This is a genomic window from Nitrosarchaeum koreense MY1 (genome assembly GCF_000220175.1).
Lineage (GTDB): Archaea > Thermoproteota > Nitrososphaeria > Nitrososphaerales > Nitrosopumilaceae > Nitrosarchaeum > Nitrosarchaeum koreense.
The window spans coordinates 1,379,668-1,436,476 of the sequence record NZ_AFPU01000001.1 but is presented as its reverse complement, the minus strand read 5'-3'; the positions used below and the strand labels follow the sequence as shown (position 1 = coordinate 1,436,476).

74 protein-coding genes and 1 tRNA gene (2 of these 75 running past the window's edge) are annotated in these 56,809 nt (G+C 31.6%); 57 read left to right on the top strand and 18 right to left on the bottom strand.

Annotation, left to right across the window (positions count from 1 at the left end):
• The 3 genes in view from MY1_RS08335 to MY1_RS08330 are tightly spaced (at most 51 nt apart) and all read left to right on the top strand, a layout consistent with a single transcriptional unit that may run on beyond the window.
• Positions 1-48, top strand: partial view of a V-type ATP synthase subunit D gene (locus MY1_RS08335; protein ID WP_007551534.1) — the 3' portion only. Its footprint begins 585 nt before the window's first position; 48 of the gene's 633 nt are visible here — the last part of the coding sequence; its start codon lies beyond the left edge, outside the window; it ends in the stop codon at positions 46-48.
• Entirely contained in the window at positions 48-179 is a 132-nt protein-coding gene (locus MY1_RS10125; protein ID WP_007551533.1) for a hypothetical protein, read from the top strand. The genes MY1_RS08335 and MY1_RS10125 overlap by 1 nt, the downstream gene beginning before the upstream one ends.
• Before the next feature lie 51 nt (positions 180-230).
• Positions 231-539 (top strand): ATP synthase subunit C, encoded by a 309-nt coding sequence (locus MY1_RS08330; RefSeq protein ID WP_081470658.1) that lies wholly within the window; start codon positions 231-233, stop codon positions 537-539.
• Between the two features lie 33 nt (positions 540-572).
• On the opposite strand, the gene pyrI is transcribed toward MY1_RS08330, so the two are convergent.
• Positions 573-1,034 (bottom strand): aspartate carbamoyltransferase regulatory subunit, encoded by a 462-nt coding sequence (pyrI, locus tag MY1_RS08325; RefSeq protein ID WP_048110111.1) that lies wholly within the window; start codon positions 1,032-1,034, stop codon positions 573-575.
• Between the two features lie 41 nt (positions 1,035-1,075).
• Between pyrI and pyrB the strand changes: the two genes are divergently transcribed.
• The 3 genes from pyrB (at position 1,076) to MY1_RS08310 (ending at position 4,182) form a co-directional block, all read left to right on the top strand.
• Positions 1,076-2,005 (top strand): aspartate carbamoyltransferase, encoded by a 930-nt coding sequence (gene pyrB, locus MY1_RS08320; protein WP_007551530.1) that lies wholly within the window; start codon positions 1,076-1,078, stop codon positions 2,003-2,005.
• Between the two features lie 74 nt (positions 2,006-2,079).
• Positions 2,080-2,790: an LON peptidase substrate-binding domain-containing protein gene (locus MY1_RS08315; RefSeq protein ID WP_048110108.1), complete on the top strand. Its 711-nt coding sequence runs from the start codon at positions 2,080-2,082 to the stop codon at positions 2,788-2,790.
• A gap of 6 nt (positions 2,791-2,796) precedes the next feature.
• Positions 2,797-4,182, top strand: a complete 1,386-nt coding sequence (locus tag MY1_RS08310) for a PEFG-CTERM sorting domain-containing protein (protein WP_007551528.1) — start codon at positions 2,797-2,799, stop codon at positions 4,180-4,182.
• A gap of 2 nt (positions 4,183-4,184) precedes the next feature.
• Here the strand turns inward: MY1_RS08310 and MY1_RS08305 are convergent, their stop codons facing one another.
• Positions 4,185-4,568, bottom strand: coding sequence for a CopG family ribbon-helix-helix protein (locus tag MY1_RS08305; protein ID WP_007551527.1), 384 nt, complete (start codon positions 4,566-4,568; stop codon positions 4,185-4,187).
• A 90-nt stretch (positions 4,569-4,658) separates the two neighbouring features.
• Here MY1_RS08305 and MY1_RS08300 point away from each other — a divergent pair, with 90 nt between their 5' ends.
• Genes MY1_RS08300 through MY1_RS08290 form a run of 3 tightly spaced genes read left to right on the top strand, consistent with a single transcriptional unit; the run spans position 4,659 to position 7,113 of the window.
• Positions 4,659-5,573 carry a metal ABC transporter substrate-binding protein gene (locus MY1_RS08300; RefSeq protein ID WP_007551526.1) on the top strand — a complete coding sequence of 305 codons (915 nt, stop codon included), beginning with the start codon at positions 4,659-4,661 and terminating at the stop codon, positions 5,571-5,573.
• Positions 5,567-6,289, top strand: coding sequence for a metal ABC transporter ATP-binding protein (locus MY1_RS08295; protein ID WP_048110105.1), 723 nt, complete (start codon positions 5,567-5,569; stop codon positions 6,287-6,289). Before MY1_RS08300 ends, MY1_RS08295 begins: the two co-directional genes overlap by 7 nt.
• Before the next feature lie 32 nt (positions 6,290-6,321).
• The gene (locus MY1_RS08290) at positions 6,322-7,113 is read left to right on the top strand and encodes a metal ABC transporter permease (RefSeq protein ID WP_048110103.1); all 792 of its coding nucleotides are present in this window, start codon (positions 6,322-6,324) and stop codon (positions 7,111-7,113) included.
• On the opposite strand, the gene MY1_RS08285 is transcribed toward MY1_RS08290, so the two are convergent.
• Positions 7,096-9,882, bottom strand: coding sequence for a copper resistance CopC/CopD family protein (locus MY1_RS08285; RefSeq protein ID WP_007551520.1), 2,787 nt, complete (start codon positions 9,880-9,882; stop codon positions 7,096-7,098). The two genes, MY1_RS08290 and MY1_RS08285, sit on opposite strands and share 18 nt — an antisense overlap.
• Positions 9,883-9,985: 103 nt before the next feature.
• Here MY1_RS08285 and MY1_RS08280 point away from each other — a divergent pair, with 103 nt between their 5' ends.
• A complete protein-coding gene (locus MY1_RS08280; protein ID WP_007551519.1) occupies positions 9,986-10,606 on the top strand; it encodes a hypothetical protein in 621 nt (206 codons plus the stop codon).
• A gap of 15 nt (positions 10,607-10,621) precedes the next feature.
• Here the strand turns inward: MY1_RS08280 and MY1_RS08275 are convergent, their stop codons facing one another.
• Positions 10,622-11,497, bottom strand: a complete 876-nt coding sequence (locus MY1_RS08275; RefSeq protein WP_007551518.1) for a PEFG-CTERM sorting domain-containing protein — start codon at positions 11,495-11,497, stop codon at positions 10,622-10,624.
• A 58-nt stretch (positions 11,498-11,555) separates the two neighbouring features.
• Positions 11,556-12,362, bottom strand: a complete 807-nt coding sequence (locus MY1_RS08270; RefSeq protein WP_007551517.1) for a CFI-box-CTERM domain-containing protein — start codon at positions 12,360-12,362, stop codon at positions 11,556-11,558.
• Between the two features lie 106 nt (positions 12,363-12,468).
• On the opposite strand from MY1_RS08270, the gene MY1_RS08265 reads away from it, so the two are divergent.
• The 10 genes from MY1_RS08265 (at position 12,469) to MY1_RS08220 (ending at position 21,004) form a co-directional block, all read left to right on the top strand.
• Positions 12,469-13,293, top strand: coding sequence for a hypothetical protein (locus MY1_RS08265; RefSeq protein WP_117439728.1), 825 nt, complete (start codon positions 12,469-12,471; stop codon positions 13,291-13,293).
• A gap of 46 nt (positions 13,294-13,339) precedes the next feature.
• Positions 13,340-14,950, top strand: coding sequence for a hypothetical protein (locus MY1_RS08260; RefSeq protein ID WP_007551515.1), 1,611 nt, complete (start codon positions 13,340-13,342; stop codon positions 14,948-14,950).
• Between the two features lie 14 nt (positions 14,951-14,964).
• Positions 14,965-15,171 (top strand): hypothetical protein, encoded by a 207-nt coding sequence (locus tag MY1_RS08255; protein ID WP_007551513.1) that lies wholly within the window; start codon positions 14,965-14,967, stop codon positions 15,169-15,171.
• Between the two features lie 112 nt (positions 15,172-15,283).
• Positions 15,284-16,807, top strand: a complete 1,524-nt coding sequence (locus tag MY1_RS08250) for a hypothetical protein (RefSeq protein ID WP_007551511.1) — start codon at positions 15,284-15,286, stop codon at positions 16,805-16,807.
• Positions 16,808-16,870: 63 nt separating this feature from the next.
• Positions 16,871-17,263, top strand: coding sequence for a hypothetical protein (locus MY1_RS08245; protein ID WP_007551510.1), 393 nt, complete (start codon positions 16,871-16,873; stop codon positions 17,261-17,263).
• Positions 17,256-17,756 (top strand): winged helix-turn-helix transcriptional regulator, encoded by a 501-nt coding sequence (locus MY1_RS08240; protein WP_007551509.1) that lies wholly within the window; start codon positions 17,256-17,258, stop codon positions 17,754-17,756. Before MY1_RS08245 ends, MY1_RS08240 begins: the two co-directional genes overlap by 8 nt.
• On the top strand, positions 17,710-18,981 hold the full coding sequence (locus MY1_RS08235; protein ID WP_237698828.1) for a peptidase: 1,272 nt from the start codon (positions 17,710-17,712) through the stop codon (positions 18,979-18,981). Before MY1_RS08240 ends, MY1_RS08235 begins: the two co-directional genes overlap by 47 nt.
• A 64-nt stretch (positions 18,982-19,045) precedes the next feature.
• Complete coding sequence (locus MY1_RS08230) at positions 19,046-19,816, top strand: rhomboid family intramembrane serine protease (protein WP_007551505.1); 771 nt, start codon at positions 19,046-19,048, stop codon at positions 19,814-19,816.
• 39 nt (positions 19,817-19,855) lie between these two features.
• Entirely contained in the window at positions 19,856-20,032 is a 177-nt protein-coding gene (locus MY1_RS08225; RefSeq protein ID WP_007402510.1) for a tautomerase family protein, read from the top strand.
• A gap of 165 nt (positions 20,033-20,197) precedes the next feature.
• Positions 20,198-21,004 (top strand): carbon-nitrogen hydrolase family protein, encoded by an 807-nt coding sequence (locus MY1_RS08220; protein WP_007551504.1) that lies wholly within the window; start codon positions 20,198-20,200, stop codon positions 21,002-21,004.
• Here MY1_RS08220 and MY1_RS08215 read toward each other — a convergent pair.
• Positions 20,988-21,455, bottom strand: coding sequence for a topoisomerase DNA-binding C4 zinc finger domain-containing protein (locus MY1_RS08215; RefSeq protein WP_007551503.1), 468 nt, complete (start codon positions 21,453-21,455; stop codon positions 20,988-20,990). The genes MY1_RS08220 and MY1_RS08215 overlap by 17 nt on opposite strands.
• 47 nt (positions 21,456-21,502) lie before the next feature.
• Between MY1_RS08215 and MY1_RS08210 the strand changes: the two genes are divergently transcribed.
• The 13 genes from MY1_RS08210 to MY1_RS08155 all read left to right on the top strand — a co-directional run bounded on the left by MY1_RS08210 (position 21,503) and on the right by MY1_RS08155 (position 33,569).
• Positions 21,503-22,666 carry a thiolase domain-containing protein gene (locus tag MY1_RS08210; protein WP_048110097.1) on the top strand — a complete coding sequence of 388 codons (1,164 nt, stop codon included), beginning with the start codon at positions 21,503-21,505 and terminating at the stop codon, positions 22,664-22,666.
• A 1-nt stretch (position 22,667) separates the two neighbouring features.
• Positions 22,668-23,036, top strand: coding sequence for a Zn-ribbon domain-containing OB-fold protein (locus tag MY1_RS08205; RefSeq protein ID WP_007551501.1), 369 nt, complete (start codon positions 22,668-22,670; stop codon positions 23,034-23,036).
• Positions 23,037-23,106: 70 nt separating this feature from the next.
• Positions 23,107-23,268 carry a hypothetical protein gene (locus MY1_RS09960; protein WP_007551499.1) on the top strand — a complete coding sequence of 54 codons (162 nt, stop codon included), beginning with the start codon at positions 23,107-23,109 and terminating at the stop codon, positions 23,266-23,268.
• 153 nt (positions 23,269-23,421) lie between these two features.
• Complete coding sequence (nrdD, locus tag MY1_RS08200; protein ID WP_007551497.1) at positions 23,422-25,515, top strand: anaerobic ribonucleoside-triphosphate reductase; 2,094 nt, start codon at positions 23,422-23,424, stop codon at positions 25,513-25,515.
• 206 nt (positions 25,516-25,721) lie between these two features.
• Positions 25,722-28,370: an adenosylcobalamin-dependent ribonucleoside-diphosphate reductase gene (locus tag MY1_RS08195; RefSeq protein WP_007551495.1), complete on the top strand. Its 2,649-nt coding sequence runs from the start codon at positions 25,722-25,724 to the stop codon at positions 28,368-28,370.
• 200 nt (positions 28,371-28,570) lie between these two features.
• The gene (locus MY1_RS08190; protein WP_007551494.1) at positions 28,571-29,692 is read left to right on the top strand and encodes a glycoside hydrolase family protein; all 1,122 of its coding nucleotides are present in this window, start codon (positions 28,571-28,573) and stop codon (positions 29,690-29,692) included.
• Position 29,693: 1 nt separating this feature from the next.
• Entirely contained in the window at positions 29,694-30,362 is a 669-nt protein-coding gene (locus MY1_RS08185) for a Suppressor Mra1 family protein (RefSeq protein WP_007551493.1), read from the top strand.
• A 22-nt stretch (positions 30,363-30,384) separates the two neighbouring features.
• Positions 30,385-30,458, top strand: a tRNA-Gly gene (locus MY1_RS08180).
• Positions 30,459-30,544: 86 nt separating this feature from the next.
• Positions 30,545-30,811: a ribonuclease P protein component 4 gene (locus tag MY1_RS08175; protein ID WP_007551492.1), complete on the top strand. Its 267-nt coding sequence runs from the start codon at positions 30,545-30,547 to the stop codon at positions 30,809-30,811.
• 31 nt (positions 30,812-30,842) lie between these two features.
• Positions 30,843-31,295 (top strand): 30S ribosomal protein S19e, encoded by a 453-nt coding sequence (locus MY1_RS08170; protein ID WP_007551491.1) that lies wholly within the window; start codon positions 30,843-30,845, stop codon positions 31,293-31,295.
• Between the two features lie 7 nt (positions 31,296-31,302).
• The gene (locus MY1_RS08165) at positions 31,303-31,578 is read left to right on the top strand and encodes a DNA-binding protein (RefSeq protein WP_007551490.1); all 276 of its coding nucleotides are present in this window, start codon (positions 31,303-31,305) and stop codon (positions 31,576-31,578) included.
• A gap of 40 nt (positions 31,579-31,618) precedes the next feature.
• A complete protein-coding gene (locus MY1_RS08160; protein WP_048110546.1) occupies positions 31,619-32,695 on the top strand; it encodes a zinc-binding dehydrogenase in 1,077 nt (358 codons plus the stop codon).
• A 7-nt stretch (positions 32,696-32,702) separates the two neighbouring features.
• Positions 32,703-33,569: an HpcH/HpaI aldolase/citrate lyase family protein gene (locus tag MY1_RS08155; RefSeq protein WP_007551487.1), complete on the top strand. Its 867-nt coding sequence runs from the start codon at positions 32,703-32,705 to the stop codon at positions 33,567-33,569.
• Positions 33,570-33,604: 35 nt separating this feature from the next.
• On the opposite strand, the gene MY1_RS08150 is transcribed toward MY1_RS08155, so the two are convergent.
• Positions 33,605-34,198, bottom strand: a complete 594-nt coding sequence (locus MY1_RS08150) for a hypothetical protein (protein WP_007551486.1) — start codon at positions 34,196-34,198, stop codon at positions 33,605-33,607.
• 53 nt (positions 34,199-34,251) lie between these two features.
• Here MY1_RS08150 and MY1_RS08145 point away from each other — a divergent pair, with 53 nt between their 5' ends.
• The 12 genes from MY1_RS08145 (at position 34,252) to MY1_RS08095 (ending at position 41,177) form a co-directional block, all read left to right on the top strand.
• On the top strand, positions 34,252-34,602 hold the full coding sequence (locus MY1_RS08145) for a response regulator (protein WP_048110088.1): 351 nt from the start codon (positions 34,252-34,254) through the stop codon (positions 34,600-34,602).
• Between the two features lie 67 nt (positions 34,603-34,669).
• Positions 34,670-34,813, top strand: a complete 144-nt coding sequence (locus MY1_RS09955; RefSeq protein WP_007551484.1) for a hypothetical protein — start codon at positions 34,670-34,672, stop codon at positions 34,811-34,813.
• 111 nt (positions 34,814-34,924) lie between these two features.
• The gene (locus MY1_RS08140; RefSeq protein ID WP_007551483.1) at positions 34,925-35,593 is read left to right on the top strand and encodes a tetratricopeptide repeat protein; all 669 of its coding nucleotides are present in this window, start codon (positions 34,925-34,927) and stop codon (positions 35,591-35,593) included.
• A 54-nt stretch (positions 35,594-35,647) separates the two neighbouring features.
• Entirely contained in the window at positions 35,648-36,232 is a 585-nt protein-coding gene (locus MY1_RS08135) for a riboflavin synthase (protein ID WP_048110542.1), read from the top strand.
• Positions 36,233-36,311: 79 nt separating this feature from the next.
• Positions 36,312-36,977 (top strand): 3,4-dihydroxy-2-butanone-4-phosphate synthase, encoded by a 666-nt coding sequence (gene ribB, locus MY1_RS08130; protein WP_007551481.1) that lies wholly within the window; start codon positions 36,312-36,314, stop codon positions 36,975-36,977.
• A gap of 2 nt (positions 36,978-36,979) precedes the next feature.
• On the top strand, positions 36,980-37,396 hold the full coding sequence (ribH, locus tag MY1_RS08125) for a 6,7-dimethyl-8-ribityllumazine synthase (protein ID WP_048110082.1): 417 nt from the start codon (positions 36,980-36,982) through the stop codon (positions 37,394-37,396).
• Positions 37,393-38,145, top strand: a complete 753-nt coding sequence (locus tag MY1_RS08120) for a GTP cyclohydrolase IIa (RefSeq protein WP_048110079.1) — start codon at positions 37,393-37,395, stop codon at positions 38,143-38,145. Before ribH ends, MY1_RS08120 begins: the two co-directional genes overlap by 4 nt.
• Positions 38,139-39,329, top strand: a complete 1,191-nt coding sequence (locus MY1_RS08115; RefSeq protein ID WP_007551476.1) for an amidohydrolase family protein — start codon at positions 38,139-38,141, stop codon at positions 39,327-39,329. The genes MY1_RS08120 and MY1_RS08115 overlap by 7 nt, the downstream gene beginning before the upstream one ends.
• Entirely contained in the window at positions 39,316-39,972 is a 657-nt protein-coding gene (locus tag MY1_RS08110) for a 2,5-diamino-6-(ribosylamino)-4(3H)-pyrimidinone 5'-phosphate reductase (protein WP_007551475.1), read from the top strand. Before MY1_RS08115 ends, MY1_RS08110 begins: the two co-directional genes overlap by 14 nt.
• Before the next feature lie 33 nt (positions 39,973-40,005).
• Entirely contained in the window at positions 40,006-40,248 is a 243-nt protein-coding gene (locus MY1_RS08105) for a hypothetical protein (protein WP_007551474.1), read from the top strand.
• A gap of 102 nt (positions 40,249-40,350) precedes the next feature.
• Positions 40,351-40,908, top strand: coding sequence for a hemerythrin domain-containing protein (locus MY1_RS08100; RefSeq protein WP_007551473.1), 558 nt, complete (start codon positions 40,351-40,353; stop codon positions 40,906-40,908).
• Positions 40,909-40,910: 2 nt separating this feature from the next.
• Entirely contained in the window at positions 40,911-41,177 is a 267-nt protein-coding gene (locus MY1_RS08095) for a hypothetical protein (RefSeq protein WP_007551472.1), read from the top strand.
• Positions 41,178-41,184: 7 nt separating this feature from the next.
• Here the strand turns inward: MY1_RS08095 and MY1_RS08090 are convergent, their stop codons facing one another.
• The 5 genes from MY1_RS08090 to MY1_RS08070 all read right to left on the bottom strand — a co-directional run bounded on the left by MY1_RS08090 (position 41,185) and on the right by MY1_RS08070 (position 45,981).
• On the bottom strand, positions 41,185-42,576 hold the full coding sequence (locus tag MY1_RS08090) for an NAD-dependent succinate-semialdehyde dehydrogenase (protein ID WP_081470675.1): 1,392 nt from the start codon (positions 42,574-42,576) through the stop codon (positions 41,185-41,187).
• A gap of 81 nt (positions 42,577-42,657) precedes the next feature.
• A complete protein-coding gene (locus tag MY1_RS08085; protein ID WP_007551470.1) occupies positions 42,658-43,173 on the bottom strand; it encodes a transcription factor in 516 nt (171 codons plus the stop codon).
• A gap of 26 nt (positions 43,174-43,199) precedes the next feature.
• Positions 43,200-43,730: a tRNA methyltransferase gene (locus MY1_RS08080; protein WP_007551469.1), complete on the bottom strand. Its 531-nt coding sequence runs from the start codon at positions 43,728-43,730 to the stop codon at positions 43,200-43,202.
• The gene (gene hflX / locus MY1_RS08075; RefSeq protein WP_007551468.1) at positions 43,720-44,841 is read right to left on the bottom strand and encodes a GTPase HflX; all 1,122 of its coding nucleotides are present in this window, start codon (positions 44,839-44,841) and stop codon (positions 43,720-43,722) included. Before hflX ends, MY1_RS08080 begins: the two co-directional genes overlap by 11 nt.
• Before the next feature lie 96 nt (positions 44,842-44,937).
• On the bottom strand, positions 44,938-45,981 hold the full coding sequence (locus MY1_RS08070) for a phosphate uptake regulator PhoU (RefSeq protein ID WP_007551467.1): 1,044 nt from the start codon (positions 45,979-45,981) through the stop codon (positions 44,938-44,940).
• A 91-nt stretch (positions 45,982-46,072) separates the two neighbouring features.
• Between MY1_RS08070 and MY1_RS08065 the strand changes: the two genes are divergently transcribed.
• The 9 genes from MY1_RS08065 (at position 46,073) to MY1_RS08025 (ending at position 51,399) form a co-directional block, all read left to right on the top strand.
• Positions 46,073-46,546, top strand: coding sequence for a PUA domain-containing protein (locus MY1_RS08065; RefSeq protein WP_007551466.1), 474 nt, complete (start codon positions 46,073-46,075; stop codon positions 46,544-46,546).
• Positions 46,543-46,884 (top strand): nascent polypeptide-associated complex protein, encoded by a 342-nt coding sequence (locus MY1_RS08060; protein ID WP_007551465.1) that lies wholly within the window; start codon positions 46,543-46,545, stop codon positions 46,882-46,884. The genes MY1_RS08065 and MY1_RS08060 overlap by 4 nt, the downstream gene beginning before the upstream one ends.
• Before the next feature lie 75 nt (positions 46,885-46,959).
• Positions 46,960-47,295, top strand: a complete 336-nt coding sequence (locus MY1_RS08055; RefSeq protein WP_007551463.1) for a hypothetical protein — start codon at positions 46,960-46,962, stop codon at positions 47,293-47,295.
• A gap of 105 nt (positions 47,296-47,400) precedes the next feature.
• Positions 47,401-47,976 (top strand): hypothetical protein, encoded by a 576-nt coding sequence (locus MY1_RS08050; protein WP_007551462.1) that lies wholly within the window; start codon positions 47,401-47,403, stop codon positions 47,974-47,976.
• A gap of 236 nt (positions 47,977-48,212) precedes the next feature.
• Complete coding sequence (locus MY1_RS10050; protein ID WP_007551461.1) at positions 48,213-48,704, top strand: hypothetical protein; 492 nt, start codon at positions 48,213-48,215, stop codon at positions 48,702-48,704.
• A gap of 17 nt (positions 48,705-48,721) precedes the next feature.
• Positions 48,722-49,060 (top strand): proteasome assembly chaperone 4, encoded by a 339-nt coding sequence (locus tag MY1_RS08040; RefSeq protein WP_007551460.1) that lies wholly within the window; start codon positions 48,722-48,724, stop codon positions 49,058-49,060.
• Positions 49,057-50,388 carry a UbiD family decarboxylase gene (locus MY1_RS08035; RefSeq protein ID WP_007551459.1) on the top strand — a complete coding sequence of 444 codons (1,332 nt, stop codon included), beginning with the start codon at positions 49,057-49,059 and terminating at the stop codon, positions 50,386-50,388. Before MY1_RS08040 ends, MY1_RS08035 begins: the two co-directional genes overlap by 4 nt.
• A gap of 50 nt (positions 50,389-50,438) precedes the next feature.
• The gene (locus MY1_RS08030) at positions 50,439-50,942 is read left to right on the top strand and encodes an acyl-CoA thioesterase (RefSeq protein ID WP_007551458.1); all 504 of its coding nucleotides are present in this window, start codon (positions 50,439-50,441) and stop codon (positions 50,940-50,942) included.
• Between the two features lie 43 nt (positions 50,943-50,985).
• Complete coding sequence (locus MY1_RS08025; RefSeq protein WP_007551457.1) at positions 50,986-51,399, top strand: hypothetical protein; 414 nt, start codon at positions 50,986-50,988, stop codon at positions 51,397-51,399.
• 79 nt (positions 51,400-51,478) lie between these two features.
• Here MY1_RS08025 and MY1_RS08020 read toward each other — a convergent pair whose 3' ends face one another.
• Complete coding sequence (locus tag MY1_RS08020) at positions 51,479-52,159, bottom strand: hypothetical protein (protein WP_007551455.1); 681 nt, start codon at positions 52,157-52,159, stop codon at positions 51,479-51,481.
• Positions 52,159-52,536: a hypothetical protein gene (locus MY1_RS08015; RefSeq protein WP_007551453.1), complete on the bottom strand. Its 378-nt coding sequence runs from the start codon at positions 52,534-52,536 to the stop codon at positions 52,159-52,161. The genes MY1_RS08020 and MY1_RS08015 overlap by 1 nt, the downstream gene beginning before the upstream one ends.
• A 114-nt stretch (positions 52,537-52,650) precedes the next feature.
• On the opposite strand from MY1_RS08015, the gene MY1_RS08010 reads away from it, so the two are divergent.
• Entirely contained in the window at positions 52,651-53,025 is a 375-nt protein-coding gene (locus tag MY1_RS08010) for a response regulator (protein WP_007551452.1), read from the top strand.
• Positions 53,026-53,062: 37 nt separating this feature from the next.
• Here MY1_RS08010 and MY1_RS08005 read toward each other — a convergent pair whose 3' ends face one another.
• Positions 53,063-53,536, bottom strand: coding sequence for a hypothetical protein (locus MY1_RS08005; protein WP_007551451.1), 474 nt, complete (start codon positions 53,534-53,536; stop codon positions 53,063-53,065).
• Positions 53,537-53,923: 387 nt separating this feature from the next.
• On the opposite strand from MY1_RS08005, the gene MY1_RS08000 reads away from it, so the two are divergent.
• Positions 53,924-54,133: a hypothetical protein gene (locus MY1_RS08000; RefSeq protein ID WP_007551449.1), complete on the top strand. Its 210-nt coding sequence runs from the start codon at positions 53,924-53,926 to the stop codon at positions 54,131-54,133.
• On the opposite strand, the gene MY1_RS07995 is transcribed toward MY1_RS08000, so the two are convergent.
• The 3 genes from MY1_RS07995 to asd form a co-directional block, all read right to left on the bottom strand.
• Entirely contained in the window at positions 54,128-55,057 is a 930-nt protein-coding gene (locus MY1_RS07995) for a heme o synthase (RefSeq protein WP_007551448.1), read from the bottom strand. The two genes, MY1_RS08000 and MY1_RS07995, sit on opposite strands and share 6 nt — an antisense overlap.
• Positions 55,058-55,059: 2 nt before the next feature.
• Positions 55,060-55,527 (bottom strand): Lrp/AsnC family transcriptional regulator, encoded by a 468-nt coding sequence (locus MY1_RS09555; protein WP_007551446.1) that lies wholly within the window; start codon positions 55,525-55,527, stop codon positions 55,060-55,062.
• A gap of 71 nt (positions 55,528-55,598) precedes the next feature.
• Positions 55,599-56,681, bottom strand: coding sequence for an aspartate-semialdehyde dehydrogenase (asd, locus tag MY1_RS07985; RefSeq protein ID WP_007551445.1), 1,083 nt, complete (start codon positions 56,679-56,681; stop codon positions 55,599-55,601).
• 84 nt (positions 56,682-56,765) lie between these two features.
• On the opposite strand from asd, the gene hisC reads away from it, so the two are divergent.
• Positions 56,766-56,809 carry the start of a histidinol-phosphate transaminase gene (hisC, locus tag MY1_RS07980; protein ID WP_007551444.1) on the top strand. 1,030 nt of this gene lie beyond the right edge of the window, so the window shows 44 of its 1,074 coding nt (coding positions 1-44); its start codon is at positions 56,766-56,768; the stop codon falls past the right edge of the window.

Here is a 56,809-nt window from a genome sequence, read left to right as displayed (position 1 = left end):
TTCGCAAAGTTAAAAAAAGTGAAAGCAAAGATGGTGAGTAAGAAATAATGGCAAAAGAAGAAATTAAAAAATTAGTTGAAAATTCAAAAAAGGTTTTAGAACAAGATCACGATAATTTTGTTAAATCTATCAAAAATGATTTGACATCATTCAAAAAGAAAACACTCGATCAAATTTAGATTAAAACATCATCATGATTTAAATATGGAACTAGAAGAGTCGGTACATAAATGAAATCTATCGTATTGCTACTTTTGGCAACAATTGCAATATCTGCAACTGGATTGACTGGAATTGCTTATGCTCAAGAAACCATTGAAGTAAACAACCAATCATCTATGAAACTCCTTGGTGCTGGTTTGGCCTTTGGTTTAGCAGCAGCTGGAGCAGGTATCGGTTTGGGTCAAGTTGGCGCAGCAGGTCTCGCAGTAATTAGTGAAAACCCGGCATTGCAGTCAAAAGTATTCATTTTCGTAGGTATGGTTGAATCAATCGCAATCTACGGTATAGTCATGATGTTCATCATCCTGGGACAATAAACCCAGTAGTACCATCTTTTTCAAATTTTTAATTTAATTATATTTCAGTTTGTTAACATCTAATACTCTTGAACAATATCTGCATTTGAGTACTCTTCCTTCTTTGTCAATTACATCCATCACTGATTCAATATGCTCAGTACTATTACTGATACAATCTGGATTTGAACAACGAAAAATTCTATTAATCTCATTTGGAAGTGCTACCCTTCTCTTTTCAATTAGTTTGTAGTCTTTGATGATGTTAATTGTTGCTTTAGGTGCAATCACTGCCAACTTGTTTGTATCATCATCTTTTAGAAATTTATTCTCCACTTTGATTATGTCTTTTTTCTTAAATTTTCCACTGGGTACATTTAGAGCAATAGTAATGAGACTTCCATCTTTACCATCTATTCTTAAAGCACTAAGTACCTGAAGACCTTTACCCTCGTCAATATGGTCTAACACTGTACCCTCCTTAATTCGTCGAACCATAAGTTCGGACTCTTGCATCAGAATACTTTGTATAGTCACCTGTATATATCATTGAAAGAATGAACGAGTTCTACCAAAAAGACATAATTTCAATCAAGGATTTTAACAAGGTTCAACTTGAACAAATCTTTGCATCCACTGATAAAATAATGAAACTTAGCCCCATAGAAAGAAGGGAAATTTGTAAAGGAAATGGTTTAGGCTATCTCTTTTATGAACCAAGTACTAGGACTCGTCTTAGTTTTGATGCTGCTATGGCCTCAGTTGGTGGCAATTCTTTGGGAATTTCTGATATCTCATCGTCATCTACCAAAAAAGGTGAGAGCCTAGCAGATACTGTTAGAATCATGTCTAATTATTCTGATGTGCTTGTCCTTAGACATCCTCTTGATGGCTCTAGTAGGTTTGCAGCTGAAGTTTCTTCAAAACCTGTTATCAATGCTGGTAGTGGAACTGAAGAACATCCTACACAAGCTATCCAAGATTTATTTACAATAAGAAAAGAGAAGAAAAAAATCGACGGTCTAAAAATAGGAATTATCGGTGATCTAAAATATGGAAGAACCGTTTATTCTCTCTTACATGGACTAGGAAATTATGATGTTGATGTCCATTTAATTTCCCCTGAATCATTACGAATTAGATCCGATTCAATCTATGAAATAAAAAAGAAATTGTCTTTTACTGAATCTACTAAAATTGAAGATTACATAGATGATCTTGATGTTCTATATGTAACACGAATTCAAAAAGAGAGATTTCCAGATGAGGAAGAATATCTCAAAGTAAAAGGAAGCTATGTTGTTGGATTGGATTTATTGCAAAAAATGAAAGACGATTCTATTATTTTGCATCCACTACCTAGGCTAGATGAAATATCAACTGATGTTGATAATACAAAAAATGCAAAATATTTTGAACAGGCTGAATATGGAAAACATACAAGAGCTGCATTACTTGGATTAATTCTCAACGAAAACGGCTTTTAAATTTTAAAATCTATTTTATAATTAAAATTGATTGCGCATTCCATATATCTAGAGTCATACTAAACAACAACAGTTTGAAAGAAACAAAAATTCTACCAATATTTCCTTTAGATTTAGTATTATTTCCTAGACAGGAATTACCTCTAAGAATTTTTGAGCCTAGATACAAGCAGTTAGTTGATGATTGTATGATTGGTGATGGTCAATTTGGTGTATGTCTCATTGATGCAAATAACTCAATTAGTGGTTGGACTGCACCAAAATCTATTGGTACTATTGCAAAGATAACTAAATGTGAAGATGTAGAATTAGATGGGATGCAATTACATATTGAGACAATTGGACGTAATAAATTTAAAATTAATAAAATAATCCCACCCTCTTTTCCACAACCTTCTGACTATGATCCATATTCTGTAGAAGGTCATAGAAATATTTCAGAAATTCATGAAAAATTAGGAACAGAACAAAAAATGTACATTCGTGCCGAAGTTGAATTAATTCCTGAAATTGATGATAATGTACCTTATGACACATGGGAAAAACTAGTAGCGATGTGGAAAAATAAAATTATTCACCAAGCATTACCACAAATTGTTGAACCTCATTCACTTGATCATGTTTTAGAAAAATATTATCTTACAACAGAAATGCCTACAATTGATTATGTTTACTCCTTATCTGCTATAGGTGCTAAAGATCCACATGAGTTACAACCAATATTAGAAGCAAATAACATGAATGATTTAATTCAGAGAGTTAAAGAATTACTCACAGTAAAATAACCCAACATGAACAAAATAATTCTGTCATCATCAAAATTTGGAATTTTTGCACTAACAATCTCTTTACTAATTCCTATTTCTAGTGTTTATGGACATGGATTTGGAATAGACACAATTTCGTCTGTTAATGTAGAGGGTAAGAAAATTTCAATCTCAGTTGAGACTCCGATGTTCTTTGAACAAACTGGTGAAAAACAAATTACTATCACTGCAATTGAAACAGAAACAAAGGAACCCGCAAAAAATGTTACTCTTCTAATTGGCTTATTTCATGAAAACAAAATGATATTTAGAAATTATTTTTTTACACCTGATGGACTTCTTTTTATCAAAATTAATCCAACACAAGATAATGAAATTAGGATTCATGGAGAACAAGATTCTCTATTGGGTGCATGGCATAGAACAAAAGAGAATCCAATAATGATCTCTGGTCCAATATTTGATTCAGGTGGATTATACAATTTTGAAATAGAAGTAAGAACAATTGATGAGCCAACAAATATCGTTGAAAATTCTGGTGTTTACAATGCAGACTTGACTATAGTGGATACAACTAATTTTCTACAAAAAGATGCTGAAAATCATGATATAGAGTTTAAAATAAAATCATATTTTGATAATATCTCCAATTTTCAATATGATCCTATTACCCAGCAAATAACGTTTGAGATGCCTTTTGATTGGAGTGAAAAAAAAATGTCACATATTCCAGTAGTTCATGAGGAAGTACATTTTCCTAAGAATTTTTCAGAATTTTTTTCTCCAAGTTATATTGGTACAGCTAATGGTATAGAGTTGTTTAAAGCATCTGTTACAGTTGACGATTATTCAGTTGAAGATGAGAGAATAGTTCATTTTGTATTGTTGCAGGATCATCTTAGATTTCTAAAGAACAAACTAGAAAACTCTGGAGATCCTTTGCCTAATTCAATTATTTTTACACTTACTAAATCAGAAAATCCTGGATTTCCATTAACTGCGTTTACAAAAAGTGAAGACTTTCAAGTAAATCTTTCATGGGATCCAATAGAAATAATGCCTGGACAAAATACAAATTTTATCTTTACAATCAGAGATGGTAAAACTGGAGAACCAATGCGTAACTCTGCTTATACTTTTGTAATTTTACAGAATGATCAGGAGATCTATAAATCCACTGGAGTTGCACAAGTTGGGGGGGAATTTGAAAAGTATACATTTTCAGAAGATCAAACAGGTCCTACTATAATTAAATTTGAAAATATTAAAAACTCTGGTCAAGAGACATCTTTTGGAATTGTTGTCGCTCCTGAATTTGGAACAATTACAACTATCGTCTTATTTTCTATGTTGTTGACAGTTGTTTTAATATCTAGAAACTGCTTTTCTAAAAACTTGATTTCTAATTAATTTTATAATGTTACTAATTTTACAGTATCCATGTTTTTGTTTACTTGAAAATCTTTTGTAATAGTTGAAACTCTTTTTGCATCGCCATCAATTACAAATAACTCCATACATTTTTCTCCCTCAATCTTACTGTGAAGATGTGTTGTAATCAAATCTTCAAAATTATGTTTTATTCCAGATACCACATGATCAAACTCATCATTATGAACAACTAAAAGAATTGCATGAATATTTCCTTCTAATTCAGATTTTTGTTTTTCTTCTGAAACAAATGTCCTGATTCCAGCTCTAATTGCTTCAGACCTTCCTGAAAATCCCATGCTTTTTTGCAATTTATCTAATTCTGATAAAATCTCATGATTTAATGAAATTGAAACTATTGGCATATGTTAATTGTTATTAATTATCTTATAAGTTTAGCAATTAAAGTTATTAATATTTTATAGAGTTATTAATAACATGTCTTAGATTTGATTGTGAATAACCAAGTAAAACTTGCAATAATTGCAATCATTATTACAATTCCATTTATCTCATTTGCTGTTTTTTCAAGTGATTCAAACCAATCTAAAAAAACAAATGAATCAAAATTACAAGTAATGTCATCATTTTATCCATTACACGAGTTTTCTCAAAAAATCGGTCAGGACAAAGTTGATGTCAAATTATTAGTTCCAGTTGGAATTGAGCCACATGATTGGGAACCAACAATAAAAGACGTACAACAAATGCAAAAATCTGATCTTATTATCATCAATGGAGTTGGATTTGAAAGTTGGACTGATAAATTGACTGAAATGAATTATCAGGGAATAGTAGTTGATACAAGTAATGGAATTATTGAAAAAAATATTGAAGAGTCCTCAATAAATGAAAATGTTGTTACATCAGATGATCCTCATATCTGGTTGAATCCTGTTTATGCAAAAATCCAAGTACAAAATATTGCTGACGCATTTTCTAAATCTGATCCTGAAAATGAAAAATATTACAAAGAAAATGCTGCAAACTATATTGCTGAATTGGATTTACTTGATTTAAAAATTCGTAAAGAATTATCTAATTGTAATCATGATTTTATAGCATTTCATAATGCTTTTTCGTATTTTTCAAATGAATATGGTCTTACACAACATACAATATTGCCCTCATATGCACCACATGCCGAACCAACTGCAAAGACTTTAGAAAATGTGATCAATAAAGCCAAAGATCTTAATCTTAATGTGATATTCACTGAAGAAACTGCTGATCCAAAAACTTCTCAAGTAATTGCAAACGAAATTGGAGGAAGAATACTTGTTTTATCTCCACTTGAAATTGGTGATGATGGAACTTATATTTCTAGAATGACTGAGAATCTCAATAATCTCAAGGAGGCATTGTGTTGAAAATAGTTGAGATTGAACATCTTACGATAGAATATCCTGATGTCAAGGCTATAGATGATGTTAGTTTTACAGTCAACCAAGGTGATTTTTTAGGTATAATTGGTCCTAATGGTGCAGGAAAATCTACTCTTTTTGCTTCAATGCTTAGTCTTAATACAAAATACAAAGGAACAATCAAGTTTTTTGGTATAGATATTAAGAAATCAAAAAACTATCTCAAAGAGATTGGTTACGTACCACAAAAACCTATTTTTGAGAAAAATTTTCCTGCAACTGTAAATGATGTTGTAAAAATGGGATTGCATAAAGAATCAGATGAAAATAAAATTGATGAAATATTGCAGCAGCTTTGGATACATGAGCTAAGTGAAAGAAGAATAGGTGAGCTATCAGGTGGACAACAACAGCGTGTCTTCATTGCAAAAGCTCTGGTTAATAATCCAAAAGTTTTGATTTTAGATGAACCAGTTACAGGAATTGATCAACAAAGCATAGATCTATTTTATAGTATTTTAAAAGAATTAAATTCCAAACAAAACATTACAATAATTTGGTCTTCACATGATTTGGATGCAGTAAATCAATTAGCGAATCATGTAGCATGTCTTAATAGAACTCTTTTCTTTCATGGAGAATCTGATGACTTTTTTAATAATGACGATCTTGTAAAACAATATTCAGAAGCTTCTATGCAGGAACACATGCATCATCACTAGATATGACTTTTGAAATTTTTACATTTAGTTTTATGCATCGAGCAATAATTTCAGGTATTGCAATCGCTATTTTATGTTCTATTGTAGGACTCTTTCTAGTCTTACGTCGATATTCTTTATTTGGAGATGCAATTGCTCATTCATCATTTGGTGGAATAGCACTAGGTTTGATGGCAGGAATATACCCACTTTGGACTGCATATGGCGTTTCAATCGTTAGTGCTCTAATAATTACACGAATTAAAGATAGATTCAACATATCTGGAGATGCTTCAATAGCTGTTCTTTTGTCATCAGGAATAGCAGTTGGGCTCGTAATAATTGGATTATCTGGGGGTTTTACTATTGATATTTTCAGCTTTCTATTTGGAAGCATTTTGCTTGTAAGTGTCAATGATACAATTTTGATTTTATTTTTAACAGGAATTATTCTAATTGTAATTCTATTACTATATCGTCAGCTTCTTTACTCTACATTTAACGAAGAGCAGGCAAAAGTAAGTGGAATTCCAGTAGAAAAAATAAATTATCTTATTGTCTTTATGGCAGGAATTACAGTTGTAACTTCAATACAACTAGTTGGTGTCTTACTTATTTCTGCACTTTTTGTAATTCCAAATGTAACTGCAATAATGTATGGAAGAGGGTTCAAACAAACTGCACTACTTTCAATGTGTTTTTCTATATTTTCTGTAGTTTCTGGCATACTGATATCATATGTATTTGATATTACTCCATCTGGAACAATTGTTTTATTTGCAATTGGAATATTGGCATGCACTCTGGGAATAAAATCTGCTGGATTACTATCCAGACATAATTAATTCATTTAATCTTCTTTTATCTCTTAGATTTTTAACAAAGAACAACGATGTTGCAATAATTCCCATTGCAATTAATGGTGATACTATTTCAGAATATTTTAGCGAAAAATTATCTTGATCATTTAACTCATTTATTGTGATTGGAATCTCTGTAGTCTTTACCATTGATAGCTTATTTCCCTGTTGTTCAACAAACCAAACATTACCTTTACTATCTGATGTTGAAAATTGCACAAATGATGTAACTGTAGGAATTGAAACCTCGATCAAATCTTTGTTATATGGATCATATACTGCAATCTTATCTACAGTATGTTGTGGAATCCAAATATTTCCATATCTATCAAAAGACATTCCATATGGTAATGCCTCTTTGTCTATTACTGAAACTCTCTCAAATGTTTCTAGAATTGGATTGAATTTGATAATTGCAGTGCCAGTATGTTCTGCAATCCATAAATTCCCTTCTTCATCAAAAATCATGGCTTCTGGTGATGCAAGAGGTTTTTCAGGCATAAATTCTGATATTTTGTTATCTTTTGGATTGATAAATCCAATTTTACCAGAAGCTGATTCTGTAAACCAAATTTTTCCTTCATTATCAATTGTTAAAGCAAATGGTAATGATCCTCTTGTGGGCATCTTGATTTCTTCAAAAATATCTGTTTTTGGGTAATATTTTAAAATAATATCTTTGTTAGTAATTGAAATCCAAATATTTCCATCAAAATCTGCTTGTATGAAAGTCGCTGTGTTACTATCAATAATTGGATCTATCTTTGGTAAAGTTTTTGTGATGATTTGGTTATTGCTTGGATCAAAATATCCTATCTGATTTCTTGGCGTATCCGTAAACCAAATTTTTCCTTCACTATCTTTTGTAAGTAACATTGAAGTCAATCCGTCAAATGAATATGATGTAAAATTCTGTGATTCTATTGAGAACTCCCATAATCTGGGAGAAGATGGATCGCTTATCCAAATTGAATCATTTCCGTCATACAGTGGATAAAGTGGTTTTGAAGGTTTAGGTAAAGGATATTCTATAATTTTAGTTGAGAGATCTGTCAATCTTGGTTTAACAACTAAATCTATAATTATTGATTCATTTGCGTTCTGTTTTCTTTGAGCTTCTACTTCTAATTTCCATTTACCTGAAAATCCAAAAGTGATATCACCTTGAAATTCAAGCGGTTTATTTTCTTCTTGTTTAATAATTTTCATTGGAATTTCTATTGGAGAAATATTTCTTTCAGGATATGAGATCTTTACTTTAATTTGATCTGAATCATACAATGGTTTATTTTCAAAATCACTGACTTTGACTAAAATCGTGTTTGTTCCGCTTGAAAATGATGATATCTTAATATCAAATTTTGCGTTTTCTGAAAACTCCAAGCTGTTAAACCCATGTGATACTTTTTGAGCTTCTACTTGATTAATTTCTCCAGCTGGTAATGTTCCATTAATTAACAATGCCACTACTCCCAAGAGTGTTATTCCTAATATGACATCAAATTTCAATGATTTTCTTAGTTTTTTGTATATGGCAATAGTTCCTTTTTGTAAATCCCTCTCAGCATTTTTTTGAATTTTAAACTGAAAATATCCACCAAAACCAATCATAACCGCAGCGATTGCAATTTTTACAAAAATTAATTTTCCATAAATTGATTCTGTAATTAAGCTTACATCACTTTCCAAAAACCACATTAGTGTAGGTCCAGAAATAATAACAATTCCAACTGCAACTACAAACATCATTGAAAATCTTGGAATTAAAACAAGTGATATTTTATCTCTCTTTGTTTCTTCTAACTGTGAAAATGTAGGTAGCAAAGCAAATACAAAATAAATTATTCCACCGATCCAAACGGCTGCTACAAAATTATGAATATAATCTAAAATTAATGCAGGAGTTTCACCACTAGCTGCACCATGTCCAATTAAACTTGATGTTCCAATTAATCCAAGTGTGATTATTAGCATTGGAATTTTATTTTTTATAGTTAGAATCTTTTTTCTATCCATTCCAAACCATAAACCTAACAGAATAACTGTAATTATCATTCTAATCGCCCAAATATTTCCAAAATCAGTTTTAATTACTTCAATTACTGAAGTTTCTAATCTTATAGTTTGTACAGCTAATACCAAAATATTTGATGCAAATACTAGTACTAATCCAATACCTGTGAGTGTCATGAATTTTCCATGATGAAAGTTTTCTAGTTTATCTAATTCTTTTTTGACTAGTTGTTTGCTTTGTGTTCCCCAAATGATTATAGATGCAATTATAGCTCCTAAAACAATAGTTTGACCAACTAGTCCTGGAAATCTTGCTCCAGCTTCTGGCAAAAATACTATATCAGAAATATCTTGTTTCGTTAATGTTCCTACATCAATTTTGGCATCTCCCACTGCAAAAATAAATGCATTAGGAACCAAGTGTCCATCAACTTTTGATAAAACTTTGCTAGATACCGTGTAAACTCCTTCTTCTAATGGCGGTGTAGTTACAACTAAGGAATAATCACCATCATAATATTTAGAATCTTTATTATCAATTTGTTCTCCATTACTATCTAATACTTTAAGTGAGCTAAAATTATTATCAATTGGTTCTGAAAAATGAACAATAACCTCTGTAACTCCTATTGGTGCGTTTGTTGATGAGCTTGGAATAGTATCAACTGTAAATGGATGAGCTGCAGCGTATGGAATCGATATTGATAAAACAAATAATGATAAAATTAGAATTTTTTTCATTTAATTTTCAGGCCACGTTTATCAATTTAAACAATTTTTATTTTATTCGAAGTTTGTACCAATTCACGTAAAGATAATAACATGTAATCATAAAATAACAGTCATGAAAGTAATTACAGTAAGTGTTCTTGGATTATTGCTTTCATTAGGTTTTGCATCCCAAGCTTTTGCTCATACCACAGTTGAAGTGGAACCTTACAAAATTGAAATAGGGTGGGGACTAGAACCTCCAATTGTAGGTATAAGAAATGACATTGTTTTTAAAATCACCGAACCTGGCGAAGTTCCCGGCCAATATACGGGAGTTTCAAATGCATTTAGAAATCTAGAGGCAACTGCTTTGTTTGGTGGTGTTTCTAAAAAAATTGACATTGATTCAGATCCTAGAATAGGATATTACTTTTCACCTATAATTCCTACAAAAACTGGAACATATACTATGGATTTGAAAGGAGAAATTAATGGAGTTCCAATTAATGTACAAATTCCAGTTGAAGATGTTGAAAGTACTGCGGTATTAGATTTTCCACCAACTAGTGGCTCATCAAACCAAGATGTAACTTCACTCAAAAATGCTATATCTTCATTACAGAGAGATGTATCTACTCTGAATGATGGTTCAGAAAATGATGGTGGAGCAGCATATGACTTTGCAATTTTTGGACTGTCTATTGCAGCAGCAGCTATTATCTTAGCGATAATTGCTTTAATAAAAAGAAAATAGAAAAAAGTTAATCCCCTAAAATCTTGGAATTACTTTAGATTTTGCAGTAACGGCTACAATACTTATGATTGCAACAGCAAGTATCATCATTGCAATTGTTCCAAATTCTGGAACAACATTTGAAAATACTACTACTTCACCAATAGGTCCTGTTTTTGGATCATCAATTCCATAACCTTGGAAGGTTATAGTGATATTCACTGGATCTGCTGATGTCAGTGGTGCTGTTTCATGAACACCTTTTCCATCATGGCTATGAGCACCAATATCGTTTAGCACTTCATTACCATTTTGTGTTACCATGATATCATAGTTGACATGTTCTGATTCATCGAAATCAACAGAAATTTCCATTCTTTCACCTGCAGTTGCTGCAGATGTGTAAACTTCAACTGCTGTACCATCAGATAACATTCCATTTGCAGATGCATCACCTACATGATCGTCATCCGTCATATCGTCATCCATCATATCATCGTCATGTTCTTCCGCTCCTGCTTCTTGTACTACAATTAATCCTGCCATCCATGGATGTACCATGCAATAGTATGGTACTTCACCTGCAGTAGTTGCTGTCCATTCGTATGAACTTCCAGCAATTACTAAACTGGTATCAAATATTCCTGATGGACCATCTGCTGCAGTACCTGCTGTGAATGTATGTGCTGCAGTATCTGTGTTAGAAAATATTACTTTTCCACCAACATCTACTGTTGCTTTATTTGGAATATAACATCCATCGGCAGATTCTTCACATCCCGGTGCACCAGAACCTGGTGCTGGAGTAACTGTAACTTCGCTATGATCTGCAAATGCAGCTGGTGTAAATGCTACTAAACCTGCTACAATGGCAAATAATACGAAGAGAGAGCCTATAGCTTTTGTCTTCATTAATCCATGTACCCTATTGGATAAATAAAAACCTGACTAGAAATTTTAGATGTGGAATCTATTTTCTTTTAAACTGATATAATTTAAAAATTCCAAATACTGGAATTCCAATATACATTCCAATATTCATCAAAATTATTCCTATACCATATCCTACCATTTCTTGCTCTGAATCAATGTTAACATGATTTAGTATAGAAAGCGATGTAAGCATTGGTGTTAATGAAATTTTTACAGCTTCTTTGAAAATTGGCTGTTCTCTTTCATAGTCTGCAATTATTGGTGAAAATGAATAATAAAACTGATTAAAAGTTGTCATAAACGCAGTGCCTGATTGTGTTGCAAGAATGGTATTGTCTCTTAATTCTCTAAGTTGTTGCACTTGAGGCGATAATTCTGAACCAAATGCTGCAGTAGCAATTAGACACCCATTATCTTTATCATTTGTTGGTGGAGGTTGTACCACTGTTTCTCCAACTGTTACATCAAATGAAACTTTTTCTAAAGGAATTGGTTGAAATAATATTCCTTCAATTCCCAGTTCTACAGAATAAACTCCACTGTCGATAAATTCAACTGGAATATTCACTGAACCTAAAGAAGTATGAGTGAGTGGAATTGGCCCAAATACCTCTTTACCATCTTTTGAAACTATAATTGTGTAATCAATATGCTCTTGAATTTTTTTATTTTGAGGATTGATAAAATCAATATGTAATTTAGTTTGATCTCCTGGCATTATGTCATCATATGCCAATTTGACATCTAGTGTTCCTTTCTCTGTTTGTAGAGTTTGTGAATTTGTTTGAGCAAATGCTGGAATGATTAATAATGGAATTAAAAATAATATGAGTAGATATTTCATAAAACTACTTAGTTATATCATGAATAAAAATTAGTCGCTTATTTACAATTTAGATTTTGATAATAGTAACAGAAATTAATACCTAATAGCATATTAGTATTGTAGTTTGAACTCTTCCTCAATTTACAATTATTCGATTTTGATTTTTACGATTAGTTTTCTTGTATCAACTCCAATTTATCTAGACACTATTTTTGCCGATGACAAAACAATTCCCGATCATAATGAACGTGACATTACATATGTGGCAAAATTTGTATGTGGTTCTATAGTAGATGGCACTGGGCCATTACGACCAGGTCATTATAATACTGATATTAGTATCACTAACAAACAACTATCTCCAGTCTCATTTTTTTGGACGGCATCTGTAAATGATGGAATAATCTCGCATTCAACTTTAATAACATTAGATCATCAAGAATCAACTGGTTTTGATTGTAGAGATATTAAGAAAGTAGTAGGCTTAGAAAATAACACTTCTCATTTAGGAGGATTCGTATTTGTTACCATTCCTCAAAACTATGATATTGCCAATCCAAACGCAGTAATACAACATTCTTCTGAAAGTATTAACTTGTTAGATGTGCAGGTATTTTTTACTGCTAATGCTTTGGATACACTACCTCATGAAGTAGCACTTGAAAAAATATCATTTTATATTCTTCATGATTATACTGGTAAAATTCCAAAACAAATGATAAAAACAACATTGGATGTTACATTGGAATCAAAATTAAATGTAATAGCTGACACTGAAAGAAAAGTTAAGGAAATTCTCTCTTTAACATATGGTATTTCTGAAGATGAGTTTGATGACTTAGAAATTAGAATAAAAAATGTCTCAATAGGAGTTGGTTCTATGATTGATGATCATGCAATTTCTCTTAGTATTGTAAAACCGCAAGTATACTTGCAGGATACCGAGTAAAAATATTCTTAAATTGTTAAGTGATATATATGTCAAAAATGGTAATATGATTATGGATTATTCTAAACTTCTAATCTTGTCCATATTTGCTCTAATTATTTTGCAGACTTCGTATGTTTATGGTGATGGATTAACACAAGAGAATCTTCCTCCTGCAAGTGTTGGTGATAGGGAAGCTAGTCTTTTCATAAAAATTAGTCCACCAATTCTCACTAAAGACACAACAGGCGATAAATATTTAGAATTAACTCTTTTTGATGCTAAAACAGGAAAGGCAATTCAACATACATCATTTTTTGTAACAGTTGATAAAGAAGGCAAACTTTTGATGAGAAATTTATTTCATACACATTCTGGAAATTTAATTCTTACAATTCATTCTGAGGATATTGAAGCAAATAATGTTGTTGTGTATGGTGATCATGAACCATACCTAGATGCCTGGACTTCTATAAATGATAAGATTACTGTTAAGGCTCCTATTTTACTGGATGCAGGCTTGTATCACTTTGAAATAGAAATTTTTGGAATTGATTTTGACAAAAATATTTTCACAGTAGACGATGCTCCAAAATTTGATTCATGGCTTAGTGTTGGAGATATTTCTAACAAAACAATTTCATCAGGAGGTAAATCATATGATCTATCAATCACATCTTATTATGATGAAATAAGCAGTTTCAATTATGATGAAACTAAAAAATTGGTTTCCTTTTCAATGCCATTTAACTGGGATATATCAAGATTAGAACAACAAAATATTTTTGTTCACGAAGAAATTCATTTTCCAAATTCCTTTAAAGAATTTTCCCAAAGTGGAACATACAAAGCAACTGTAAACGGATTTCCAGTTACTGGAAGAATGATAATTGCTGATCCATATTCATTAGATGATACATTAATTCTTCATTATTTGTTAAGCAAAGAAAATATTTTGGATATTGCAAAAACTGTTAAACCTGGAGTAAAAACAATGGACTTTAATTTATCTCCAGACACAGGATTAGCATCAGAAAAAAATTCATTTGATGTTAAATTTTCTAGTGGTGCATATGCTAGAGTGCAACATGATTCTAAATTAGGTTCAGGTGAAAAAATTCCATTTGAAATAACTTTTTTTGATAAAAACAATAAATTACTAAAATGGGTTACTTATGGTTACAGAATAGAAGACTCTTCATCTAATGTAGTCTATGAATCACAAAACACTAATCCAAATTCACCTGGTATCGTTCTGACAGAAGGTATTGACAAACACACGTTTGATTTCAAATCTGCCGGTAAATACAAGATAACATTGGCACTTTTTAGTCATGGAATAGATAATTTACAAACATTATCTGGAATAGGAAATGCATCTTTTGATATAGGAACAGGAACTAGCAAAATCCCATCATGGATTAAAAACAATGCAGGATGGTGGGCAGATGGTTCAATTGACGATAATTCCTTTGTTCAAGGTATACAATATCTGATCAAAGAAGGTATAATGAAAATTCCATCAACCACTCAAGGTACAGGTACAGGATCAAATCAAATTCCATCATGGATTAAAAACAATGCAGGATGGTGGGCAGATGGTTCAATTGACGATAATTCCTTTGTTCAAGGTATACAATATCTGATCAAAGAAGGTATAATGAAAATTCAGAAATAATCAATTGATAATATATGAAAGACATTAACGATATTCTTCCAAAAATACCTAACATGAGATGGGGAGCTTTGATGAATAAGGCACCAACTAATGATAAAGTAAGAGAAATGAATAAAATTTTTCCTCATAATGGAAAATGGCATACTGTCTTTGAGGAAAAAGATCAAGTAACTATTGATGGTAAACAAATCTGGAAAAAAGATCCAAAAAAATGGACATGATAATTACCTCTTAATATTAAGATACAAGTATCACGATCAAATTATGTTTCAAAAAATAAAAAATGTATCCGAACAAAAATTTTTTCATATTGTAATTTTATTGTCAATTTCTATGCTAATTTCATCATCAACTATAACTGTTTATGGTCATGGTGTAGGAAGTGAAATATTTCCACCAGTTGATCTAAATGGAAAACAAGTTAGTCTTGAAGTATCATCATCTGTAAATAATCCTGATAAAAATGATGATCAACAAATATCGATTTCATTAATTGATTTTAAATCAAAAATTACTCTAAGAGATGTTACATTTTTGATAAAATCTAGCCATGGTGAAAAATTTCTATTTGAAAAAGAATTTCAAAGCGATAATGGATTTCTAGTTTTCAATTTTATATCTGAAAATACTGAATCAATTCAAATTCAAGAACAAAAAGAAGGGAATTTTTTTGCGTCCTTACTTGGATTCGATAGTAGGCTTATCAACATTAAAGGTCCAAAACTTAGCGATGGTGGACTTTACAAATTTGATATTACAATCCTTACAGCTGATGGCTATTCAAAAAAATTAGATGTTCCACTTACTTTCAAAGCAGGAATTTCAGTTGCCCAGGTATCAAAACACGAGATTAATCATCCTATTTTTGGTCCTCAAGAAATCAATGTTGTTACATATTATGATGAGATTAAGAATTTTCAATATGATATAAAATCAAAAGAAATATCTTTTTCAATGCCATTTGAATGGAGTCTAGAAAATATTAATCAGACATCAGTTGTACATGAGGAATTAGTAATCCCAAAAACATTTGGTGATTTGTTGGTATCTGGCTTTTCTATGTATGTAAATGACATTAAACTATCTGATGAGATTGTAACAATTGATGATTTTTTTTCTGAAGAACGAGTAGTTCATTTTATTATTAGTCAAAAAGAATTACAAAATATTTACAATAATCATACAATCCAAAATGGAATGAATTTTCTTATAAAACCAAATTCAGATGATATTCAATTAAGTTCAGTTACCTCAAATGGACAATTTAGAATTTTTGTATCATGGGAACCCAAAAACTTACAGTCAAATTCTAAAACTACAATTTATTTTGATGTAATTGATGTTTTTCTAAAAAATAGACCTATAGCAGTTAATTATGATTTTTCAATAACTCAAAATGAAAAAATAATTTTTGAACAAAGTGGAATTAGTAGTGATTCTAAGGATAAACATAACATAGCAGAATTTACAATCCCGAGAGATATTTCTGGAATAGTTCAACTTAATTTTAAAAATCTTGGAGATAACAATCTTGCAAATACATCAATTCCAATTGTAATTAATAACCCACTTAATGAAAAAAATTACATCTCAATTCCCGAGTGGATACGAAATAATGCAAAATGGTGGTCAGAAGAACAAATTGACGATAATGCTTTTGTTCAAGGCATACAATATCTGATCAAAGAAGGTATAATGAAAATTCCATCAACCACTCAAGGTACAGGTCCAGGATCAAATCAAATTCCATCATGGATTAAAAACAATGCAGGATGGTGGGCAGATGGACAAATTGATGATGACACTTTTGTTCAGGGATTACAATTTTTGATAAAAAATAACATACTTCGTGTATGATCGCATCTACTTCGAAATATGAACCAGTCTGTTTAAATTCATAAAAATCAAATTTATTATGATTTGTTTAGACCTCAAAGTTTACTTGAACGAAAATCAACTATATTTTCTCTCGTTGTAATCGGTGTTGTTGCAATACTGGCAATTCCAGTAATCATGCCTCATCTATTACATGGTTTTCATCTAGCTCACATATTTTTGCATATATCTGGAATCACACTTGCTGTGTTTATCACAGTATTAGCAATTATGGCATATTCAAAATTAAAAACTAAAAGATTATTGCTTAGTATGTTTGCTTTTGCAACTTTTATTGCAGCTGAAGTGGTTTTGGTAGTTGATGCTACATGGCCTACACTTTATGATATGGATGTTCTTTCGTTATTAGAGATAGGACATATATTGACATTTACTACATTAGGATTATTGGCTTTGGGTGTGTTTAGAAATGACTGATAGAACTATACAATTACAACAAATCATAGATCAAAATCCAGGGATCCAATTCAGAGAAATTATGCGATTTTCTGGATTAAAAAATGGTGTTCTTAGTCATTACCTTGGTAAATTAGAAAAACTGGGAGTGATTAAAGTAATAAGAGGTCCAAGACAAGCTCGCTTTTACCCTCCACAAATTACTGATGAACAATCTAAAACAATCAAAGCATTACGTAAACAAACTCCAAGAGATCTATTATTAGCTCTAATAAAACAAGATGGTCTCGAGTTTAATGAATTAGTAACTGAAGTAGGAAAATCACCATCAACTGTGTCTTTATATTTATCACAATTAGTACAAGATGCACTAGTTGAAATTAAACTTGAAAATACAAGAAAGAGATATTATATTAAATCTAGAATGATAATAGATCAATTAATTGAAGACTATAGACCAAGACTACTTGAAAAACCAACATCTGGATTCGAAGATATTTTCAACTCTTTCTAACCTGTCTAAATTAAAAATATTATTTCTTTCCACTGGGTTTTTATTTGTTTTATTGTTCTCGCAATCAGTTTTTGCCGAAGTTTTTATCCCTTCACAAGAGTATGTTGGATATTATGATCATGAAGGTGTCTATACCGTTGGAGGTAACGTAAAAAACCAAAATGATTTTGCACTAATTCCAACGATTTCTATTACTGTGATTGATGGAAAAAATACACTTACAACGACAATAACTCATGTTACGATACCACCAAGAACTGATATTCCATTTAAAATAAAATTACCTGAGATAACAGGCGACTCTCCTATCTTACTTGAACCTAAACTAAAATTTGCAAAAACAGAAAAAGATCCACTATCAATTATGATTCTTTATGATAAAACCTTAATCAAACATGACGATGGTCATGTTACTGGGAGAATTATTAATAATGGAAATCAAACGATATTCAACCCAAAAGTTCTTGCAATAGCTAATGGCCATGAAAAAATGTTAGATGTTGTTTCTAATATTGAATATATTGAAAAAATAGAACCAGGCGAAATTAAAGAATTTTCGATGTATCCAGATCCTTCAATTACTGAAGATATTTTTTATTACAGCTGTTTTGCTCCTGTAGATAGCACTGTAATTCCTATTTCTACTAAGAAAAATGGAGGCGACTTTGATTTTAGATATGATTCTGGTGCATGGTATTCTGCAGCTAAATTTAACGAAGAAGGAACCACTCTTACTATGCGTGGATATAACAGCTATCCACTTGAGACATATGCAAATTTTGAATTTCCACAGATTTCTGGAAAAGAGAAATTCAATGTCACATTAAATGATAAACCTGTTCACTTTATCCAAAGTATAGATGATATGGGATTTTGGCATGTTGCATTTACTGTAGGTCCTACATCACAAGACATTCTCAAAATTACTGGTTTTGAAAAGGGACTGCCACCTATAACTTCTAAAATTCCACAGTGGATAAAAACAAATGCAAATTGGTGGTCAACTGATCAAATTTCTGATTTAGAATTTCTTGAGGGGATAGCATTTTTGTTTGAAAAAGGAATTATCTCTGTACCCTCAAAAGAAATAACAGTTCAATCAAATTGGAAAATACCTTCATGGGTTAAAACTGCATCATTATGGTGGTCAGAAGACAAGATCTCTGATGATGATTATCTAAACATCATTGAAAATCTTGTCAAACGAAAAATCATTCTTGTGTGATTTTTCCTTTATAGCAAGTCTTGAATAATCTTATTATACAATTTTTATTCAATCTTAATATCTAATGTTTCCATTACGCGATGAAAATCCCCATCCTCCAGGATTCAAACCAAAAGTAACTTATGCATTAATTGCAGCTAATGTCATTGTATTTCTTATAGAAATCGCATATACTGGACAATTTATTGAGTTTACGAATCAAAATGCATTTTCATTATTTTATAATTGGGGAGCAGTACCAAATTGTGTTACAGGCGCAACTGTTTCTAACATAGATTTTGGACAAGGATCAACACAAATTAAATGTCCTACTGAACCATACATCTCTCTTCTTAGTTCTACTTTCTTACATGGTGGTGCAATGCATCTTGGAGGCAACATGTTGTTTTTGTGGATATTTGGCGATAACATTGAACTAAAGTTTGGCCGATTAAAGTATCTGGGAATTTATCTGATGTGGGGAATAAGTGCAGGATTAATTCACATACTTGGTGATCCTACAAGTGTAATTCCTGCAGTAGGTGCATCTGGTGCAATATCTGGAATACTTGGTGCATATCTTGTAATGTTTCCAAGAGCAAAGATTCAGACTGTTATGATAATGGGATTCTTTATCAGAATGTTGCATATTCAAGCTAGATGGTTCTTGCCATTTTGGCTTGTTTTCCAAAACTTACTTCCATTTTTTATTGGTGGATTTGGTGTTGCAGGCGGTGGTGTTGCATATCTTGCTCATATCGGTGGATTTGTAGTAGGACTTGCTACGGGTTATCTATACAAGAAAACACATGGTTCTGAGTACACATATGGAACAAGATATGGATACAAGGGCTAAGTCTAAAGAATAAATCATTGTAACTTTTTCAAACTAATCATGCCGTTGATTACAGTCTCAATGTATCCAGGAAGAACTCAACAACAAAAAGATGAATATGCAAAAGCAATCACAAAATCTGCAGTAGAAATTCTAAAAACAAAAGAATCTCATGTCATTGTAGTTTTTGAGGATAATCCAAAAGAAAACTGGTTTCTAGCAGGAAACCAACTTTAATTATTTTTAAAAAAACACTGGAATAATTCCCTTCCAGTTAGAGGGTTACACATACACGCATTATGGTCGGTTAATTTCTTTATCCCTAATTTACATAATAACAAAATGGTACATTTCATGTTTGTACCACTTTATCTTTTTATCCTCTTTAATAATACAAATTTCATGAAAGTTGCGATTGTACAGTTTAAGGCATCTACTAAAAAAGAAACTAATCTAAAAAAAATTATTGATTATATTACAAAAGCAGCAGAAAAAAAAGCTACACTTGTTGCATTTCCAGAATTTATGATGTTTTATACAAATTCATCACAATCATCAAAACAGCTAGCAACTTTAGCTGAAACTATCACTGGAAATTTTGTAACTAGTATTGCAAAGTGTGCCAAAGAAAATCACATAGATGTTGTAGGATCATTTTATGAAAAAAGTACAAAAAAAGATCGCGTATATGACACTTCATTTATTATTGATAAAAATGGTAAAGTAATATCAAGATACAGAAAAATTCATCTATATGATGCTCTAGGATTTAGAGAGTCTGATAAAATGGTTAAAGGTTCAAAGATTGCAAAACCTGTATCAACTACTATTGGGAAAATAGGAATGATGATTTGTTATGATTTAAGATTTCCAGAGATGTCAAGATTACTTGCTGTTGCAGGCTCTGAAATTCTAGTTGCACCATCAGCTTGGGTGAAAGGTAACATGAAAGAAGAACATTGGATTACAATTAACAAGACACGTGGAATTGAAAATGGTTGTTATGTCATTGCCCCTGATCAAGTTGGAAATATTTACTGTGGACGAAGTCTTGTAATTGATCCATATGGAAAAATTTTACTAGACATGAAAAAGAAACAAGGAATTGGATATGTCGACATTGAATTAAAAAATGTAACACAAATCAGAAAGATTCTTCCATTACTAAAAAACAGACGTACTGATATCTATCCTACTTTGAAGATTTAATTTTTCTACTTTCACAATTAAAGTTTGAACACTGTCTAGTCCATTTTTGTTTTCGTGAATAACGGAAAATTATCATTGGCCACTTGCATACATCACATGGAATCTTCATTGCTCTAAGTCTTGCTTTCTGTAATAGTGGTGATGATGCTTTACAACCTCCATGAAAGTTTGAACAACCCATGAATCGTTTTCTTGTTGTTCTAGATCTGATTAGTATTATCTGGCCTAATCTACATTCTGGACATTCAACTAGCCCGTTTTTTGGAGAATTTGTTCCAAGAATCATATATTTTCTATCTTTTGATGACCAAGACAAGTATCCATTAATGTCCAAATATTGCATGATCTCTTTTTTGAAAATTACTGTCTTTGACTTTGTAGTTTTTGCTACATGTCTGCCGACAGTCCTTTTAACCTGAATAGTTTTGAGCAATGATTTCTTTGGTGGCATATTCTATAATGAATTTACTAAAACAATTTTTATAGGGACTTGGGTCAGTGACATTTGTGGAAAAGGTCTGTGTTCTTGGCGCAGGTAGCACCAAATATGGTAAATTATCAGAAAGTATAGCTGATATCACTACTCAGGCATCAGTTTTAGCTATAGAAAATGCAGGAATCGATCCAAAAGAGATCAAGGCATCTTACATTTCAAACGTCTTTGGGGTTGCAGATAAGCAGGTACATCTTGGACCTGTTTTAATGAGTAGATTGGGAATTCCAGATAAACCATCATTAACAATAGAATCAGCATGTGGAAGTGGCTCAGTATCATTTAGAGAAGCATATGCCAATGTTGCGGCTGGATTTTATGATTGTCTTGTAGTAACTGGCGTTGAAAAAGTAACTCATACAGGAACTGAATGGACAACAACTTACTTTGCATATTGTTCTGATTTTTTTTATGAAGGCCAAGCAGGTGCATCTTTTCCAGGATTATTTGCATCAATGGCAAGAGCTTATTTGACAGAGTTTGGTGCAACTGAAGAAGATTTTGCAAGAGTTGCAGTAAAGAATCATGATAATGGATTTCTCAATCCTAAAGCTCACATGCAAAAGAAAATTACAATTGATGATGTACTAAAGTCTCCGGTAGTTGCAAGTCCACTAAAACTTTATGATTGCTGTCCATTCTCTGATGGCGCAAGTTCTGTCATTCTTTGTTCTGAAAAGTTTGCAAAAGAACATGGTGGTGATTACATTGAAGTAATTGGGTCTGGTAGAGGTGGTTCACCTGCTGCATTGCAAGGACGTGAACATATGACTACAATTCCTAGTACAAAGATTGCAGCTGCAGATGCATACAAAATGGCTGGTGTTACTCCAAAAGATATTGATTTTGCTGAAGTACATGACTGCTTTACAATTGCAGAAATTGTTGACACTGAAGATTTAGGATTCTTTGAAAAAGGTAAAGGAGTACAAGCTGTAAGAGAAGGTAGAACTAGTTTGAATTCAGACATTTCAATTAATCCATCAGGAGGTCTTAAATCAAAAGGACATCCAATTGGAGCTACAGGTGTTGGACAAGTAGTAGAAGTATTTGATCAATTAACTGGTAAAGCAGGAGCACGAACTGTTAAAGATGCAAAAATTGGTTTAACTCATAATTTTGGTGCAACTGGTGCAAGTTGTGCTGTTCATATATTCCAAAGTGTGTAAAATGACTATTGAAGAACAACTTATTGAATATGCAAAACAAGGTAAACTCTTAACTCACAAATGTACAAAGTGCGGATACATTCACTTGTCTACTGCCTATTACTGCCTAAAATGTGGAAGTAAGGGCTTTGAGGATCTTGTTTTAGACGGAGTAGGCTCAATTGCCACTTATACGATAATAACTGTGGCTCCTGCGGGATTTGAAAAATTTACACCTTATGCATTTGTGGTACTTCAGTTAGACAACACACATTTGAGAATTTCAGGATTTATGGCTGGAATTGCAACACCTGAAGATCTACCTGTAGGAACTAGAGCAAGAATAGCCGGCTTTGAAGATGGTTGTGGAATCATTATTAAAAAACAGTAAAAATATTTGTTTGAATTATTAAAAAAAATCAAAATCATTTCTTAATACTTTTCTACCCCCGCTTTCTTTCATGTCTGTAGAGATTACATGTGGTAAATGTGGAGAAAAGATCGCTAATATGAAAATGCTAAAAGCACTCAAAGATGTAATGACACCATATAGTGGAAAATGTCCTTCATGTGGACAAAAATTGTCAACGTCTGAATTTTCTCTTGATGTTCAAGAAAACTGATCTAAAAATCTTTTCATGATTTTTTATTTTTTTATTGTCAACATCTAATGTTACAACCCCTAAATTTTATTTCAATTAGAAAATGGATCTAAAATCTACAAAAATGATCTAGTCATAAGTCTTAATTACTCCTTCCTTTTTTATTGATTTAGTATGGAATTGGATGAAGAGCTAGAAGAGCCAAAGCGAAGCGGAATTCTTCAATCCACGTCAAAACGTGTAAGAATGATCTTTTCTGTAATGGCAAGTCCTAACAGAATCGATATTTTACGAATCTTAAATTCAAAGGGTCCTCTGACTTATTCTGAATTAAAGTCATTAGCTGGATTCAAATCTAAAAAAGAGAGTGGAAAATTTGCATACCACTTAAGAAAATTATTGAGACAATCACTTGTAGCACTCAATAAATCTGAAAGACGTTATACAATTACAAATCTTGGAAAATTGGTCTTGAGCTTAGCAAGACAAATTGAAGAACGTTCAATTATTGAAAGTGGTAAGATGTATGTCAGAACATCCCATGAATCAATTGAAGAATTTAATTCTCATAAAATTATTCAATCACTTGTACGCGAAGGTAGCTTACCACTAGAATTAGCCCAAAAAATTACTGAAGAAGTTGAAAATAGAATTTACAAATATCAGACAACCTATCTTACAGGTTCTCTTATTCGAGAAATGGTAAATTCGGTCCTTTTGGAGCATGGTCATGAAGAATACCGCAACAAACTGGCACGCCTAGGCTTGCCTGTATATGATGTTCAAGAGATGCTTACAAATCTAGATAATGTAGATAATGGCGCAGAAGGCTTACTTTTCAATACGGGTCAAAAAGTGTTTGCAGAACATTTACTCACAAATGTATTGCCAAAAGATGTTGCAGATTCCCATCTTTCTGGTGATATGCACATTTCAAATCCTGGAATATGGTCAATGATACCTGATACAATATTTGTTAATGTAAAAGAACTGATTGAAGATGGAGTTATTCTTGGCGGAAAATATCTTGATGTATCAAGAATTACATCATCAAAAACACTAGACGATGTCACATCTTCTTTATCTATTATCATTTCATTACTTTCCAAAGAAGCTTCACAAGAAATTGTTCTTGATGGATTAATTCCATTATTTACAAAACATGCAAAGAACATTCCAGAATTAGAACAAAAACTGACAGATGCATTTTCTACTGCTTCCACTACATCAAAGTATAATAGAAAAAGTACTGATGTTTCAATTAGACTTCAATTAGGCTCTGATCTAAAAATTGTTAATGCAATAATTAATGCTTACAAGAATTACACAAAGATAACTCCAATTCCAAAAATTGGTTTAATTGTTGATTTCGATAAAGGAAAAATCACTGATGTCTCTGATGCATTATCTGAAATTATTACAATTGGTGGCAAAGTCATGTTTGCAAAAGGTGAAGTATCAAGTTATGGTATTACAAATGGCACAACTAAAAATTCTGGTCCACTTGCAATTACACTACAATCTGTATCGATCAATCTTCCAAGACTTGCATTTGAATCCAACAAAGATGAAACGTACTTTAGAGCAAGACTCGCATTGCTAATGAAACCCGCATTATCTTCTATGGCATTAAGAAAGAAAGACATCTCTGATCTTACACGAAGAGGATTAAATCCAATACTTGCAAAAAATACTCAATATATGCAAAGAAGTTCTGTGTCTCTAATTGTTAATCTAGTAGGTTTGAAAGAATCTGTCTTCAATATACTTGGTTTCCAAGATAATAAAGAAGGGAGAGACGTACTCAATAAAGTAATAGAAACTGCAGTTGATGTTGCTGCTAAGAAAGGTAAGGAACTCGGTGATACTGTAGCGATATCCATGATTGAAACAGAAGGATCTAGCCGATTTGCAAACCTAGATGGTGAAAAATATGGTAAAAATTCTGCACTAAACTCTATGGATGGTGACTCTTATTCACAAGGAATAGTGTTAAAAGCATCTGAGATATCTGACTATACAACTAAGACTGAGATTATCACTGAATGCACTAGACTATCTAAATTACTTAATGGTGGTTTACTAGTTAAACTAGACATTGATCAGAACGCCACTCAAGCTGATATTAAAAAATCAATTGAGAAAGCAGCAGAGCTTACATCTTCCTTTAAGCCTGTGAAAAAAGTAGCACTCTGTGGTGAATGCGGATTCAAAGATGAACCCTTTGTTGACAAATGTCCAAAGTGTAAGTCTTCATATGTCATCTGAAATTCGTAAGTCTAAAACTAGTTCCGATCATCTTAAAAAAATCTGACGCTTTACATAAGCGATCATCGTTGTAGCTTGTTACTAAATTCATAATACCATTATGATGTCGATTGGACCGTTGTCAATATTTTTCCACCGAATTTTTAGAAAAAACTGCCAAATCATTTATACCATCATATTTCTTACCTCTTGCGGGGAGATTATAATTGGATAAATCACAAATAGAAAGTACTATCAATGAGATCCGTAAGCGCAGTGGCGCTATAACGGCCTTCAATCAAAATAAAATTTCAAACGCTATATACAAAGCGTTGGCAGCCACCTCTAAAGCCGACCGTGCGCTAGCCGATCAACTTGCAAATAAAGTTGTACAAAAATTAGTCGAACAGGGGTTCACAAATTCTAGAGCTCCCAGCGTTGAGGATATTCAAGATATTGTAGAGTCAACTCTTATCGATTGTGGAAACAGCGACATTGCAAAAGCATACATCGTTTACAGACATGAACGAAGAAAATTAAGGGATGAAAAAATGAAAGTCTTAAACCTAAAATCTTTAGATCCGGTCTCTAAGAATTTTGATCTAAATTGCTTGAGAGTATTGGCATCTAGATATCTTTTCAGAAATAACAAAAATGAAATCATTGAATCACCAACTCAAATGTTTGAAAGAGTTGCAATTCTTGTTGGAATAGGTGATGTCTTATATGATTCAAAAGTGTTTGAAAAAACTGGAAATATTGCCCAAGATATTGAAGAAGCACGCACATATCTTGAGAAATTAGATAATTTTGATTACAAATTCAAAATTGGAGAATATTTTCTCAACAAGTGGCACTTTAGATCACTGATCAATCACTATGTGACTCTTGCAAGTAAAGGTCAGATGAAAGTCAGCTTTAAAGATCTTCTAACATTGCTTGCAGCAAAAGAATTAGATGGATACGCAGACAAAATCACAGAATATTTTGAATTGATGACAGCACAAGACTTTCTGCCAAATTCACCCACAATGATGAATGCTGGTGGTAGACTTGGTCAGCTCTCTGCATGTTTTGTTCTTGGAATGCCAGATGACATGGAAAAAATCATGAAATCCACTTCAGATGCAGCACTAATATTCAAATCTGGAGGCGGAGTTGGAATCAACTATTCTGATCTTCGTGAAGAAGGTGATATTGTTGCATCAACATCAGGTGTAGCATCAGGTCCAGTATCTTTTATGAATATCATCAATACCGTGACTGAAGTTGTAAAACAAGGCGGAAAAAGAAGAGGAGCTAACATGGGAATCATTGAAGCTTGGCATCCTGATGTTGAAAAATTCATCACAAATAAAACCGAACCTGGTGTTTTGGAAAACTTTAACGTCAGTGTAGGTATTTGGGAAGACTTTTGGAATGCACTTGTAAATACATCTGATGGAAAGTACATGCTACGTAGTCCACGTGACAGAAAGCCAGTAAAAGAAATCAATGCACATCAGTTAATTGACTTGATAGCTCTTTCTGCATGGAAGAGTGCAGAACCTGGATTGATCTTCTTTGATCAAATTAACAAATACAATGTATTTGCCAAAGCAAGACAAGCTCCACTAAGAGCTACAAACCCATGTGGCGAACAAAGTCTTTATCCATACGAATCATGTAATCTTGGTTCTATCAACTTGGTAAATCTTGTAAAGAGAAAAGCTGATGGAGAATACGAATTTGATTGGCAAAGATATGAAGAAACAATCAGAAAGACTACCAGATTCTTAGATAACATCATTGATGTAAATCACTATCCTGTAAAAGAAATTGATATTGCATCAAAAGATTCTAGAAGAATTGGATTGGGTGTAATGGGAGTAGCAGATCTATTATACAAATTAAAGATTCCATACAACTCCAAAGAAGGATACGATCTACAATCAAAACTATCTGAAGCATTGACTTATTATTCAATGGAAGAAAGCGTAGCACTTGCAAAATCTAGAGGTGAATTCCCACTATGCTCAAAAACAGAATATCCTGAAGGAAAGATTCCAATTGCAGGATATTATGAGAAACCTAAAGAGTCTCACTGTTATGAATGGGATGCACTAATTGATAAGATCAAGAAACATGGAATAAGAAATGTTCTGACTACTACAGTAGCTCCAACAGGAACATTATCTATGATTGCAGATTGTTCAAACGGAATGGAGCCAGCATTTGCTCTAGTCTTTGAGAAGAGAGTAACAGTAGGTAGATTCTTCTACACCAACAAAATTGTTGAACAAGTACTCAAAGAACATGGTCTATACAGCGATGAACTCCTTGCAAAGATTGCAGACAATTATGGTTCACTAAAAGGAATTCCTGAAATTCCTCAATGGATGCAAGATGTCTATGTAACTGCAATGGATATTCACTGGGCAGATCATCTAATGGCCCAAGGCGTATGGCAAGATTGGATTGGAAATGCAATTGCCAAGACAATTAACATGCCATACGATGTTACAGCAGAAGATGTAAAATCTGCATATCTGTTGGCACATGAACTGGGACTAAAAGGAATTACAGTATATCGTGATGGTTCAAGACACAAACAAGTACTTCACATGACAAGTGAAAACGCACAAAAAATATTTGATGTTACACCAAGTGAACACGTTACTAGATATGTAACAACTATGATATCAAATCCATACATCAAATCACATGTACATGATTCACTTGAACTCAAAGTTCATGATGAAGAAATTACATCTGAACCTACTAGACAAGAAGTATCAGAAGATCGTTTATGCCCGACATGCAAAAACAACCTTGTGTTTGTAGAAGGATGTAGTATTTGCATCGAATGCGGATACAGCGGTTGTACTTCGGGATGAGAACAAAAACATTACAGTTATCGTATGTGGTGGGGTAGTGAGGACAATGCTCTTTCATAGAAGAGCAGAACCTCCAAGATATCGATCTTGGTCTGCTTAACCCATAATTTCATACTATGGCTATTATAATAAATTATCAAAACTACTTTTCCAACACATATCATCACAACTTTTTAACTTCCTTTTCTTTTTGATTCAGCATGGATAGGAAGATTCTTGGTATATCTGGAGGTATCGCAGTAATAATTGCTATAGTTGCAGTAATGCTGCTTACACCAAATTTAGAATCAACTCCAATTCAGAAACATAATGAAAAAATCGGCCTTGTAATTAACGCACCACATTCAGCAATATCACTGCAAGACTTGAATCAAATTTACGCTGAGGCATCATCTACTGGCATTGGAAGAAGTAATGTGTACATGTTTTGGAATATTGTTGAACCTGTAAGAGGAGAATATGACTGGAAACAATCAGATGTGCTGATGAGTTTTAATAAAAATAATAATCTCAAAGTAACATTATTTTTTTCTGTTATTAATGGAGAAACACTAGGACCATTTCCAAATTGGATAGGAAAACCATCACTTAATGCGATTGGAGAAGATCGACTAGTAAACGTTCTTGATGCAATATTGTCTCGTTATGATATTATAGATACAGTTGTAATTGCAGGGGAAACAGAATCTCAATTTCGTTATCATGAACAAAATATTCCTGTATACAAAGAACTCTTCAATGGGGTATATGCCAAATTAAAAGAAAAACACCCAGATGTGCAAATTGGAAATGGATTTGCGTTACATAACGTATTAAATAAAAATTTGGAGCATATTGTATCTGATCTGGCAATAGGTGATTTTGTAGCTTTTTCATATTTCCCAGTCGATACCTTAAATGATATTGTCAAAACACCAGAAGAAGCTAAAGCAGACTTGCAAAAGACATTTGAAATCATACCTGATAAAAAAATTGGACTTTTTGAGGTTAGTTGGAGTACTTCTGATTTTGTAGGAGGTAATGAAACATCACAGCAAATATTTCTAGAAAAATCCTTTGAATTTTACACTGAAAATGAATCTAAAATAGAATTTTTTACTTGGTATAGGCAATATGATAGACCTGATGGCACATGTGTGATTGACAAACCAGAAATTGCTAATCAAACTCTAACTGTAGGTGGTGGTTCTGGTTTAGGAAGCAGTGAATACATAATGGAGCGACTGAGTCATTACATTTGTAATTCTGGATTATTGGATGTTGATGGAACACCAAAATCTAGTTGGAATGAATTTAAAAATCAGATAGAACTGATCAATTAAGATGCTCTCTCTGATTTTAGCAGAATCTGCATTAGAAACAGTTCCTCCAGAACTACAAGATCATTCTTCAGTAATCTCACATGCACAAAAACTTGGAAAACATCCGTCTGAAATATTGCTTGATAACTCATGGCATTTTGCTGCAATGAAAGGAATCAACGATGAAATAAAAAGAGGAAGACCTGATCTAGTTCATTTTTCTATATTGGAAGCTACAACAATTCCATTATACTCACAAAATAAAATTAAAATTTATATTCACACAATTGATGATAACGTAATTTACATTGGAGAAAACGTTCACATTCCAAAATCATATCATAGATTTGAAGGTCTTATTGAAAAATTATATTTAGAAAAAACCATACAATCTGACAAAGATGTGTTATTGGAAATTAAAAAAAAATCGTTTACTGAGTTAATCAATGAGATAAAACCATCCAAGATTATTGGATTTTCAACTAAAGGAGAACTAAGCTCATTTGAAAAAATTAGCTCTCAAATTTCAGATAATTCTTGTATAGTTATAGGTGGATTTCAAAAAGGCCACTTTTCTGCGTCAATAAACAATAAAATAAATCGCTTATTTTCAGTTGGTAACTTGTCTTATGAGGCTCATGTAGTGATTGCACGTATGCTCTACGAGTATGAAAAAACCGTTTTTATGTAGGAAATTAAGTTTGTTTTCTTGTGCAGTCATAGTATAGCCTGGTTAGTATTCGGGGTTTCCAACCCTGTGACGCGGGTTCGAATCCCGCTGACTGCACTTTTCTATCAAAAGAGAACTAATTTTTAGGTGGATAGTGATTAATTATTGTGAAACCCGCATTTAGACAAATTGCATTAGAGAGAATGCAGATTTTAATTAATAGTGCAATTTCTAATGCAAAAATGAATCCAATACTATCTCAGAGACAGGCATTGCTGGCACAACGAATTAGCACAAGACACAAAATTCGCATGCCTTATGAATTAAAAATTGTATTTTGTAAAAAATGTAAATCATTTATCGCTCCAGGGATAAATTCTAAAATTCGATTGGGCAGAACATCAATAAAGTCGATCAGAATTTCGTGTAACCTTTGTGGGCATACTTATCGCAAAATAATAGCTCAATGATTTATAAGACGATTCCTGAGTTTTTGACCTTATGGCAAAGGTATACGATGTACCATCTGATGTATTGATTAGTAGATTGGCAGCTATTTTAAAAAATGAAGATATTCCTGCTCCTTCTTGGATTCCATTTGTAAAAACTGGAGCTCATGCAGATAAACCACCTCAAGACAGAGATTGGTGGCATACAAGATGTGCATCACTAATGAGAAAAATTTACCTTCATGGTCCACTTGGAATTAACGAATTAAGAAAAATTTATGGTGGAGGTAGACCATCTGGATATGGTGCTGCTCATCATAAGGATGCTGGAGGCGCAATAATTCGTAATGCAATTCAAGGATTAGAGAAGCTTGGATATGTTGAGAAAGTTGAGAAAAAAGGCCGTGTCATTTCAAAAAAAGGAATGCAAAAATTAGATAGATTATCAACAGAAATTCTAAACGAACTGATCGTTGTAAATCCTCAACTAAAAATATACTCTTAGATTTAAAATGAGTTTTTCTGAATCACCTGATCAAGATAAACAAAATCACGATATGACTGCTCAAAAAGAGCAAGTCCTCAAACAAATACTTTCTCCAGATGCAAGAATGAGATTAAATAACATCAAGATGGTCAAACCTGAATTATCTGATTTAGTAGAGCAGTATCTAATTGGAATGGCATCACAAGGAAAGATGAATTCTCAAATTAATGACAATCAACTTAAACAAATTTTATTATCAATTCAACAACCAAAACGTGATTTTAAGATAAATCGTATCTAATCAGAGAAAATATAATTAGGGGATGATATCAGGATCCATATTGAAAGCTGTAGTTTACGAAGAATATGCTCCTGATGATAATTATGCAAAAATTTTAAAAGTAAAAGATATTCCTGATCCAAAACCAAAAGCAAATGAAGTTGTGTTCAAACTAAAAGCAGCAGCTCTTAACTATAATGATATCTGGGGAATGAGAGGTGTACCAATTGCTATCCCATTACCACACGTATCTGGTTCTGATGCTGCAGGAGATGTTGTTGCAGTAGGAGAAGATGTAAAAACTATCAAAGTAGGGGATAGAGTTGTCTCACATTCAAATCTTTCATGTAGAACATGTGCATTATGTACATCAGGTAGAGAATTTGATTGTACCAATAGACAAGTTTGGGGATTCCAAACAGGTCCACTCTGGGGTGCATATAGTGAATTAGTACATCTACCAGAAGTTAATGTATCAAAAATTCCAGAAGGAGTTTCTTATGAAGATGCAGCAGCAGCTTCAATGACGATTCTTACTTCTTGGCATATGTTAGTTGGAAGAGCCAAAATTACACCTGGACAAACTGTTCTAATTATGGGTGGAGGTTCTGGTGTTGGCAGTTTTGGAATTCAAATTGCAAAACTCTACAATTGCACTGTTATTGCAACTGCTAGTGCAGATAAACTGGATAAATGCAAAGCATTAGGTGCTGATTATGCAGTAGATCATAGAAAAGAAGACTGGCACAAAGAAGTCTTTAAAATTACAAAAGATATTGCTGCAAAAACTGGTGTTAGGCCAGGAATTGATTTGACATTTGACCATATTGGAGAAACTCACTTTAACAAACAATTGACCCTGCTTAACTATGGAGGAACACTTGTTTCATGTGGAGCTACTACTGGATATGATGCAAAAATTGATCTTAGACACATCTTCTTTAAAGGAATCAATGTGTTAGGTTCAACTCAAGGAACTAAAGCTGAAATGGATCTTGGTTTGTATTGGATGGGTAAGGGTAAAATTAAAGCAGAAATTGATTCTACTTATACATTTGAACAAGCTGCAGAAGCACATACAAAAATGCTCTCTGGAAAGTTCTTTGGCAAAATTATGATGAAGCCAGAAAACGCATAATAATTTAATGACACAGCTTTTTCGCAGTCTTATTTTTGTTCCCGGAAACAATTCTAGGTTTTTAGAAAAAGCAAAAAATATTCAAGCTGATGTAGTCTGTTTTGATTTAGAAGATTCCGTACCAGATGAGGAAAAAAATAATGCTAGAAAATTAATTCAAGATGCACTAAAATCACGTCAATCTTACAAATCATCAATTTTTGTGCGTACAAATTCTCCAAAATCTGGAAAAATTCCAGATGATCTCAAAACAATTATTCAAAAAGGAATTGATGGAATAGTGATTCCTAAAGTAAACAATGTTGCTGAGATAAAAAAAATTGAAAAGAATCTTTTATTATTGGAAAAGAATCGTAAACTAAAACCAATTCAAATAATTCCTTCTATTGAATCAGCTGAAGGAGTAGTTAACACATATCATATTGCATCCTATAGTAAAAGAATCCAAGCAGTAGTTTTTGGAGTTTTTGATCTCTTAAATGATTTAGGAATTGAATACTCAAAAGATTCAGAAGGTGGAAGATATTCTAGGGCAAAAATTCCAGTAGATGCAAAAGCAGCAGGAGTTTCTGCAATTGATGCCATTTGGCAAGACCTTAAAGACATTAAGGGATTAGAAAAAGATTGTAAAGTTGGAAAGGATCTTGGTTATGCAGGAAAAAGTATCATACATCCTGACCAAATATTAACAACTCACAAAGTTTTCTATCCAAGTAAAAAAGAAATTCAATGGGCAGAAAAAGTTTACAAATTTTATTTAGAATCAACAAAAAAAGGAAAAGGAGCTACAACTATAGATGGAAAAATGATTGATGAGGTTCACTTTAAGCAAGCTAAAACCGTACTTGAAATTGTAAAATCTACATCAATTTAGAATTTTCTTATGAATTATTTTCTAATTTTATACTTTTAAAAGTCGATACAAGTACTTTTATCATAAATTTGTTCATTTATTACTCCTTGAAACACAATATCATTCTTTTTCATTTCAATCTTTATTTCGTCAAAAACACATTTGTATTTTGAAATTCTTTTACTCTCACTAAGTACTTTGCCAGATTCTACAATTAATCCATTTATGATTAAATTTTCAATTTTTCTATATCCAGATGTTTTTGGAATTTGAGCTTCACTTAAAATTTGAGGAATGGTTAGCTCGTTTTCAAAAAGACAATTAAGCATTTGTCTAGTTTCATTATCTCCACATAACACTAATAGTGAATCTAATAGATTTTGATCAATTATTCTAACAGAGTATTTATCACCTTTTCTTTGAATTTTGATTACTTCGTTTAGACATTCATTTACAAATTTTTTTCTATTTAAATTTAAAATGTTCTTTAATACTAAATTCAATTTATCAAAATGCTCTATTGATAGCTTTATTGACATTCCATGTTCTAAAAACAACTCTCTTTCTAAAATTTTTAATTCATCTTCATCCAGTTTTTGTTTAATTTTTTGAGATAATGCTTTAGCAATTAATCTGTCAATTCCTCCCATATACTATTAAAAAATAATACAAAATATTAAAGCATGTGTGATTAATCATGACTATGAAACGTTCAGTTATTGTAATTGATGATGATGAAGATACAGTTAGATTATTTGGTGAATTTTTGGAGGAAAGGGGCATTAAAGTTGTGGGTAGTGGTTATGATGGTATAACTGCAATCAAACTTTACAAAGAAAAAACCCCTGATGTTGTCTTAATTGATATAATGATGCCAAATGGAAGTGGTTTTTATGCAATCAAAAAAATTCAAGAAATAAATTCTAATGCAAAAATCATCGCGGTGAGTGGAGATGGTAGTTATTCCACTGAAGAAAAATTAGAAAAATTATCTATTCCCTTGATCCGTAAACCGTTTAACATGGAACAAATTATCTCTGTAATTAATGGCTAAATCCATTCCCACAATTGGGACATTTCATATAATCTTATATTGAAATCATCATAAATTACTAAGTACAATGAGTAAACGTGTAACAATAATGATTGATGATGATCTGGATAAAAAAATAAGACTTCGTCAAGCAAAAATGATTCAGCAAGAGCAATCTTCATACAGTTATTCTAAGGTCCTTAATGAAACTCTTAGAAAAGTATTGAAATAATTTTATTAAATAACATTTTTTATCTTTTCGAATAGAATAAAGACTTGTTATCCCAATATTGTAATGATACAATTGATTAATCTACTAGACCCTACGGTTGTAATCAAAAGAATGTTTGAATCTGGACAATATGATGAAATGTACAATTATTGTCAAAAGTTACTTTCTAATGATCAAAATGATATGGTGGCACTTCAAAATTCTGCATTGGCTTTAATACACTTAGCAAGATATGAGGATGCAATCATCTATTGTGATAAAGTATTAAAAATAAAAAATTATGATAACTATGCTTTAAAAAATAAAATTTACTCCCTTGAAAAATTAAAACGATATAATGATGTTATAATTTGCTGTAACATTATTCTTGAACACGATTCTACAGATACTTGGACATTCAATAGTTTAGGTCTGTCACTAAATGAATTAGATCGACATACAGAAGCTATAGAATTTTATGATAAAACACTAAAAATTGATAGTAACGACATTACTGCATTGATGAATAAGGCTATTTCCTTAAACCATTTAAAAAATTATAAAGAATCTATTGAGTTTTATGATAAAGCACAAATTGAAGATCCTAGCTTAAACGAAGCATCAATTGCTAAATCTAAAGCGTTTGAAAAATTAGATATGACTGATGAGGCTTTTTTAGCCGCACAGGGTGTTTTAGTCAAAGATATGACAAAAATCATTGCTGATGCCAAAAAAAATAAATGTACTGTTTTTCATCAATTCTGTCAAAACGAATTTGATGAATTGTCCAATAAAAAATAAAATTCACATTAACAAGAAAATCAATTTATACAAAGAAATTTTACAACATAAATGATGTTTACTGGAATAGTTGAGGGAATAGGAAAAATCGAGAAAATTTCCAAAAACACAAAAACTAGAAGTTCTATTCAAATGACAGTAAATTTAGGAAAACATGCAAAAGGTTTGAAAATAGGACAAAGTGTATCTTTGAATGGAGTTTGTCTTACAGCTACCAAACTTTCGAACTCTAAATGCATTTTTGAAATGATCGAGGAAACTACCAGTAAAACTGATCTAGGGAATCTAAAACCTGGCGATATTGTTAACATTGAAAGAAGTCTAAAAGCTGGCGCTCGATTAGAAGGACATTTTGTTTTAGGTCATGTAGATGGTGTTGGCACCATTAAAAAAATAGAAACTAAACCTAAAGAAGTTCAAGTTTGGTTTGAACTTCCAAAAAACTTGACAAAATATGTTGTCAAAAAAGGTTCAATTGCAATAGATGGAATTAGTCTAACCGTAGTAGATATTAAAAATAATCTTGCTTCAGTATGTCTAATTCCTCATACAATGGAAAAGACCAATTTTAAAATCAAAAATGTTGGTGATAAGATTAACATTGAGACTGATATACTAGGTAAATACATTTTAAAATAAAATTATTATAGTACCATTTTTGTGGTAATTACCAATTTTTTAGTAAACTTTATAATTAGTTTATTGCTGATTTTTGCATATGTCTCTTGAATCTGGGATTGAATCATTAAAACGCGGTGAGTTTGTATTATTATTTGATTCTGCAGGAAGAGAAAATGAGATAGACATGGTAGTTGCTGCAGAATTTGTAACTCCAGAACATGTTGCAAGAATGCGACAACATGCAGGTGGACTTTTGTGTATTGCAATTGAACATAATTTTGCAAATTCTCTAGAATTACGGTACATGCATGAAATTTTAGCAGACTCCCCAATTTCTAATAAAGAGATGATCATGGGACTTGCCCCATATGGTGATCATCCAACATTTTCAATTTCAGTTAATCATTATCAAACTTATACTGGTATAACAGATAAAGACAGATCATTAACAATAAGAGAAATGGCCAATATTTTCAAGGTAGAAAACAAAAAGAAAAAATTTGTTTCTTCTTTTAAAACACCTGGTCATGTTCCATTATTAATTGCCTCAGAAGGATTATTATCAAAAAGACAAGGTCATACCGAAATGTCTGTATATCTTAGTAAAATTGCAGGATTGACTCCAGTTACTGCAATTTGTGAAATGATGGATGCTCAAACTTATACTGCTTTATCTATTGATAAGGCAGAAAAGTATGCAAAACAAAATGCAATTCCATTAATTGATGGAAAAGAATTATTAGAATTTGCTAAGGTGCATTAATTTTGAATATTGCTATAGTGGTTTCGGAATTCAATGAAGAGGTGACGTTTAGAATGCTTGCTGTTGCAGAGGAAAAAGCAAAAAAAATGAAATTAAAAATAAACTATACCTGTAAAGTCCCGGGTGCATTTGATATGCCTATAATTATTGATGCATTGTTACAAAAAAATGATGTTGATGGAGTAGTTACTCTTGGTGCAATAATTAAAGGACAAACTAAACATGATGAAGTAATTGCCCATTCTACGGCAAATGCGCTTACAGCATTATCTATTAAATATAAAAAACCTGTATCTTTAGGAATAACTGGGCCTGGAATGCAGGATAGACACGCATATGCCAGAATACGACCAGTAGCAGAACGTGCAGTGGAATCAGTTGTAAAAATCTTCAATGAATTAGAAAGGATTCAAAAATGATTCAGCTTAGCATTTTGAAGATTAGTGGATATGGTCCATGGACTCTAACTCTTGGTAGTGACAGGGAGCATGCACTTCAAATGCTTCAGGCATCATTATATCAAGAAATTCAAAAATTGTTCTCAGAAAAAAACTGTCTTGTTTTTTTAAATAGAGCAGATGAATTTTTTGTAGTTTCTAATGGATTAACACTGGAGGATCATATTGAAATTCAGAAAAATCTTGAAAAATCTTTTGATATGCGATTATCCATGTCTATTGGCTATGCTGATTCCCCCTTTGCTGCAAATCTGAAAGCATATGAAGGTAAAAAAAATGAGATCTTTCTAAACAAGGATTTTTCAATTTTTGGATTTATTAATGGTCGTTCTGACAACAAAGTATCCATAATGCATTTTGATGTGGAGAATCTTACATCAAGAAGAAAAATAATTTCTCCCTATGAAATTACTTCCATAATTTTTAATCTATATGCTAAAATGTCAAAATTTTTCTTACAAAAAAACTCTCTTACATTTTTTATGGGTGGAGACAATTTTATGGTTGTTGCAAACGATGAAGCTAAACAATCTGTTAAAGATTTCATTAAATTAATTCAAAATGAAGATGATATTACTTTGAATTGTGGAATAGGTAATGCCAAAAATGCTAGAGATGCTGTAAAACTTGCAACAAAATCTCTTGATACAATAAGAGAAATTAGAGATTCAGGAAAAGAAAAACCAACAGTGTATGAATTATCATGCTAATCAAAAATGTTAGTGTTCTATTAGGTAAAGAATTAGATTTTGTTCCAAAAACTGATATAAAAATCCAAGATTCAAGATTCAAACAAATAAAATCCAGTATTGGAACAAATACAAAAGATGAATTCTTTGATTGTGAAGGTTTATTGTTAATTCCAGGATTTGTAAATTGTCATACTCATATAGGCGATTCTATTGGAAAAGATGTTGTTCTAAATAGTTCTGTTGATAAAAGAATTCATCCTGTGTCTGGTGTAAAACCATTAATTCTAAAAAATACTGAAAAAAATCATCTAGCAAGTTTTATGAAATATTCCTGCCAGTCTATGATAAATAAAGGAATTACAACTTTTGTAGATTTTCGAGAAGGTGGATTTGAAGGTGTTTTACTACTAAAACAAATTCTATCTAAATTACAAATACGTGGAATTATTCTTGGTAGATTAGAATTCTATCAAGGAACATCTGAAATAAAAAAAAACAAACCTATGCCTAAAACTAAAATGAATGAACTTGTAGAATTATTAAAAAAATGTGATGGAATTGGAGTAAGTGGAGCAAATGAAAACAGCTTGTCTGTACTAAATTACTACTCTTCCACGCCTAAACTTCGTGCTATTCATTCATCTGAAACAAAACAAAGTGTTTCTAAATCCAAAAAGATTACCGGAATATCTGAAACCACACGTGCACTTACAATGAAACCCCATTTTTTGGTACATATGACACATGCATCATTAAATGATCTGCGTTCTGCATCAAAAAAAACTTCTGGAATAGTAATTTGCCCAAGAGCAAACGCTGCACTTGCTGAAGGAATTCCTGATATTGAGTTAATGAAAAAAGTTGGTTGCACTATAGGATTAGGTACTGATAATGTGATGATTAATTCACCAGATATGTTTAGAGAGATGGATTATTTGTGGAAAGTAACAATGGGTATTCATAAAAAAAGAATAGAGCCAAAAGAAATTTTAAAAATGGCTACTGTGAATGGTGGAAAAATTTTGAATAAAGATATTGGAGTAATTGAAATTGGTAAACTTGCAGATGGTATTTTTATCAACAAACATGCATTAGACTTAGAGCCAATGCATAATATTCACGCATCTATAGTTCATAGAGCATCAGAATCTAATATTCGTGCTGTGATGATTGGAGGTAAAATAGTTCATGGAAAAATCTAGACCACATGTAATTTTAAGTGCAGCCATTTCTATTGATGGAAAAATTGCTACACGTTTAGGAGATTCAAAACTATCTTCAAAAAAAGATAAAATAAGAATTCATAAACTTCGTTCAAAAGTTGATGCAATTCTTGTAGGAAAAAACACAGTTCAAAGGGATGATCCACTGCTTACAGTAAGATACGTAAAGGGAAAAAATCCTATAAGAATAATTTTAGATTCAAGAGGAACAATTAACATTGATTCAAAAATTTTACAAACATCTAATAAAATTCCAACTATTATTGCTGTTTCAAAAAAAATTAGTAAATCAAATTTAAAAAAATTAAAAAAATTTCCAGTTGAAATTATAATGACTGGTGAAAACTCAGTGAACATAAAATCTCTAATGAATCATCTAAGTAAAAGAAAAATTAAAAATATTTTGGTGGAAGGAGGCGGTACTGTTAACTGGCAATTTATTCATAATGATCTATTTGATGAAATTTTGATTGCTATCTCTCCATTTATTATTGGAGGAATTGATGCAATCACATTTGTTCAAGGAAAAGGTTTTGATAAAATCAAAAAATCCCCTAGACTCAGATTAAATACAATAAAAAAACTAGAAAATTACCTGATTTTGCATTATACAAAAGTGTAAGTTCTTATACTTAATTTAAAATATAATAAGAAATTGGCAGCAAAAAAGAAAGCTACAAAAAAGAAAACTACAACTAAAAGCACTAGTAAAAAATCAAAAACTGCAGCAAAATCATCAAACAAGTCCAAAAAACCAGCATTTGGTGGTTATGCAATTAGTTTTGCAGGTCGTAAAGAAACTGTAGAACAAGTTTTTGGTAACAAACCTATTGCACCAAGTGAAATGACAAAAAAGATTTGGGCATTTGTTAAAGCAAAAAGCCTCTCTAATCGTTAAAGACACAAAATTGTTAACGAATAATTCGTTAACTAATTTCCTATCTTTTAATTATTTAAAATCTGAATAAGATATAGATATTGGATTTTATTTGTAAAAGTTGTGTCAACTGCATCATTAAGACGAGATCATGAGCTAATTGAAAAAGTTATCAAAGCAATGGAATCAACAATTCAACTTCTAAATGATGGTAAACAAATCCCTGAATCTATATTGTTGCCTGTTATCGATTTCTCTAAAAATTTTACAGATGTTTGTCATCATAGTAAGGAAGAAAATTCTTTATTTCCTGCATTAGAACAAGCGGGAATGCCACGTCATATGGGCCCTATAGCAATGATGTTGATAGATCACGAGCGTTCTAGAGAAATTGGAAAAGAAATGGAAATCTCTGCCAAAAATTATATTTTAACAGGAGATTCTACAAAATTGATTACTGATATGCAACAATATGTAGAACACATAACAGAACATTTATGGAAAGAAAATAATAAATTATTCATGATGGCTGAAGCACGCTTACAATATGTTTCAAAAAAGGTCGATAAGGAACTCAATGAAATTGAAGAATCAAAATTAAAAGAAACTGGAAAAACTAGAGAACACTATGAACAATTAGCTGAAACTCTCACTAGCGATGTTTTAAAACAAGGAAGTTAGATTTGGCTTACAGCATATTTGGTCAGGTTGTTGGAGTCAGAAAATATGTAAATGGCAATATGGAGATAGATTTCTATCATGAAGATGAAATTACTGAGTACAAATATTCATCAAATTCTAGTCTAGATAGTAATTTTCCAAAGGATCTAGCTGAAACTTTAGCCTCAACTTTAGCATCTGACATATGTGTAGAAATCTACTTTGATGATAATCGTAATCCAACTCATATCGAGTTAGAAGAATGTGATTATGATGAAGATGATGATTAATGATAACTTATTCTACGTAATGATGATGACTCAAATTATCATAGAATCTAACAGATTTAATATTTACAAATTCTAGAATCCCATATCTTGATAATTCTCTTCCAAATCCACTATGTTTTATTCCTCCAAAAGGAATTCTTGGATCTGAAATAACCACATTATTTACACTAACTATCCCTGATTCTATTCTTCTTGACATTTTTTCAGCTTTTGCCAAGTCTTTGGTCCAAATACTTGCTCCTAATCCAAACTCTGTATTGTTTGCCAATTTCACTGCTTCACTTTCATTTTCAACTATAGTTATGGGTGCAACTGGCCCAAACGTTTCCTCCTTAGCAATTCTCATATTTGGTTTAACATTGGTAAGAATTGTAGGTTGATAGAAGTATCCCTTTCCATCAATTTGTGAACCACCTAAAAGAATCTCAGCTCCTTTCTCTTTAGCATCTTCTACAATTCCTGAAATTGTTTCTAATCCACCTTTACTTGATAAAGGTCCTATGTCAGTTTCAATTAAAGTAGGATCTCCAACTTTTAGTTGTGAAGCTTTTTTAATAAATGATTCAATAAAATCTTTAGCAATATTTTTTCCAACAAAAAATCTTTTAGATGCAACACAGCTTTGTCCACAATTGATGAATCTACCTTTAACAGCACCTTCAGCAGCTTTTTCAATAATTGCATCATCTAATACAATAAATGGATCACTTCCTCCAAGTTCTAAAACGCATTTTTTTAAATTCATAGCAGCTCGTTGACCTACTTTTGCACCAGCATCAGTGCTTCCTGTAAATGTCACTGCGTTGACATCAGAATCAATTAAGTGATTGGCAGATTCTACACTTCCTACTACTGTTTGAAATATTCCATCTGGTACTCCCGATTCTGTAAATGCTTTTTCAATCTCAAGACCTGATTGCATGGTTACTCTAGAAGGTTTCATTACGATTACATTTCCTGCCATTAAACAAGGCGCAGCAAATCTCAGAGCTTGCCAATAAGGAAAATTCCATGGCATGATCGAACCAATCACTCCAAGTGGTTCAAAAGTAAGAAAGCTTTTTCTTGCATCCGTATTTAATACTTCATCAGCAAGTAAACTATCTCCATTGTCAGCATAATACTCTAAAGCCCAAGCACATTTTTCAACTTCACCAATTGATTCTTTGATTGTTTTTCCCATTTCAGATGTTGCAACTTTTGCCAATTCCATTTTGTTCTTTTTTAAATATTCAACTAAATTGTAGATGTAACTACGACGTTTTTCATAATCTTTTTTCCACTCAGGAAAAGCTCTTCTTGCCTTTCCAACTAGCTGAAATACTTGATCTTTATCCATTGGATTAAATTTAGAAATTTCTTCACCAGTTGCTGGATTTATTGTAGTTATTTGATTCAGGATGTATCTCACCAATTCTCCTATTTAATTTAGTAACTTAGATCCCAAATTTTTAAAAACTAATATTTTCTAGCATTAATGCTAGAACGTCTGTTGCATATCTTTTTTAATTTCATCAATTTTTTTAGAATATGCTTTTTTTGATTTATCATTCTTTTTTAAGTTCAATACATTCCCACATGATGGACACTTGAACATTCCTTCTAAAGCATCCTCAAAAGTAACTCTGTGGCAATCTTCATTTCCACAATGATAAAAATCTGAATAATTTTCATAATCAAATCTTTGTTGCAATCTTTCTGTAATTTTCTTTTTTTGACTTTCTATGAAATGTTCTACTTCTTCTCTACGAGTTCTCCATCGATAAACAAACCATCCTTTACGCTCATCTTTAACTCTAATTCCTGTGATTAGTGATTTTCCAAAGAGATCATACAAAACCTTTCTTACCATGTTTATCCTCAAACCTGTAGAACTTGCAATTTCTTCATCCGTAGCATCCTCTGCCTTCAAAAGTGATCTAGCGACTTTGAGATATTCATCTCCTCCTATCATGGATGCAATTCTAACAAAAGGGTCTTCGTATTTGTCTACCAACTTTATTGATTGATAATTTTCTATTATTAATCCCTTGTTCCTCTTACAAGTACATTTTTGCCATTTCTCGTGGGTATGATCTTTCTTTTAGCCCCGGGAAAACTATTCTTAAATTGTTCCCCTTTTTGAATGCGATCAAGAATAATTGCCAATGCACTAATCTCAGAATGGGGTTGGTTTCCAATTCCTACATTATAATCTGCAAGTTCATAGATTTCTCTTGGAACTTTTTCAGCACCTACAACTATTAGTAAATTTTCTTCTTTTCTAAGTTGCATATCTACCTCATTAATGCTTTCTCCATACATCGTGAGATGAACTATTTTACTATCTTTTTTCTTCATTTTTACAATTGATTTCCAATTATCAATAAATTCAACAACAAAATCTCCGCCCCACGTATTGTTTATTTTTTCTAATGTATCTTTAATTTCTGGATTAACTTCAGTCATGAATATTTTACTACAACCAAAAGCTCTAGCAACTAAAGCTACATGTGTAGTAACTCTATCATCTCTTACCAATCGTTGTCCTATTCTTACAACTTCAATTACCATATGTATTATCAAATCCAATTGATGTATCTTTTTTATATTCTGGCGATTTTTGATTTTGAATAATTGCTTTGATTAAATTTTTTAACTCTATAAGATTATGTCCTGTTTTAGATGATATTGTAATTCGTTTTTTATAATCTTTTAAATTCAGAATTTCTATTTTTTCTTCAATTTCTTCAGATGTCAATAAATCTGATTTATTTAAAGCAAAAATTATTCTATCCATTTCAACACCTAATTCACTTAAAGTTCTCATACAACTTGCAAATTTTTTTCGTAATTCTAACAAAGAATCATTAATGTCAATTACAACTATTATGATATCTGTATGAATTAATTCCTCTAAGGTTGATTTGAATGCATCAATCATATATGCAGGTAATTTACTGATGAACCCAACTGTATCTGCAATTAAAAATGGTTCTTGTTCTATAGAAAATCTCCTTGTAGTTGTAGAGAGAGTAGTGAATAGACTTTTACTTTGTTCTTTTGATTCACCTGTAATTTTATTAAATAATGTCGTTTTTCCAGATGAAGTATATCCTGCAAGTGAAATGGTCTTAAATCCAAGTCTTTTTCTTCCTTGTCTGTGAAGCTCTCTTTGTTTTCCAGCTTTTTCAAGTTTTGATTTTATTGATTGCATTCTATGTTTAATATCGTCATGATAAACATCAATCTCAAATTTTCCTATTCCCATAAACCCTGGTTGCTCTCCCATGCTAGAAAGCCGTACTTTTTCTTTAGCTCTAACCAATTCATATCGAAGTTGAGCTAATTTAACTTGCAATTTAGATTCGGCACTTGATGCTCTAGTTTCAAAAATTTCTAAAATAAGCGCTTCTCTATCTAGAATTTCTCTATGCAATGCTGAAGCTAGATTATAATTTTGACTTGGCTTTAATATTTCATCAAAAACAATAACATCTGGTTTGAGTTTATCTGCAATTTCTATTAATTTTTCTAATACACCTCCGCCTATTCCGTATTTTGGTTTTTTTAGAAAATGCTGTTTTATTGTATGAATTACTCGTATTCCTGCTGCATCACATAATCCAATAGCTTCAGTAACTGCATCTTCTTTATCATATGTGATTAGTATTGCAGAATTCATTTTATTTATTATACTGCCACGAGTTGCTCAAGTTAAAGCTTCACTAATTATTTTAATACGAAAATCATTGCTTTTTTCTGTCTATTTTAGGCATAATTATGTAGTCTTTTTTAATGATTTTTCTATATTCATATTGAGAACAATTTCTGCTATGTCACTAGCATACTCTGATATTCGCCTTATATTTTCAGTCATTCGTCGAATTCTATAGATTTCTTCATCATCTTTAAGCGATTTTGACGCATCTCTTACTTTTTTCTCATATTTTACAATCTCACTTGTCTTCTCAATTGTTTTTTCAGCTTGGACATAATCTTCTTTGAATAATGCTAAACATGAATCATCTAAAACCGATAATGCAAATTCGTTCATATCCTGAATTTTTTCTACGATATCTTTCTTTACTGGTTTTTTAAATTCTATTATATCATTTGCTATAAGCACTGCATGATCTCCAGTTCTTTCAATATTTTTTACTACTAATCTATATCCTAGACAATCTCTAGCATTTTTAAATCCCATTTCTTTTAACATATGTTCATTTTGAATTGCAATTTTTAACTGTCTAATAATATAAAATCCAAATCTGTCTACCTCATCATCGGTATTGATTACTTCATGGGCTAATTCTAAATTATTTTCACTCATTGCTAAAATTGCATCATTTGACATTGATTTTGCTAGATGAATCATACGTTTGATAGCACCATCGACACTGAGTTCTAGTAAATTAACAAGAACTTGAATTGTAATTCCACTACTAGAATCTGATATTATTTCAGAACCCATCAACATTCTTTTTACAGCTTCTTTTACAGCATTTCTTTGATTGGGATTAAGCCTTCCACTTTTTGGTTTGATGTTGATTGTTTTATACCCTAAAAAATACAATGAAATTAATTTTCTTACAATTGCAAATGTTTCTTCATTTTCTATCTCAATTGTGGCATCTTCTTTCTTTTGAGATCTAGTTTCAAATTTTGGTGGATAAATTTCTAATGTTGATGAATCTTTTCTTACCATTCTAATTTGGTCTCCTTGTTTAAGACCAAGATCCATGACCCATTGTTTTGGTAATGAAACTATGTATGATGATTTACCTGTAAATTGAATTTTTCTTGTTTCTTCTTTTTCATCCATAAACTATGTTAAAGATTACAATCTATATAGTTTATCCCTAACAATATATACTTGCATTGAACTAATATTCCGAAATTTATCTATGGTATAAGTGGATCAAACTCTGAAATTAAAACACACACTTGATGCATTATTTGGAAGTGGAGTTTCAAAGTACCTACCTAAAAATATTGAAATTGTATTCTCAAGAAAAACTGGTAGAATTAAAACTGTATCTGAAAAAGGCAAATTACTATGTACATTAAGAATTGATGGGGGCTTGGCTATTAGTCCCTATTTTGCTCAGATTTTGTTAAAAAGTAAAAAATTCAAAGAAAATTGTTTAGAAGTTAATCAAGAAGCAGCACCATTTGTTCAAGATGGAAAATCCGTTTTCTGTAAACATGTTGTATGGTGTGGCAAAAATATACGAATTGCATCTGATACTCCAGTACTTTATAAAAATAAAGTAATTGCAGTAGGAAAAGCAGTATTGTCTTCTGAAATGATTTCTGATTTTAATAGAGGAATGGCTGTTAGGGTTAGAGATAGTTTAAAAAGTCATAGAGGAGAATCAACATCATGATGCGCGGTGGAAATCGTGAAATGCGAAGAATGATGGATAAGATGGGTCTTGATATGAAAGAGATCCCAAATGTTCAAGAGGTAATAATTAAGACTGATAAAAAAGAGATCATTGTTTCAAAACCATCTGTAACAGAAATGAAGGCTAAGGATAATTCTATTTTCACAGTTACTGCTGATAGTTATGAAGAACGAGAATTAGAAGTCCCAATATTTTCTGAAGAAGATATTCAACTAGTAAGTCAGCAAGCCGGTGTGGATGAAGAAAAGGCTAAAACTGCTCTAGAAGAAGCCAAAGGCGATCTGGCCAGAGCAATACTTCTTTTGACTTCTGGATGATATCTCATTCTTATTTATGCCTAAAAATGTCCATAAAATGAATGATTTAAGTAATGGATTTGAAAAAATAACATTATGAGTAGTATGGCCGAATCTAAAGTAACTGGAATTATTCAGTCATTAAATGGCTTAGAGGATAATCTAGACTCACTTAACGGTAAAGTTGCTGATATGAAAAAACAGCTCTCAGTAAAAGCAATAAATGAAATTGATAAACTTTTAGAAAAAACACGAGAAATGGCTACAAAAGAGGCTGAAAATATAATCAACGCTTCAAAATCCAAAGCTGCTGTAGAATCTGAAAAAATTACTAAAGAAGGTAAATCTAAACTATCTGAAATCCAATCAAATATTGATGCTCATTTTGATGAAGCAGTGAAACATGTCGTGTCAACTGTTTTGAAGGCATAAACCTAAATCAGATATTTGTTAAACTCTAACATCGATCCATTACTGAACTCTCGTATTGGAATTGCTACTACATACGGTAAACCATATTATAGATTTTCCATTTCCTTGAAGGCTCTGAACATATCATTTGATTCTATACTCCCAGAAGACATCCTAAATTATGATGGAGATTTAGTTTTGACTACTAGAAAAGAAGCTCCATTGGAATGTGAAAAACCTATGTTACATGAGGATATACTCGAAGAACATCCCACAGTAATTCGTGGATTAATGATTCAAAAATTATCCATGGGTTATGAACAAGATCTAATCATTGGAATTGATCCTGGTCAAATTATTGGTCTCTCTATATTTTATTATGGAAGAGAAATTGAAAGCTCTTTTAATTCATCTGTTGAAGGATTAGTAATACATATTATCAAAATTTTAGGAGGTCTACGAGCCAGACGAAAAATAATCAAAATAGGCAATGGCAACATGAACATTGCAAAAGAAATAGTAAATATGCTGAATCTAAAATTTTGTTCTTCTTTTGAATTAGAGTTTGTTGATGAACATAAAACCAGTTTAAAAATTAAAAATTTTAATCAAAGAGGAAAACGTGATATGCTCTCTGCAAAATATATCTCTCAAAGAGAAGGATTTCGTTATTCAATTTTGCCACTTTCAATAACCGGATGATTTTTTAATGAAAATTCGATCTTTATCTCCATTTTTTAATTATAGATACGAATAATTTTTGAAAAAATTAATCTCAAATTAGCTATACATATTTATTGAAGATTTTGTGTTTTTCTTGCAAACAAATAACATTGATCGCATTATAACTTAAAATTATTTCATATTTCTTATTAATATTTTGAAAAAATTATCTATCCATCCTTATATAGTTATGAATTCTATAATAAATTACTAAGATGACTTGTAAAGGAATTTGCGTTAGATACAAGGCTCAAAAGCCTGTCGGAACCGGAAGATATGCTTCTGGACAACGTCGATGTCAAATTTGTGAAATATTCATCAAATGGGAAGGTCTTTGGTGTCCATGTTGTGGATACAGATTAAGAACAAAACCACGAAACCTGAAATACAAAGCAAAACTTCGTGCTAGAGTAGAAGCTGATTCTATTGAAGCAAAAACAATTGCAAAATCTCAACCAGAAATTGAAGAGGAAATAGTAATCAAAGCTAAACCAAAAGCAAAAGTTGCTAAAGCACCAAAAGTTGCTAAAGCACCAAAAGTTGCTAAAGCACCAAAAGTTGCTAAAGCACCAAAAGTTGCTAAAGCACCAAAAGTTGCTAAAGCACCAAAAGTTGCTAAAGCACCAAAAGTTGCTAAAGCACCAAAAGTTGCTAAAATAAAATTGGAATCAATCCCAAAAACTGAATCAATAGCAATAAAAGCATAAGATTTGTTCATAGCACATTGAACTCTCCAAATGGGTTTTTACAAAAAACCATTGATTTGGAGGGTCGTAGCTTTTTTTTAAAAATAATAAAGTTTGAAAATGGCTATTTTGTTTCTATATCAGAAAGATCTGATAAAATAGGTTCAATGGTCGTCTCATTAGCTACTGGTCCAACACCTGTTACTACAACTGTAATACCCTCCAGAACTGAATCTTTATTTCTCAAATTAACTGCAGAAAGAATCAGTACTAGAATGAAAGGTATTGCAATTGTTTCAGCATTTATTCAAAAAGAATTAGATCCTAATACTGCAAAAACTATAATGACTGAAATTATGGAGATGATTCAGAATTGACAGATTTACGTAATTATCTTTCCTTGATAAAGAAAAGCGGTGAACTAAAAATTATTAAAAAAAAGGTATCAACAAAATATGAAATTGCAGGAATTACTGCAAAAGTTGATGGCTCTACTGCTATTTTATTTGAAAATATTGCGGAAAGTGACTTTAATTTAGTTGCCAATCTTGTTGGTACCAGGAAAAGATTTGCTCAAGCAATTGGAAGTACTGAAGAAAAAATTCATGAAAATATGATTTCTGCAATTAAAAAAGCAAAAAAACCAAAAGTTATTTCTTCAGGAAAATTCATGGAAAATAAATCCAAAACCATCTCTATCATGCCTATTGTTACGCATTTTGAAAAAGAATCAGGACCTTTCATCACTTCTTCTATTGCATATGTTAAGAATCCTGAAACTGGTGAGCAAAATTCATCTTTTCATAGATTGATGCCGATTGATAAAACTCATTTTTCGATTAGAATGGTAGAAGGAAGACATCTACATAGATGTTTTATTGATGCTAAGGAACATAATGAAGATCTAAAAGTTGCAGTAACTATTGGTGTACATCCCGCAATATCTATTGCAGGCGCATATCAAGCTGAATGGGGTAAAGATGAAATCGATATTGCAAATTCACTTTTAGGTGGAAAACTTACATTATCTAAACTTCCTTACACTGGATTACATGTTCCTTCAGGAACTGAAATTGTAATGGAGGGAAAAATTCTACAAGATAAAACTCATCAAGAGTGGATGGTAGAAATGCTACAAACTTATGACCACCATAGATCTCAACCAATTTTTGAGTTAGAATCTTTATACTATAGAAATAATCCTATTTTTCATGATGTTCTTTCAGGCTTCTCTGAACATCGATTACTGATGGGAATGCCAATTGAATCAAAATTAAATGGAGAACTAAAAAAATCATTTCCTCAAACTAAACAAGTATCTATGACAAATGGAGGATGTAACTGGTTACATGCAGTAGTCCAAATAAAAAAGAAAAAAGATTCTGATCCTAAAAAAATAATTAAAAAAACATTTGAATCTCATCGTTCATTAAAACAAGTAACAGTTGTAGATGAGGACATTAATCCTAATAATGCCGAATCTGTTGAATATGCAATGGCAACAAGATTTCAAGCTGACACAGATCTATTGATAATAAAAAATGTACGAGGATCCAGTTTAGATCCTTCTAGTGATCAAAAGAACTTAAAGACTGCAAAAATGGGTATAGATGCCACTAAATCCCTTTCAAAACGTCAAGAGGGATTTGAATTAGCAAAAATTCCAAAAATAAATAAAATTAAACTAGATAATTATTTCAAATAGTAATTCGTATAACTGATTAAATTAAATTAGATGAAATCTAAACTGTCTTATTGCAAAATAACCCTAAAAATTTACCCAAAAAAGAAAAAAGCCCTGAAGAATCTAGTGCACATGTAATTGTTAGAATGTTTCCTTCAGATGCCAATCCAGCCGGAAACGTATTCGGGGGTGAAATTCTCAAACATATTGATATGGTTGCAGGTATTGTAGCACAAAGACATGCTCAATCAAATGCAGTAACTGTAAGTATGGATAGTGTAAATTTCATAAAACCTGTTTTTGTTGGCAATGTTTTAAAATTAAATGCAAGAATAAATTATGTTCATAACTCATCAATGGAAATTGAAGTAAAAGCAGAAGCAGAAGATATTGTAACTGGAATTAAGACTATTACTGGTACAGCTTTTGTAACTTTTGTTGCATTAGATAAAAATGGAAAACCTACCCACGCTCCAAAACTTTTACTTAAAACTGATGAAGATAGGCAAAAATTTGCAGAAGGGAAAATTAGAATGGAAGAGAGATTAAAAAATCGTAAAAAATCTAGCAAATAATTTTTAGGGAACAGTTTAAGTGTCTCAAGAACAAATATAGTTTATGACCTCTGAAGAAAAATCAAATCATTGGGATTCTCTTTGGCAAGAATATTCAAAATCTCTTGAAAATTGGAAAACCGTATTTGAACAAATACAAAAAGCAACAAATGAAATGCAAGCCAAATTTAATGAGGTTTGGGAAAAAGCAGCCAAAGAATCTAGCGTAGATACTATGAAGGCGTTTGGTGAAAATTGGCAAAAATCACTCAATGAAGCTGGAATAAAATCTTTCAAAGAATTTGGAGAAGCTTGGCAAAAATCACTCAATGAAGCTAATGCATCTACATTCAAACAAGTTGCAGAAAATTGGCAACAAACTCTAAATTCATCTGGGATGGAAAGTATGAAAGCTTATGGCGAGATGATGAAAAAATTTGCAGAAACCTGGAATACTATGTGGCCCAAATACAAATAATCCTATGAATTAAGAGTTAATCTTATTTTATTTATTAGAAAAAATATCTAACAAATTTTTATCACTGCGATTTTAATAATTATGACCATCTAGTTAATTCTTTAATTTTCTCTCTAACCTCAAATACAATCTTTTTCAAAACAGATAAGTAATTTTTAGATGCCTCTAAAATATCCACATTTTCATTTCCATCAATATCTAAAAATGTTGAAACAGAAACTTGATTTTTATTTATAATTGGTTCATTGAAATTATTTCTTTTGTAATTAATTATTTCTAAAAATATTGGTAATTGCTTTCTAATTTCTATCTGTATCTCTTCCTTTGATCCTATTTTTCCATCTTTCATATTACATATAATTTCTTGATTAGGATCATTGACGTATCTTTTCTTTGCACTAATCATTATCTTGACTTTCGGAAGTCTTTTACCGTCATTTTGAAACTTACAGCATTTTTTAATAAAATTTGGATAATCGCTTTGATGATATTCATCATACTTTTTTTCAAACCATATGCCAAAACTAAATGCTTTTTGATCATTTTTTTCAGTTGCTTTTTCTAAAAAGACATCTTTAGTATATTCCCTTATGAATAATCCAAAATCTCTATTTGCCTCTTCAAAAATTCCATGATATGCATTATTTACTGAAAAAAGATATGAATTAAAATAATAATTTACATAGTATGGATCTGGTTCAAATTGTTTAATCTTTTTTAGAATGGATTCCAACTCTTCGATTTCTTTTTCTATATTCATTATATTTTGCCAGAATTAATTGCAAATTTTGATTGTTTTTTAAGATTTAGTGCAAGTTCTTTAAAGATTTCATTTACGCTAACATCCACAAGATTAATCGTTGCGTTTTCAATTACTATCTGTTTTTCAAATTTTTCTTTAATTGCAAAAGATACAGATGACCAATGAAGAATTCCCTTTAATTGTTCTTCAACTGTAACATTTGTTGTTGGAAAATTAGCAGGAGAAAAAACAATTCCGTTTGTCCATTGCATTGTTGGTATTGCACCTCCTGATGATCTGGTGCTAAATGCTATTTGCTTTACCCAGTCATCGAATTTATATTCAATAACCTCATGAATTACCAATTTCTTCCATGGTTCTATTGAAATATCCATTTGAAATCAAATTCAATTAGACCAATTATAATCCTATTTTTTGTGGCTATCATAAGTGTAAGTCATTATCTTATACACTCATACCCCTAAATTCATCAATGCTGTTTATAATGTATGACTAGAGTTATGATAGTTGATGATTCTGAGGAATCCCGTTCACTCCTTAAAGATTTTCTTTTAGCTCATAATCATAATGTTGTAGCTGAGGCTAGTGATGGTATTGAAGCAATTGAAAAATATTACTCTAGTAAACCTGAACTTATTTTCTTAGATCTAGTAATGCCTAACCTTGATGGATTAAGTGTGCTAAAAAAAATTAGATCTCAAGATCATTCCTCAAAAATTATTGTAATAACTGGAAATGATGATCAGGATATTTTTAATGAATGCACTAAGTTAGGAGTACTTGCATTTCTTGTAAAACCATTTAATCTAAATGATGTGTTAGACATCATTTATTTTTCAAATGAAATTACATTAATGAAATAATAAAAAAATAATTAATTTGAATTAAAAAATATTAAAATTATGTATGAGTATTTTGCCAAGCTTGATTGAATTGTTTTATGGCTTCTTGATATGCTTTAATTGAATCGTCGCCAGATGTTTTTAGAAATTTTTCCCATTGCTCATTGAATTTTTTAATTGACTCGATATTCGTTTCTTTAAAGATATTTTCAATCATTTTGGTTTGTTGCTTAATGTATTCTGGACCTATTTCTTGCCATGTATTTTCCCAACTGGAACTGACTTTTTTTAATAATTCTGTATCTGACTCTAATGCTCTTTGGCAGGCATCATGATATGTCATTAATGTATCGTTTGTAGCTTTTTGCCATTGGGCAAGTGATTCTTTCCATACACTTAATGCTGAATTGTATTCTTTCCAAGCTTTTTCAAATTCTGGCTTATTTGATGTAGTTTTTGTTTGCTTGATTGGTTTAGAAGTTGCTTTTTTTGCTGGTTTATTTTTTGACTTGGTTTTTTTACTTGTAGCCATAAAATGTATTAAAAATAGTAGATGTTAAAGTTTTCAATTATTCTTTAACGCCGAAATTATACCTAGTTTATTTTTTCTTTAAATTCTGATGCCTTGCTAAAGTTTGGTGGGTATTTTTCGTCCCTATTTTTGAATAAATTATAGTGATATTTACATAAATTTCTGGTTTCTTTTAGTCCTATTTTGACTGGTTGTTCAGCTTTACTCTTGCATTCTGTTATGCTGCATTTCAATGTCTTTTACTGCTCATATTCACTAATAAAATTATAAAATTATATAATTACCATTGAAGCAAAATTGTAAATTTATTTTTAAAAAACGAGTTGTGTTCATTTGATCTCAAGATATTCATGTTAACTTTTTATGATTGTATAATATCAAAAAATTATGTCTGAAGATGAAAAAGGGAAAAGATTTCTTGAGTTAATTGATCAACAAAATAATCTTCAATGGAGTATTGTTACAAAATTAACTATGTTGATTAAATCTGACTGGAATTCATCTCAATTACAACATGAAATTGAATTACTTGTTGAATCTCATTCTGAAATTACAAAAGAGCTAAACAGTTTAGATATCAATAACAGTATTTTATAGTGCTGAATCTACCATTAATGCAATAAACAAAACTGCCAAATATGGACTAGAAAACTTAAACAAAGTCCACGATGCTTTTTCCATTGGTTTTGCAATTACCCATGCTGATAATATTATCATTAAAGCACCTGAAGCTATAGCAGTCCAAAGATAAACTGGACCCACCATAGGTTCTCCATTTTCTGTTGTTAAAAAGAATGGTGCAATTGAAAAAAGTACCATAACAAAAGTTGAACCCGCAATTGCTCTTGCCGATGTCTTTTCAGATTGTACAGCAGTTAACATTGGAACATTAACTTTGTTGTAATCTTCTTTGAAATGCAAAGTCAAAGCCCAAATATGCATTGGAATCCAAATAAACACAAGGCCTGCCATTGCTAAACCCATTGTCCATAAATCTGTCATAGTCACTGCTACCCAACCAATCATTGGTGGGGAGCCACCACATAAACCTCCTAAAATAATATTTGTTCTAGAATTTCGTTTTAACATGTATGAATATACAAGAATATTGTTTACCAAACCAAATGCAATAAAGATTGTTGCCCAAATTCCTTGCTCTAAAGTTGTTGTAAATGAAATTCCAAATGCTAATACAAGAGAGATTCCTGCTAATGCAAGTCCGAAATTTCTTGCTTTCTCTGCTGGATGAATTCTTTTTGAAGGAAGAGGTCTATTTTTTGTTCTCTCCATAATTGCATCTATATCTCTATCATGATAGTTAGTTAGCGTATTGGCTGCAGCAGAACCAGCAGCAACAGAAAATAGCATTAATGCCCATGTGGGTAAAGAAATTTCAATTCCGTAAATATTGGATGCTGTTAAAGTAGCTCCAAATGCTGTAAAAACTAACAGATACCAAATTTTTGGTTTAGTTAATTCATAATATACTGCAACACGAGATTCAGATTTTTGCTTTTGCAATGTTAGTCGCTATCCTTTGATGATTTATATGGCATTGCTTTTGAACGTGACTTCATTTCTATAAATGATTCTGATGACTGTATTCCTTCAATACGTCCAATTTTTTCTGATACCATCTTATGCATTTGATCTAATGATTTTGCATACATAGTTACCAAAATATCAAATCTTCCTGTAACTTCGGCAACTTCTCTAACACCTTCTATTTTGAACAATTCTTCAATTATATGGTCTCGTTTTTTTGTATCCATATTTATCCCAGTTAATGCCTTCACATTATATCCGAGTTCTGTATCATTTACGACAATTGTGAAACGTTCAATTAATTTACGTTTTATCAGCCGTTTAATTCTAGAGTAGACTACTGATGAATTTACATTGATTTTTTTTGATAATCTTGGAATTGAAATTGAAGCATCATTAGACAGCTCAGATAAAATTTGTAAATCTAGCTCATCAACTTTTACCATTTAAAACTCTCGAAACGATCTAGATTTCTGGTTCTTATAAAGTTATTATTGTAAAAATTTCAAAAAATACTCTAAATTTTACCTTTTTTGTAAAGCATCTCTGCTAACAAAACAGCTCCTTTTGCAGAACCCATTTTTTTATTATGTGAGAATAACACATACTTTAATCCATGATCAAATAATTCTTCTTTTTCAACTCTTCCAATTGTTGTCGTCATACCATCACCCACGCTGCGTTCCATTCTTGGTTGAGGTCGTGTTGGATCTTCATGAAATGCATAATACTTTTCAGGAGATGAAGGAAGTCCTACTACAGTACTCTCATTATTAGCATCATCGTAAACTTGTTTGGCTCTTTGTGAGTCAATCTCCTTTTCAGTTTCCACAAACACTGATTCTGTATGACCATCAATTACTGGAACTCTAGTACATGTACAACTGACTTTAATGTTAGCATCTTGAATTTTTCCGTTTATCAATTTACCTAGAATTTTTCTAGTTTCAATTCTTACTTTTTCTTCTTCTTTTGCAATGAATGGTATGATGTTATCTGTGATGTTCATTGCAGATACACCAGGAGCACGACCTGCACCAGATATTGCTTGCATTGAAGTCATCATCACTTTTTTTGCACCATATTTTTCATAAAGTGGTTTTAAAGTAATTGCTAAACCTGTAGTGGTACAATTTGGAAGAGGTGCAACCCAACCCTTCCAATTTCTATTCTTTTTTTGTATTTCTAATAACTCTGATTGTTCATCATTAATTCCAGGAATTAGAATTGGTACATCCTCTTCATAACGATAAGCTGAACTAGTTGAAATAACTGGTAACTCTGCTGCTATCTGAGTTTCAATATCTCTAGCTGCCTTTGATTCAACTGCTGAAAATACCAAGTCTAATTGAGTTAAATCTAATTCACTAATATTTTTCACAGTCATTTCTTTTATGTATTCAGGAATTTGTCCATCTACTTCCCATGAAATTATTCCACTATTAGGATCTCTGATTGCTTCAAGATATTTTTTTCCAGCAGATCGCTCAGATGCTGCTATCTGTGTAACTTGAAACCAAGGATGATTATTTAATGATAATACAAATTCTTGACCTACTGAACCTGTAACTCCTACAATTGCAACTCTTTTCTTATCCATGATCTAAAAATCCATTCATACAATTAATAATCGTTTTCTGAATTTAACCAAAACATACTATATTAGCACAGAATATTTCAAACTATGAGAATTAATCCCTACATATCTGAACATAAACGAATTCATCA

What these genes read in the sequence shown, in the direction of transcription:
- MY1_RS08205 (WP_007551501.1), top strand. Translation starts at nt 22,668, where the DNA reads ATGACTATTGAAGAACAACTTATTGAATATGCAAAACAAGGTAAACTC.
- MY1_RS08310 (WP_007551528.1), top strand. Translation starts at nt 2,797, where the DNA reads ATGAACAAAATAATTCTGTCATCATCAAAATTTGGAATTTTTGCACTA.
- MY1_RS08015 (WP_007551453.1), bottom strand. Translation starts at nt 52,536, where the DNA reads ATGGATATTTCAATAGAACCATGGAAGAAATTGGTAATTCATGAGGTT.
- MY1_RS08110 (WP_007551475.1), top strand. Translation starts at nt 39,316, where the DNA reads ATGGAAAAATCTAGACCACATGTAATTTTAAGTGCAGCCATTTCTATT.
- MY1_RS08025 (WP_007551457.1), top strand. Translation starts at nt 50,986, where the DNA reads ATGACCTCTGAAGAAAAATCAAATCATTGGGATTCTCTTTGGCAAGAA.
- pyrI (WP_048110111.1), bottom strand. Translation starts at nt 1,034, where the DNA reads ATGCAAGAGTCCGAACTTATGGTTCGACGAATTAAGGAGGGTACAGTG.
- MY1_RS08225 (WP_007402510.1), top strand. Translation starts at nt 19,856, where the DNA reads ATGCCGTTGATTACAGTCTCAATGTATCCAGGAAGAACTCAACAACAA.
- asd (WP_007551445.1), bottom strand. Translation starts at nt 56,681, where the DNA reads ATGGATAAGAAAAGAGTTGCAATTGTAGGAGTTACAGGTTCAGTAGGT.
- MY1_RS08080 (WP_007551469.1), bottom strand. Translation starts at nt 43,730, where the DNA reads ATGGTAATTGAAGTTGTAAGAATAGGACAACGATTGGTAAGAGATGAT.
- pyrB (WP_007551530.1), top strand. Translation starts at nt 1,076, where the DNA reads ATGAACGAGTTCTACCAAAAAGACATAATTTCAATCAAGGATTTTAAC.
- MY1_RS08280 (WP_007551519.1), top strand. Translation starts at nt 9,986, where the DNA reads ATGAAAGTAATTACAGTAAGTGTTCTTGGATTATTGCTTTCATTAGGT.
- MY1_RS08285 (WP_007551520.1), bottom strand. Translation starts at nt 9,882, where the DNA reads ATGAAAAAAATTCTAATTTTATCATTATTTGTTTTATCAATATCGATT.
- MY1_RS08190 (WP_007551494.1), top strand. Translation starts at nt 28,571, where the DNA reads ATGGATAGGAAGATTCTTGGTATATCTGGAGGTATCGCAGTAATAATT.
- MY1_RS08150 (WP_007551486.1), bottom strand. Translation starts at nt 34,198, where the DNA reads ATGGGAGGAATTGACAGATTAATTGCTAAAGCATTATCTCAAAAAATT.
- MY1_RS08055 (WP_007551463.1), top strand. Translation starts at nt 46,960, where the DNA reads ATGAGTAGTATGGCCGAATCTAAAGTAACTGGAATTATTCAGTCATTA.
- MY1_RS08230 (WP_007551505.1), top strand. Translation starts at nt 19,046, where the DNA reads ATGTTTCCATTACGCGATGAAAATCCCCATCCTCCAGGATTCAAACCA.
- MY1_RS08240 (WP_007551509.1), top strand. Translation starts at nt 17,256, where the DNA reads ATGACTGATAGAACTATACAATTACAACAAATCATAGATCAAAATCCA.
- MY1_RS08270 (WP_007551517.1), bottom strand. Translation starts at nt 12,362, where the DNA reads ATGAAATATCTACTCATATTATTTTTAATTCCATTATTAATCATTCCA.
- MY1_RS08115 (WP_007551476.1), top strand. Translation starts at nt 38,139, where the DNA reads ATGCTAATCAAAAATGTTAGTGTTCTATTAGGTAAAGAATTAGATTTT.
- MY1_RS08135 (WP_048110542.1), top strand. Translation starts at nt 35,648, where the DNA reads ATGTTTACTGGAATAGTTGAGGGAATAGGAAAAATCGAGAAAATTTCC.
- MY1_RS08275 (WP_007551518.1), bottom strand. Translation starts at nt 11,497, where the DNA reads ATGAAGACAAAAGCTATAGGCTCTCTCTTCGTATTATTTGCCATTGTA.
- MY1_RS08000 (WP_007551449.1), top strand. Translation starts at nt 53,924, where the DNA reads ATGTCTGAAGATGAAAAAGGGAAAAGATTTCTTGAGTTAATTGATCAA.
- MY1_RS08120 (WP_048110079.1), top strand. Translation starts at nt 37,393, where the DNA reads ATGATTCAGCTTAGCATTTTGAAGATTAGTGGATATGGTCCATGGACT.
- nrdD (WP_007551497.1), top strand. Translation starts at nt 23,422, where the DNA reads ATGGAATTGGATGAAGAGCTAGAAGAGCCAAAGCGAAGCGGAATTCTT.
- MY1_RS08070 (WP_007551467.1), bottom strand. Translation starts at nt 45,981, where the DNA reads ATGGATGAAAAAGAAGAAACAAGAAAAATTCAATTTACAGGTAAATCA.
- MY1_RS08305 (WP_007551527.1), bottom strand. Translation starts at nt 4,568, where the DNA reads ATGCCAATAGTTTCAATTTCATTAAATCATGAGATTTTATCAGAATTA.
- MY1_RS08255 (WP_007551513.1), top strand. Translation starts at nt 14,965, where the DNA reads ATGAAAGACATTAACGATATTCTTCCAAAAATACCTAACATGAGATGG.
- MY1_RS08060 (WP_007551465.1), top strand. Translation starts at nt 46,543, where the DNA reads ATGATGCGCGGTGGAAATCGTGAAATGCGAAGAATGATGGATAAGATG.
- MY1_RS09960 (WP_007551499.1), top strand. Translation starts at nt 23,107, where the DNA reads ATGTCTGTAGAGATTACATGTGGTAAATGTGGAGAAAAGATCGCTAAT.
- MY1_RS10125 (WP_007551533.1), top strand. Translation starts at nt 48, where the DNA reads ATGGCAAAAGAAGAAATTAAAAAATTAGTTGAAAATTCAAAAAAGGTT.
- MY1_RS08260 (WP_007551515.1), top strand. Translation starts at nt 13,340, where the DNA reads ATGATTATGGATTATTCTAAACTTCTAATCTTGTCCATATTTGCTCTA.
- MY1_RS08250 (WP_007551511.1), top strand. Translation starts at nt 15,284, where the DNA reads ATGCTAATTTCATCATCAACTATAACTGTTTATGGTCATGGTGTAGGA.
- MY1_RS08005 (WP_007551451.1), bottom strand. Translation starts at nt 53,536, where the DNA reads ATGGCTACAAGTAAAAAAACCAAGTCAAAAAATAAACCAGCAAAAAAA.
- MY1_RS08330 (WP_081470658.1), top strand. Translation starts at nt 231, where the DNA reads ATGAAATCTATCGTATTGCTACTTTTGGCAACAATTGCAATATCTGCA.
- MY1_RS08220 (WP_007551504.1), top strand. Translation starts at nt 20,198, where the DNA reads ATGAAAGTTGCGATTGTACAGTTTAAGGCATCTACTAAAAAAGAAACT.
- MY1_RS08165 (WP_007551490.1), top strand. Translation starts at nt 31,303, where the DNA reads ATGAGTTTTTCTGAATCACCTGATCAAGATAAACAAAATCACGATATG.
- MY1_RS08215 (WP_007551503.1), bottom strand. Translation starts at nt 21,455, where the DNA reads ATGCCACCAAAGAAATCATTGCTCAAAACTATTCAGGTTAAAAGGACT.
- MY1_RS08290 (WP_048110103.1), top strand. Translation starts at nt 6,322, where the DNA reads ATGCATCGAGCAATAATTTCAGGTATTGCAATCGCTATTTTATGTTCT.
- MY1_RS09555 (WP_007551446.1), bottom strand. Translation starts at nt 55,527, where the DNA reads ATGGTAAAAGTTGATGAGCTAGATTTACAAATTTTATCTGAGCTGTCT.
- MY1_RS08170 (WP_007551491.1), top strand. Translation starts at nt 30,843, where the DNA reads ATGGCAAAGGTATACGATGTACCATCTGATGTATTGATTAGTAGATTG.
- MY1_RS08155 (WP_007551487.1), top strand. Translation starts at nt 32,703, where the DNA reads ATGACACAGCTTTTTCGCAGTCTTATTTTTGTTCCCGGAAACAATTCT.
- MY1_RS08010 (WP_007551452.1), top strand. Translation starts at nt 52,651, where the DNA reads ATGACTAGAGTTATGATAGTTGATGATTCTGAGGAATCCCGTTCACTC.
- hflX (WP_007551468.1), bottom strand. Translation starts at nt 44,841, where the DNA reads ATGAATTCTGCAATACTAATCACATATGATAAAGAAGATGCAGTTACT.
- MY1_RS09955 (WP_007551484.1), top strand. Translation starts at nt 34,670, where the DNA reads ATGAGTAAACGTGTAACAATAATGATTGATGATGATCTGGATAAAAAA.
- MY1_RS08020 (WP_007551455.1), bottom strand. Translation starts at nt 52,159, where the DNA reads ATGAATATAGAAAAAGAAATCGAAGAGTTGGAATCCATTCTAAAAAAG.
- MY1_RS08140 (WP_007551483.1), top strand. Translation starts at nt 34,925, where the DNA reads ATGTTTGAATCTGGACAATATGATGAAATGTACAATTATTGTCAAAAG.
- MY1_RS08175 (WP_007551492.1), top strand. Translation starts at nt 30,545, where the DNA reads ATGCAGATTTTAATTAATAGTGCAATTTCTAATGCAAAAATGAATCCA.
- MY1_RS08185 (WP_007551493.1), top strand. Translation starts at nt 29,694, where the DNA reads ATGCTCTCTCTGATTTTAGCAGAATCTGCATTAGAAACAGTTCCTCCA.
- ribB (WP_007551481.1), top strand. Translation starts at nt 36,312, where the DNA reads ATGTCTCTTGAATCTGGGATTGAATCATTAAAACGCGGTGAGTTTGTA.
- MY1_RS08145 (WP_048110088.1), top strand. Translation starts at nt 34,252, where the DNA reads ATGAAACGTTCAGTTATTGTAATTGATGATGATGAAGATACAGTTAGA.
- MY1_RS10050 (WP_007551461.1), top strand. Translation starts at nt 48,213, where the DNA reads ATGACTTGTAAAGGAATTTGCGTTAGATACAAGGCTCAAAAGCCTGTC.